This window comes from Staphylococcus sp. HGB0015 (assembly GCF_000411275.1).
GTDB lineage: Bacteria > Bacillota > Bacilli > Staphylococcales > Staphylococcaceae > Staphylococcus > Staphylococcus schleiferi.
This window is the reverse complement of the sequence record NZ_KE150417.1, coordinates 1,308,878-1,366,548: the sequence shown is the minus strand read 5'-3', so window position 1 is coordinate 1,366,548 and position 57,671 is coordinate 1,308,878. Positions and strand designations below refer to the sequence as shown.

Here is a 57,671-nt window from a genome sequence, read left to right as displayed (position 1 = left end):
ATCTGCAATTATGAATACATATATCAATGGGCTTTTCTCTATTCAAAAAGGGCTCAAAAAATGAATTGAAAAACAATATTGAAAAGATGATGAACTTTAGATATCAATAGTCAAAAGTGCTATAATATAAGTTACGAAAAATAAAGGAGTCAGGTTCATGTATGATATAAAAGAATGGCGTCACATTTTTAAACTTGATCCAGCGAAAGAGATTTCAGATGAAGATTTAGAGATGATTTGTATGTCGAATACAGACGCAATTATGATAGGTGGCACGGACCAAGTGACAGAAGATAATGTCATACATTTGATGAGTCGTGTGCGCCGTTACCCATTACCATTAGCATTAGAAATTTCAAATCTTGAGAGCACGATGCCAGGGTTTGATTTTTATTTTATACCTACTGTTTTGAACAGTAACGATGTGACATATCATAACGGCTTGCTACATCGTGCCTTAAAGGCGTATGGTCATATGATTAATTTTGATGAATTGATTTTTGAAGGTTATGTCGTGTTAAATCCGGATAGTCAAGTGAGTCGACATACGCAAGCATCGGCAAACTTGGATGAAGATGATGTGATTGCGTATGCTCAAATGGCTGAAAAACTGTACCGGTTGCCTATCCTTTATATCGAATATAGCGGTCAATATGGTGAACCTGAGATGGTACAAGCTGCCAAAGATGAATTAGAGCATACCCAACTCTTTTACGGTGGTGGGATTACCAATTTTGAAAAAGCGAAAGAAATGGCAGCGATTGCAGATACAATTATAGTGGGTAATGTTATCTATGAAGATATTAAAGCAGCAATTAAAACGACTAAAATAAAGGAGAGAACATAATGAATCCACTCGTAAAGAATATGAATAAAGAGCAGAGTGAAGCGGTAAGAACAACTGAAGGACCGCTTTTAATTATGGCAGGTGCGGGATCAGGTAAAACACGCGTATTAACACACCGCATAGCTTATTTACTAGATGAAAAAGATGTATCTCCTTACCACATTTTAGCCATCACATTTACAAATAAAGCAGCAAAAGAAATGAAAGAACGTGTTCAAGCGTTAGTGGGAGAAGCAGCAGAAGTTATTTGGATGTCGACTTTTCACTCGATGTGTGTACGTATTTTACGTCGAGATGCAGATCGAATAGGGATTGAACGAAATTTTACAATCATTGACCCCACTGATCAAAAATCAGTTATTAAAGATGTGTTAAAGGCGAATAATATTGATCCTAAAAAGTATGAGCCACGTATGTTTATTGGTGCAATTAGCCAATTAAAAAATGAATTGAAAACACCTGCACATGCGATGGAAGAGGCGAATGATTTTTATAGTCGAATGGTCGCTACGGTCTATGAAGGTTATCAAAAGCAACTGATTCGAAATCAAGCGTTAGATTTTGATGATTTAATTATGACCACAATTAAATTATTTGAGCGTGTTCCTGATGTGTTAGATTACTATCAAAACAAATTCCAATATATACATGTAGATGAGTATCAAGATACAAATAAAGCGCAATATACTTTAGTAAATTTAATTGCGCAAAAGTTTAAAAATTTATGTGTCGTGGGTGACTCAGACCAATCCATTTATGGTTGGCGTGGTGCAGATATACAAAATATTTTATCATTTGAAGAAGATTACCCAAATGCACGCACAATTTATCTTGAACAAAATTATCGTTCTACTAAAACCATCTTAACTGCAGCGAATGAAGTGATTCGAAACAACACTGAGCGTAAACCTAAAGGCTTGTGGACAGCTAACCAAGAAGGTGAAAAAATTCATTACTACGAAGCGGTAAGTGAAAGAGACGAGACTGAATTTGTTGTCAGAGAGATATTAAAGCAACAGAAAAAAGGGAAACAGTATAAAGACATCGCAGTTTTATACCGCACAAACGCCCAATCACGTGTGCTCGAAGAAACGTTTATGAAATCTAATGTCCCTTATGTCATGGTGGGTGGACAAAAGTTCTATGATCGGAAAGAAATCAAAGACCTTTTAAGTTATTTACGTCTTATCGCAAATAGTGCCGATGATATTAGTTTACAGCGCATTATCAACGTGCCAAAAAGAGGGATTGGTCCATCGTCTGTTGAAAAAATTGCCACTTATGCAGCTCAAAATGATATGAGTATGTTTGAAGCGCTCGCAGAGGTTGATTTTATCGGTTTATCTAAAAAGGTGACTCAAGCTGCTGCAACATTTTATGAAATGATGAGTCATTTAATGAAAGAGCAAGAGTTTCTCGAGATTACAGAATTAGTTGAAGAAGTGCTTGAAAAATCTGGATATCGTGAAATGTTGGAACGTGAACAAACGTTAGAAGCGAGAAGTCGATTGGAAAACATCGATGAATTTATGTCTGTTCCTCATGATTATGAAGAAAATACGCCGCTAGAAGAGCAATCATTAATTAACTTTTTAACAGATTTATCATTGGTTGCAGATGTGGATGAAGCCAACTTAGAAGATGGCGTTACTTTGATGACGATGCACTCAGCGAAAGGATTAGAGTTCCCAGTTGTATTTATTATTGGGATGGAAGAGTCAATATTTCCGCATATACGTGCAATCAAAAGTGAAGATGATCATGAAATGGAAGAAGAACGAAGAATCAGTTATGTGGCCATTACGCGAGCTGAAGAAGAGTTGTATTTATCCCATGCTTCATCTCGGACGTTATATGGACGACCACAAGCCAATCCAAGATCTCGCTTTTTGAACGAAATCCCAGAATCTCTGTTGAATCTCCCTGAACAACGTCAATCTACAACAATAGGATCACGTAAAAAGCCAGTTAAACGTGGATTTAGCCAGCGTACAGTTCAAAATCGTAACCAATCTGCTGTTTCATCAGATTGGAAAGTAGGAGATAAAGTGACGCATAAAACTTGGGGTGAAGGTATGGTGTCCAACGTAAATAATAAAAACGGTTCAGTTGAATTGGATATTATTTTTAAATCTGAAGGACCTAAACGTTTGTTAGCGCAATTTGCACCGATTTCAAAAAAGGAGGATTAAGGGATGACAAAACTAAAGCAACGTGTTGAAACTTTGCACCGATTGCTACATCAGTATAACTATGAATATCATGTTCAAGATAACCCAAGTGTCCCTGACAGTGAATATGATAAATTGTTGCACGAGCTTATTGATATTGAAGAAAATCATCCTGAACTAAAAACTTCTGATTCACCCACTGTCAGAGTAGGGGGACAAGCACAGTCATCATTTGAAAAAGTTCGTCATGATACGCCAATGTTGAGCTTATCGAACGCATTTAACGAAGCAGACTTAAAAAAGTTTGATCAACGAGTAAGAGATGCTGTCGGAGAAGTGGAATATATGTGTGAGCTGAAAATCGACGGTTTAGCTGTTTCCTTGAAATATGTCAATGGTAAATTTGTTCAAGGATTAACACGAGGCGACGGTACGACTGGAGAGGACATTACAGAGAATTTAAAAACGATTCAAGCTATTCCCTTAACTTTAAAAAAGAACATCTCTTTTGAAGTTAGAGGGGAAGCTTATATGCCACGAAAATCTTTCCTGAAGCTTAATGAGGCTAAATCAGAACGTGGTGAGCAACCATTTGCCAATCCACGAAATGCAGCCGCGGGTTCTTTACGTCAGTTAGATTCAAAATTAGCAGCTGCAAGAAAATTAGATATTTTCTTATACAGTATCAATGACTTTACAGAATTAGACGCAACAACTCAAAGTGAAGCGCTGGATGAATTGGACACTCTCGGTTTTAAAACCAACCCTGAGCGACGTAAAAAAGGGACAATGCAAGAGGTCATTGACTATATTCATTACTGGACAGAACAGCGTGAGCAATTAGCTTACGATATTGATGGCATCGTTATCAAAGTTAACAGTATCGATTATCAAGAGGAAATGGGTTTTACTCAAAAATCTCCTAGATGGGCGATTGCCTATAAATTTCCAGCTGAAGAAGTCATTACAGACCTATTAGATATTGAGCTGAGTATCGGGCGAACAGGCGTAGTGACGCCAACCGCAATTTTAGAGCCAGTACGTGTAGCTGGAACAACCGTTTCAAGAGCTTCTTTGCATAATGAAGATTTAATTCATGAAAAAGATATACGTATTGGTGACAGTGTTGTTGTGAAAAAAGCAGGAGATATTATCCCTGAAGTGGTGCGTGTGATATTTGATAGACGCACAGATGATGTAGTTAAATATCATATGCCGACACATTGCCCAAGTTGTGGCCATGAATTAGTGCGCATAGAAGGCGAAGTTGCACTGCGCTGTATTAATCCTAAGTGCCAAGCACAACTCGTTGAAGGGTTAATTCATTTTGTATCAAGACAAGCGATGAACATCGATGGTCTAGGTACGAAAATTATTGAACAACTGTATGAGCAACAGCTTATTAAAGACGTAGGTGATATTTTTTATCTGACAAAAGAAGATTTGTTGCCGTTAGAACGAATGGGTGAAAAGAAAGCGCAAAATTTACTTAATGCGATTGAAAAATCAAAAGAACAGTCGTTAGAACATTTATTGTTTGGTTTAGGGATTCGTCATTTGGGTGTAAAGGCGAGTCAAGTCATCGCAGAAAAGTACGAAACGATGGACCGATTATTTAAAGCAACAGAAGCAGAACTTGTTGCAATTTATGATGTGGGCGAAAAATTAGCACAGTCCCTGATTACTTACTTAGAAAATGATGATATTCGTGCACTCATTGAAAAGTTGAAGGCGAAAGATGTGAATATGACTTTTAAAGGTCAAAAACTATCTGAAATCGAGGGTCATCCAGAGTTTGCAGGTAAAACGATTGTTCTCACAGGTAAGTTACAACAAATGACAAGAACGGAAGCTTCTAATTGGTTGAAATTACAAGGTGCAAAAGTTACAAGTAGTGTTACAAAATCAACAGATTTAGTTATTGCAGGTGAAGATGCAGGGTCAAAATTAACAAAAGCAGAATCACTTGGTACAATGGTGTGGACGGAACAAGATTTTATAGAGAAACAATCCGAAATTAAAGCGTAAGGAGTTAGGCGATGAAAAAGTCAATTGTGCTTGTTTTAGGTTTATCGCTTGTGTTAACAGCGTGTTCACCTGTTAATGATAAAGATTCCAAATCTTCAAAGCAAAACACCGAATCTCAACAACAAGATCGAAATAAAGTGAAACAAATTGCGACTGATAAAGATGTTCAAGGAGACGATTATCGAACAATCCTTCCTTTTAAAGAAAGTCAAGCGCGTGGTCTTATTCAAGAAAATATGGCGAATAGCTATAATGGAGAAGATTTTGAAGATGGTCTGCTTGATATCAGTAAAACGGTCTATCCGACTGATGATTATCTTTATCAAGATGGTCAATATTTAGACAAAGATACCATTAAAGCCTATCTTAAGCCTAAATATACAAAAAAAGAATTGGATAAAATGAGCGATAAAGAAAAGAAAGAGAAAAATGCGACTGAAAATTTAGGTTTAAATCCTTCAGTAAATGGCGAAAGCGATGAAGAAAAAATCGCTAAAAATTCGCCAGCCTATCTCTCTAACATCCTAGAACAAGATTATTATGATAATGGTGATACAAAAGGTAATAATATTAAAGGTATGACAATAGGTCTTGCGATGAATAGTATTTATTACTATCAAAAAGAAAAATATGGTGAGACCTACAATGAAAAGTTAGACAAAAAAGAAGTTAAAGAAAAAGGACAAGAAATGGCTGAGGAAATTCTATCAAGACTGCGAGAAAATGAAGACTTGAAAGATATACCAATTACATTTGCTGTTTATATCCAGTCTGGGCAAGAAGACATTATACCCGGCCATTTTGTAAGTTATGCCACTTCAGAAGAAAATGGCTCTAAATTATCTGAATGGCAAAAATTAGATCAAAAAACGGTTTTACTACCTTCAGGGGATGCAGAAGATTTAAATGAAAATTTAAATGCAAACTTCAAAGACTTTAACAATAGTTTACAATCCTATTTTTCTAACTTTACACAAGCAGTTGGTAAAGCAGAATTTAAACATAAAAAAGTAAAAAAACTTGTAGTGGATTTACCTATTGACTATTATGGCAAGGCTGAGTTAATTGGTATTACACAATATGTAACACAATTGGCGGAAAAAGACTTCAAAGCAGTCGATAATTACGAAATCCATATTAAAGACGGAAGCGAATCCCGTGCACTTATTTCAAAAACAAAAGATGATAAATCGCCTCAAATTCATATTTATCAAAATTAACGGTTTGATGAGAACTCCTGAGGGAACAGGACGAGCCGAAGATTATAGGATGAGGTTGTTCTCTCGGAAAGCGAACGCATTCAATACGAAATTTTATTATAAAAAGGAAGCGCCAAGATGATTGTCTATTAATAATCATCTTAGCGCTTCCTCTTTATTTTGGGATTTATTTTCCAGATGCTTTTTATAGTGAATAGTGTGTGCAATGCAATCAAGCGTTATTAATGTGCTTTCGCTTCTTGAAGTTGACGTTTGACTTCGTTTAAGTCTTGTTCAACAAAATCTCCTGGTTTTTTCGTAACTTTAGAGACGAGTATTGTAACAATTAAACTTGCTAGAAAACCTGGAACGATTTCATATAAATTAAAGAAGTCATTGAACTTTCCATAAGGATGTGCAAAGACAATCCATAATATTACTGTGAGTGCACCAGCAATCATACCACTGATTGCGCCTGTTCGAGACAAGCCTTTCCAATAAAGAGATAAAATCATTAAAGGCCCAAATGCAGCACCAAAACCTGCCCACGCATTTCCTACTAAATTTAAAATCGTATCATTTGGTGTCCACGCAATTGCAATAGCAGCTAATGCTACAATGATTACTGAGATTCGACCAACTAAAACAAATTCTTTTTCGTGCTTTTCTGTATTTGCTTTGTCTTGACGAATGAGCTTGTAGAAATCCTCTGTTAATGAACTAGATGTGACGAGTAATTGTGATGAAATTGTGCTCATAATGGCTGCTAAAATAGCGGCTAACAAGAATCCGCCCACCAAAGGATGGAAGAGGACTTGGCTCATCAATATGAATAAAGTCTCAGGGTCTTTAATTGTGACACCTTGAGCCGGTACAAATGCGATTCCTAATAAACCAACAAATACGGCACCTAATAAACCGACAGCCATCCAGCTAATACCGATACGGCGTGTGAAGCGGAATAATTTAATAGAACGAATGGACATGAAACGAACGAGAATATGAGGTTGACCGAAGTAACCTAATCCCCAAGCAAAGAATGAAATAATACCAATCAAAGTTGTACCGCGGAATAAATCGAGGTTTGTCGGTTTCATCTCTGCGATGGAATGAAAAGTATCTAATCCGTTAAGTTTAAGTAAGACGACAATTGGGACCATAACCATTGCCACTAACATGATGACCCCTTGGAAGAAATCTGTAATTGAAACAGCAAGATAACCACCAAAGAAAGTATAGAGAATGACTATGACAGCGATAAGCACGAGGCCAGTATGATAATTTAGGCCAAACGCACTGTCGAATAACTTTCCTCCTGAAACAAGTCCAGCATGCGTATAAAGCGTAAAGAAAACTACAATAATTAAACCAGAAATAATTTTAATTAAATTGGATTGATCGTTTAATCGGTTTTTAAAAAAGTCTGGCAATGTAATTGCATCGCCTGCTAATTCAGTATGCACACGTAATCTTGGTGCAACGACTAAATAGTTAATATAAGCACCTAAAGTTAAACCGATGGCAAGCCACAACGCGGACAAACCTGTTGAGTACACTTCTCCCGGCAACCCCATAATCATCCAACCACTCATGTCGGATGCACCAGCAGACAATGCTGTGACCCACGGTCCAATATTTCTGCCACCTAACATGTATTCACTTAAGTTGCTTGTTGCTTGTTTGTATCCGTAGTAGCCAATACCAAGTAAGATGGCAAAATAGATGATAATCATAACGTAAGTTTGCCAATCTGGATTGACTTGGCTAGATAAAGTAGAACCAACTAAAAACATATGAATCCTCCCCTTTTGATTTAAGTGACATATGGTTTATTATACAGAATAAAAAATGAATGAACAGCAGTATTTCGCTTTTTAAGATAAAAACAATTTCGAAATATATAGGGAACAGTTGATGATGATGAATCGATGGTATTATTCATGTTTAAACAGTTTTAGCGGACGACTTGGAATCGACTAATTAAATCATTTGAATTTTGAACGGCCATAGCAAAAAAGGAGATGACTAAGAAAAAATCATATTAGCGGCCAGTAAAGGGTTTGATGAACTTTTAAATATTTTAGATTTTTAGCTTAGAATTTGGTACAATTTATAGATAAAAGAGTATTTTTAAGGAGGCTATATCATCATGGCTGAAATTACCAAAGACCAGGTTGCACATATTGCTAATCTTGCGCGTTTAAATGTGACTGAAGAAGAAACAAGTGATATGCAGCAAACATTAGAAGGTATTTTAAATTTTTGTCATCAAATTGATGCTGTCGATACAGAAAATGTGAAACCAACGCATCATGTATTAGATTTACAAAATGTTTTACGTGAAGACGTGGCAGGACAAGGGTTGCCACAAGAAAAAGTATTGAGTAATGCCAAAGAAGTTGAGGCTGGGCAATTTAAAGTACCGGCAGTTATGAATGGGGAGGACGCATAAATATGAGCATCCGTTATGAGTCTATTGAAAATCTGCAAAAGATGATCAAGGAGAATCAAATTAAGCCTTCAGAAATTGTGAAAGATATTTATCAAGCAATCGAAGAAACTGATCCTACAATCCAATCATTTTTAGCATTAGATAAAGAAAATGCAATTAAAAAAGCCGAAGAATTAGATGAATTACAAGCGAAAGGCGAAATCAACGGTAAATTGTTTGGTATTCCTATGGGGATCAAAGACAATATTATCACAGAAGGTCTTGAGACAACTTGTGCAAGTAAAATGTTAGAAGGCTTTGTACCGATTTATGAGTCTACAGTGATGAAAAAACTCCATCATGAAAATGGTGTGTTAATCGGTAAGGTCAACTTAGATGAGTTTGCTATGGGTGGATCTACAGAAACGTCGTATTTCAAAAAAACTGTTAATCCATTTGATCATAAAGCGGTACCTGGTGGTTCTTCAGGTGGTTCAGCAGCAGCAGTCGCAGCTGGTTTGGTACCATTCACATTAGGAACTGACACAGGGGGCTCTATTCGCCAACCTGCAGCCTACTGTGGTGTCGTTGGTTTGAAACCAACTTACGGTCGTGTTTCTCGTTACGGTCTTGTCGCATTTGCCTCTTCGTTAGACCAAATCGGCCCAATTACAAGAAACGTGAAAGATAATGCGCTTGTTTTAGAAGCTATCGTTGGTGAAGACGAAATGGATTCAACAAGTGCTCCAGATGGATCAACTGACTTTACATCAGAAATTGGTCAAGATATTAAAGGAATGAAAATAGGTCTACCTAAAGAATATATCGGCGAAGGTGTCGACCCAGAAGTCAAAGAAGCGGTATTGAAAGCGGCAGAAACGTTCAAATCTTTAGGTGCAATCGTTGAAGAAGTATCATTACCTAGAACATCTTATGGGATCCCTTCTTACTATGTGATTGCCTCAGCGGAAGCATCATCTAACTTAGCACGTTTTGATGGTATTCGCTATGGTTACCACTCTAAAGAAGCCCAAACATTAGAAGAATTATACAAACTTTCAAGAAGTGAAGGTTTTGGTCAAGAAGTAAAACGTCGTATTTTATTAGGTACGTATGTATTAAGTTCAGGCTATTATGATGCCTATTATAAAAAAGCACAAAAAGTCCGTACATTAATCAAACAAGATTTTGAAAGTGTATTTGAAGACTATGATGTTATTTTAGGACCTACAACACCAACTGTCGCATTTGATATTGGAGCTGAAATCAACGATCCATTGACAATGTACGCAAACGATTTGTTAACTACGCCTGTCAACTTAGCAGGGTTACCTGGTATCTCTATACCTTGTGGTTTAGCAGAAAATGGTCGTCCTATCGGTTTACAAATTATTGGTAAGCCATTTGATGAAAAAACAGTTTACCGTGTGGCACATCAATACGAAACGCAATTTAATTTACACGACCAATATCAAAAATTATAAGGAGTGGCAATCAATGCATTTTGAAACAATAATCGGACTTGAAGTCCATGTTGAATTGAAAACAGACTCAAAAATGTTTTCGAATGCACCAGTAGCATACGGTGCTGAGCCAAATACAAACACAACCGTGATCGATTTAGGTTACCCTGGTGTCTTACCAACGGTTAACCGTCGTGCAGTGGACTGGTCAATGCGTGCAGCGATGGCCTTAAATATGGAAATTGCTACAGAATCTAAGTTTGACCGTAAAAACTATTTTTATCCAGACAATCCAAAGGCCTACCAAATCTCTCAATTAGATCAGCCCATTGGAGAAAATGGTTATATTGATATTGAAGTGAACGGTGAAACAAAACGTATTGGTATTACAAGATTGCATATGGAAGAAGACGCAGGGAAATCGACACATAAAAACGGCTACTCACTTGTTGACTTAAACCGTCAAGGGACACCACTTGTAGAAATCGTTTCAGAACCTGATATTCGTTCACCAGAAGAAGCATATGCTTATTTAGAAAAATTACGTTCTATCATTCAATATACAGGCGTATCTGACTGTAAAATGGAAGAGGGTTCATTACGTTGTGATGCGAACATCTCTTTACGACCATACGGACAAGAAAAATTTGGTACAAAAGCCGAATTGAAAAACTTGAATTCATTTAACAATGTTCGTAAAGGTTTAGAATATGAAGTTAAACGCCAAGAAGAAGAACTCTTAAATGGTGGCGAAATTCTACAAGAAACACGTCGTTTCGAGGAATCAACAGGCAAAACAATCTTGATGCGTGTTAAAGAAGCATCAGATGATTATCGTTATTTCCCAGAACCAGACATCGTGCCATTGTACATTGATGAAGACTGGAAAGCGCGTGTTCGTGCTTCAATTCCTGAACTTCCAGATGCACGTAAAGATAAATATGTAAAAGAATATGGTTTACCTGAATACGATGCACACGTTCTAACATTAACAAAAGAAATGTCTGACTTCTTTGAAGAAGCAGTCGCTGAAGGTGCAGAAGTGAAGCTCATTTCAAACTGGTTAATGGGCGGAGTTAATGAATATTTAAATAAAAACCAAATTGAATTACAAGATACAGCACTTACACCAACGAATTTAGCAGGCATGATCAAATTGATTCAAGATGGTACGATGAGTAGCAAAATTGCGAAAAAAGTATTCCCTGAATTAGCTAAAAATGGTGGGGATGCTAAACAAATCATGAAAGATAAAGGCCTAGTTCAAATTTCAGATGAAGGTGAAATTCTTAAATTTGTTCAAGAGGCAATTGCAAATAATCCACAATCTGTTGAAGACTTTAAAAACGGAAAAGGAAAAGCGATGGGCTTCTTAGTAGGTCAAATCATGAAATTATCTAAAGGACAAGCTAATCCACAATTAGCAAACCAATTGTTAAAACAAGAATTAGAAAAGCAATAAAGGTTTAATTTAATATAACAAACGGGACTGGGTTTTTATGCTCAGCCCCGTTTTTTCTATTTAAAAATAGACTTCCTCAAGTAGAAACGTATCTATCTAAATTTTTAGTCTAAAAATCATAAATGTCCTATCTACTAAAAAAATGATTGTTTGTTTATAGATTCTTTTTAAAAAGCATATATACAGCATACACAGATGTATTAACAAATAATGGCACTAAACAATAAGCAAAAATGACAAAAAAATCTCCATCGGCTTTCAAAATAAAGAAAAACAATATAAGTGAGAAACAGCTAATTATCAGGCCTAAAAAAGGTAAGCTTCTTATATAAATATCTAAATTTTCTTTTGCTTTTTTCACTAGGTTACCTCCGAATAATCATTTCACTGCAAAAATTCTTAAATAATATTTATATACAAAAAAATATATGATTATAGGTTGTTAATCAAATAAAATCGTAAGTATAAAGTGGCTTAAAATGATTAATTTTGAAGTAAAGGTTAATCATAAATAAATGCTTTAAATGCATAAAAATAGTTAGATAAACTCCATCCAAATACATTTAACATCATCGCTAATTGTCTATGTATCAGGGAAGCAATAGAGGCTCAGTCGCTACTTTGAATAAATTTGATTAAATTTAAACGTTTTTAGCTTTCAATACAACAATGTTTACTATAATATAAGTTGTGAGTACTGAAAAATTGAGGGATAGAAATGAGAAAACGCGCGAGAATAATTTATAATCCTACATCAGGAAAAGAAATGTTTAAACGAGCTTTGCCTGACGTACTTGTTAAAATGGAACAGGCTGGTTATGAAACAAGTGCCTATGCCACGCAAAGGGTAGGCGATGCAACGGAAGAAGCTGCGCGAGCTATAGATGCGCATTATGATTTGTTAGTTGTTGCAGGTGGTGACGGGACTTTAAATGAAGTCGTGAATGGTATTGCCGAAAAACCACAACGTCCCAAACTTGGATTGATTCCTATGGGAACGGTTAATGACTTTGGAAGAGCGCTTCATCTACCTACAGATATATTTGAAGCGGTCGATGTCATTTTGGAAGGCAAAACAGTTCAAGTCGATATTGGAAAAATGAATAGTCGCTATTTTATTAATTTAGCAGGTGGCGGTAAAATCACAGAAGTTTCGTACGAGGCACCTAGCAAGTTAAAATCAATAGTTGGCCCATTTGCATATTACATTAAAGGATTTGAAATGTTGCCACAGATGCATGCGGTTGATGTCCGAATTGAATATGATTCACATGTTTTTGAGGGTGAAATCATGTTATTCCTACTTGGATTAACGAATTCGATGGCAGGATTTGAAAAACTAGTGCCGGATGCCAAATTAGATGACGGTAAATTTACTTTATTAATTGTGGAAAAAGCAAATTTAGCTGAACTCGGTCATATTATGACTTTGGCTTCTAGAGGGGAACATATTAAACATCCAAAAGTACACTACCATAAGGCACAGTCGATTAATATTTCCTCGTTCAGCGATATGCCATTAAATGTAGATGGTGAGTACGGGGGTCAGTTACCGGCGAACTTTTTAAACTTAGTCCGTCATATCGAGGTCTTTTCGCCAGGGCAAGATCGCAATGAATTACTGATTGACGAACCGACGCAGTCTGAATAAAATGGATAAAGTGTCACCATCGTATCGTGTTATACTATCTTGATGAAACAACACATCAACGTGGGGTGGAATTTTAAATCTAGTGTTAGATTTGATTCCACTCCTTTATCTTTGGTTAAAAGAACTTCTAATTCGAAAAAGTGAGTTGAATAACATGGATTTAGTTAAAAAAAATGAAGTTTATGAAGGGGAAGTTGTGGATCTCACACATGAAGGGCATGGTGTAGTCAAAAAGGAACGTTATCCAATATTTATTCCACAAACTTTAGTCGATGAGAAAATAAAATATAAAGTTATTAAAGTTAAAAAGAATTTTGCGATAGGGAAGTTAATAGAAGTTCAATCACCGAGTCAAGACCGTGTCGAACCGCCTTGTGTCTATTATCAACAATGTGGCGGGTGTCAATTACAACATCTTTCTTATGAAGCGCAGTTGGAGATGAAAAGAAAACAAGTGATTAATCTTTTCCATCACAAAGGGAAGATGACGCATGTGCCTATTCATCCTACAGTTGGAATGGAGCACCCTTGGCATTATCGTAATAAGTCACAAATTCCTGTAGGTGCGGGACGTCACAATGAAGTCGAAATGGGTTTTTATCGTCAACGCAGTCATCAAATTATTGATATGGAACAGTGTCTCATTCAATATGATGATCAAAATGAAATGATGACTATGGTGAAAGATTTATTAAAAAAATATCACATCGCGCCTTATGATGAACAACAACATAAAGGATTAGTCCGTCATTTAGTTGTTAGAAAAGGCTATTATACACAAGAGATTATGGTTATCTTTGTGATAAATGGGACGAAACTTCCATATCAAGATGAAATTGTAGCGGCATTAACACAAAAATTTAAAAATATAAAAAGTATCAAGTTGAACTTTCAACGCGATCGATCCAACGTGATTATGGGAAAAACATCTCGAACAATCTATGGTCAAGAAATCATTGAAGATCAATTGGAACAGCTTACTTTTGAAATTGGAGACTTGTCTTTCTATCAAATTAATGTCACACAAACACAAAAGTTATACGCGAAAGCACTCGAATATGCAAAGTTAACAGGTCGTGAAACGGTACTAGATGCGTATTGTGGCATAGGGACAATTGGCTTATTTATGGCACCGCATGCGAAACATGTGTATGGGGTAGAGGCGGTACCTGAAGCGATTGAAGATGCGCAACGAAATGCACAAAAAAATCATATTTCTAATACGACATTTGTTGCGGGGACTGCTGAAGATGTTATCTTGAAGTGGCAGAAAGAAGGTATTCAACCCGATGTTGTTACGGTCGATCCCCCTCGTAAAGGCTGTGACGCAACATTTATTCAGACTTTGAATCAACTTGCACCTCAACGCATTGTCTATGTCTCTTGTAATCCAAGTACGCAGTTAAGAGATATCGAAAGTCTTACCAATCAATATGAACTAAAAGAGATAACGCCAGTAGATATGTTTCCGCATACAACACATGTTGAAACTGTGGCACTTTTAGAAAGAAAATAGGGCTTTAGTCGCTACAACTGTATACAATTGTAAGTTATAATAGAGATAACAGATACATCATAAGAGGGTGAATGCATGTATAGAATTGACCTTTTTCATAATAGGCAAGTGATGAAGCGCTTCTTATTGCTTCAGGTTATAGTTGTGTTAGCTTTTATTGTATTGAGTTATAAATGGGCGATGATTGTCACTACAATTCAAGAACAACGCTTTTTTACAAATATAATTATTGGTATTTTAGGGTTTTTGGTTATCGTTTGTTTTCATGAGGGGATGAAAACATTACTTTTTAAGATGATTTCAAATGAGCAATCACGTTCTTATCAACTGAAAAACGGTGTACTTTTAACATTTTTGCCTGAGTATTTCTTTAATCGAATTACGTTTTTAACGGTAATGTTACTGCCATCCGTTTTAATTTGTTTATTGTTATTTGTTATTTTCATCAACCTGCCTTATACATCTGTTATATTTGTTTTTGCGATTTACATGGGTTATTGTTTAATTTCTTTTTACCTTGTTTTTATCGCGTTGAAAGATAAAAAAGCACAGTATTTTGAAATGACAGAAGATGGATTAATATTATATCAACAGAAGCCAACACACTATACTCATAAAATGAATGATTAAAATCTTCGATGATAAATGCACATGTGAAGATCAACAATCGACCACACTAAAACGAACGGCATGTCACAGTGCACCGTTCATTAAAGTGTAGTCGATTTTTATTATGAAATGAGTTATAAAGTCAGCTGGTCTAACATCATTATCTAGGGAATTTGGATGCTAAAAAGGTGTTTATTTTTGCTGTGTCTTAGCAAATTTTCGTACTTTAATCTCTGTTGTAATAACGATGATAAGAGAGATGAAGATAATTAGAAAAGCTTGAATGATGATTGACATTTCTTGAATAAAATGAAGTAAATCATAAATCAACCAGCCGATGCCGATGATGAGTGAAATCATACTGATCTTGAAAAAATCCTTTAAAGATTGGCGCTGAGCAAATAGCCAAATTTCAGTGGATTTAAATGTTGTAGGTGTTCTAAAACCAATCCATAAGTTGGGTTGATCACCAATATGATTCTTTAGCGCATGGTGCATTAATTTTATAATGAGTAAATAAATCAAATTGATGGCTGTTAATAGCATAGGTTTACATCTCCTTTGTGAGGTAGGCTGTATTGTTGCTAATCTCTTTTATTATAGTATTTTTTAGCAACTTATAGCATAATTATTTTTGATAATTGAATAATTGGGGTTAATTTGTTTTTGCAATATTAAATGTTTTGATGTAGCTATAATCATATTTGTCTGAGTAAATGGAGCGCGATTTTTACGAGTTAGATTTAAACATCAATCAAATTGATAGAACAAAATGAATCTGTCCGTTTAAATTAAAGCATGTGAAGGAAAGCGATGGATGAGAGGAGGGTGTTATATGAGTGAGCGTCGTATTATTCATATTGATATGGATTTCTTTTTTGCACAAGTGGAAGTACGTGACCATCCGAAATTACGAGGAAAGCCCGTTATTGTGGGTGGGAAAGCAAGTGGGCGGGGTGTGGTTTCTACAGCATCTTATGAAGCTAGAGCTTTTGGTGTACATTCAGCCATGCCTATGGCGAGAGCGCACCAGTTATGCCCGGACGGTTATTATGTTACGCCGAGATATGAAGTGTATCGAGAAGTTTCCCAACAAATTATGGATATATTTAAAAGTTATACAGATCAAGTGGAACCTTTGTCTTTAGATGAGGCTTTTTTAGACATTACTGACTTAGTACGCCCCGACCTTCCTGCATCACGTATTGCTCAATTTATACGTCGAGACATTTATGAGAAAACGAAGCTGACTTCAAGCGCAGGTGTCTCATATAATAAATTTCTTGCCAAATTAGCCAGTGGTATGAATAAACCCAACGGACTCACAGTTATTGATTATGACAATGTACATGATATTTTAATGGGGTTAGATATCGGTGATTTTCCAGGTGTAGGGAAGGCCTCAAAAGCGAAGATGCAACAACATGATATTTTTACTGGAAAAGATTTATATCAAAAATCAGAAAGAGAGCTTGTGCAACTTTTTGGAAAGAAAGGGCAACATCTTTATGAGCGTGTACGGGGTCGTGATCAGAGAAGTGTTAAATCAGAGCTGATTCGGAAAAGTGTGGGGGCAGAACGTACTTTTTCAATCGATACGAATGATGACGAAGAGATATTACAAAAAATTGAAATGCTGTGTGATAAAATTGCTGAGCGACTTGAAAAATTGAATCAAGCGGGGCGAACTGTGACAGTGAAAATTAAGACGGACCGCTTTGAAAATTATTCCAAACAGCGAAGTTTAAATACACCGGTCAGAGAAGCGGAAGACATTTATCAAGTGGCTTACGAACTTTATTATGAGCTTAAAGAAGCAGATACGCCGATTCGATTAATCGGGGTCACAGTCGGTAGTTTGCAAGATGCGTTTTTTCGAAATATGACCATTTATGATTATTTATAATGAATCTTTATCGGTCAGTTGCTTACCGTAAATTTGAAGCACATTTTCTAAACTTGGATAGTGTTTTAAAAGGCGATAAGTAATCATGGCACATGCTTTAGCATCATTTAAAGCGTCATGGTGCCCATGAAAGTCCAATTTAAAATGTGACATCATATGTTTAAGGCCGTGTCGTTTAGAAGCAACAGTACGTTTTGATAATTGATAAGAACAAAAGTAAGTCATTGGAGGCGTTTGCATATTTGCAGCTTGAATGCTAGCATGCAATACAGACATATCAAACGCAGCATTGTGCGCGACAACAGGTAAATCATCTATAAATTGCATCATATAAGGATACACATATGCAAAATCAGGTGCATCTTGTACATCATTTTGATGAATACCATGTATTCTAATATTTTGTGGTGAGAAATAATCTTTCGGATTGACCAATGTATAAAACGTTTCAGTCAGCTGATTATCAACCACTTTGACCATTCCCACTGAACAAATGCTTGTTCTTTTATAATTGGCAGTTTCAAAATCGAGTGCTACAAAGGCATTAGTCGCCATGTCATTCAACTCCGTTAAAAAAGATATATAAATATTAACATAATCTAAGAAATCATAAAAATAATTTTCATAATGATAGATTGCATGATGAATATAAATAAGACATCCATCAAAACGATAGCGTAAAGATGGATGTCTCATTTAATTTTAAAAGTTTCGCATGATAAAAAATACAAATCGTTGTTTAACAGCAACCGACTTTGCTGAATATAACTGATTTTTATTTCAATTATGCTTGGTCATTAAATCGACGTGAAGCTAATTCTTTTTCGTATAAATAAAGCGTATTTGCATCATCACCAATACGTTTTAAATAATCGATATGCGTTTCAAACATTGCTTCTTCTTCAACTTGTTCATCTAAGAACCAGTTTAAAAATGAAATTGTCGCATAATCTTTTTCTTCACGCGCGATTTCAGAGAGTTCATAAAAATGTTTTGTGACATGTTGTTCTTGTTTGAGTCCATCTTCAAATGTTTCAAGTATAGAATTAAAGTCAACTTTAGGTGCATTCAAGTCGCTGAATACCGCTTTTTCACCGCGATCATTGATGTAATCATAAATCTTTTGACCGTGGAAACGTTCTTCTTTAGCTTGTTCTATATAGAAATTTGCAAAGCCCTCATAAGAATGATAGTCACAATATGCAGCCATAGCCATATACGCATGAGCTGCAAAGTATTCATGATTCATTTGTTGATTTAAAGCATCTAGTAATTTTTGATTTAACATAAAAGTCACCCCATTGTAAGATTGTGCCCCACAGACATTTTACCCTTTTTCAATCATTGATGCAAAAATGCAATTCGAGTGGGTGACTATAAATATATCCTAAAAATAGGGGCGTTAATCTATCATCGTTTAATTTATTTTGTAAAATCGCGCGTCATGGTATAATGTTTTAAGTAAATTGGAGGAGAAAGTGCTATGAGACAATGGACAGCAATTCATATGGCAAAGCTTGCCAGAAAAGCAAGTCGTGCAACAGGCCGAAAAGGGACAGATTTGCCAGGTCAAGTTGCGAGAAAAATTGATAAAGATATTTTACGTAAATTAGCAGGTCGTGTTGATGAAGTTGTATTTGTGAGTGGCACAAATGGTAAAACGACGACCTCTAATTTAATCGGTCATACATTAAGAGCGAATAACATTGAGATTATTCACAATAATGAAGGTGCAAACATGGCAGCTGGTATCACTTCAGCTTTCATTGTTCAATCTTCAAATCAAACAAAAATTGCAATTATAGAAATTGACGAAGGCTCAATACCACGTGTTTTAAAGGAAATGACGCCAACGAAAATGGTTTTTACTAATTTTTTCAGAGATCAAATGGATCGTTTTGGAGAAATTGATATTATGGTGAACGGTATTATTTCAGCGATTCAAGGTAAAGGTATTCATCTTTTATTAAATGCAGATGACCCATTCGTCAGTCGTTTGAAAATTGCGAGTGATCATGTCACATATTATGGCATGAAAGCACATGCGTATACATTTGAACAGTCTACGATGAATGAAAGCCGATACTGTCCGAGTTGTGGGGCGCTTTTAAACTATTCCCATATTCATTATAATCAGCTAGGACACTATACATGTCGATGTGGTTTCAATCGTCAAACTCCGAAATACGAAGTGAAATCATTTACAATTAATCCTTTTATTAAAATGAATGTTAATGATGCGACATTCGACATGAAAATAGCTGGGGATTTTAACGCGTATAATGCGTTAGCAGCTTATACAGTTTTAAGAGACCTTGGTTTAGATAATGATGCTATTAAAAAAGGCTTTGAAACATATACGTCTGATAATGGTCGAATGCAGTATTTCGAAAGTGGTACAAAAAAAGCCCTCATTAATTTAGCTAAAAACCCTGCTGGTATGAATGCTTCCATTGCGATGGGAGAGAAATTAAATGAATCGAAAGTATATGTAATCAGCTTAAATGATTTTGCGGCAGATGGTAAAGATACATCATGGATTTATGATGCGGATTTTGAAAAGTTAAGCGAGCAAGAAATTGAAGCGATTATTGTGACTGGGGCAAGAGCGGAAGAATTACAATTACGCTTAAAAATTGCGGAAGTAACTGTTCCAATTATTCTTGAAAAAGATATCTATAAAGCTACAGCAATGACTATGAATTATGAAAGTTTTACAGTTGCGATTCCAAACTATACGTCTTTAGCACCAATGCTTGAACAATTAAATCGCTCGTTTGAGGAGGATGAGCCTAATGCATGAGTTAACGGTTTATCATTTTATGCCAGATAAATTAAATTTATATAGTGATATTGGTAATATTATGGCGCTCAAATATCGAGCAAAACAAAGAAATATTCAACTTCACGTCGTAGATATCAACGATACAAGTGATATTGATTTATCAAAAGCGGACCTCTTTTTTATCGGAGGTGGCAGTGACCGAGAACAAAGCTTAGCGACTGAGTCATTGCGCAAAATAAAAACAGAGTTGAAGACAGCCATTGAAGATGGGATGCCAGGATTGACAGTTTGTGGTGGATATCAATTTTTAGGAGAAAAATATATTACACCAAGCGGTGAAGTACTCGAAGGTTTACACATTCTTGATTTTTATACAGAGGCGAATCAAGAGCGATTGACAGGGGACATTGTAATCGAAAGTGAGACTTTTGGTACGATTGTAGGTTTTGAAAATCATGGTGGACGTACGTATCATCAATATGATGCGCTAGGGACTGTGACTTATGGTTATGGTAATAATGATACAGACAAAAAAGAAGGTCTACATTATAAAAATTTATTAGGAACCTATTTACATGGTCCGATTTTACCAAAAAATCATGAGATGACGGACTACTTATTGAAAGCTGCTGCAGAACGAAAAGGTATTCCGTTTGAACCCCTTCATGTTGATAATGCTGAAGAAGAACAAGCTAAACAAGTATTAATAGATCGAGCGCGTAAAAATAAAAGTTAAAGTTTTATATAATTTAAACTATGTTTTAAAAAAGAAGCCAGTAAATGTTTTCATAAGAATTCATTTACTGGCTTCCTAATTATATATGAGACAATTATAGATAAAAAACAGGAAATTTCTGAAATATAAATTAATATTTACCTATTAATAAAGATAAATTCCGGCTTGGATTGAAACACCTTTCAAAATTTTAATAAATATTGAAATATAATTCTATTCAATGTATATTTTTGGAAAGGCTTACATCTATTTGAAAGGGGTTTTAGTATGTCGGAAAAAACTATTGGATACGGTATTGTCGGAACGGGTTATTTTGGTGCTGAACTTGCAAGAGCAATGAAAAAAAACAAAGGGGCTAAGATTATTTCTGTTTTTGACCCGAAAAACGGAAAGGAGATTGCTAAAGAATTAGAATGTAAACAAGCTCATCATTTAGATGAATTAGTGACTGATAATGAAGTGGATTGCGTTATTGTAGCTACACCTAATCATCTTCATAAAGAATCTGTATTAAAAGCAGCAGAGAATAAGAAGCATGTCTTTTGTGAAAAGCCAATAGCTTTAAATTATAAAGATTGTGTTGAAATGGTAAATGCTTGTAAAAAAGCAGGCGTGACATTTATGGCGGGTCATATTATGAATTTCTTTAATGGCGTTCGTCATGCTAAAAATCTTATAAATCAAGGTGCTATTGGGGATATACTCTTTGTTAAAACAACACGAAATGGTTGGGAAGAAGCTCAATCAAATATTTCATGGAAGAAAATGAAAGATCAATCAGGTGGTCATTTGTATCATCATATTCATGAATTAGATTGTGTTCAGTTTATTATGGGAGGATTACCAGAAAAGGTATCGATGATTGCATCTGATATCGCACATCAAGGAGATGAATTTGGTGATGAAGATGATTTTATATTAATGAATTTAGAATTTTCTGGTAACAGATATGCTCACTTAGAATGGGGTTCGGCATTTAGATGGGGTGAGCATTATGTAATGATTCAAGGTACAAAAGGGGCAATAATGCTTAACTTATATGACACTGGAGGAACTTTGAAAGTAAATGGCGAGGAAACACATTTTCTAATTCACGAAACACAAGAAGAGGATGATAACCGTACTCAAATATATCATGGAACAGAAATGGATGGTGCTATACAGTACGGCCATCCTGGAAAACGAACACCTTTATGGTTAAATACTTTAATTCATAAAGAAATGGAATTTTTTAATAATGTTTTACATGGTGAAGAGGTCACTAGTGAATATTTGAAACTTTTAGACGGGACTGCTGCTGAGGAAGCAATTGCTACAGCTGATGCTGCAACATTATCAAGTGTAGAGGATAGAAAAGTTGCGTTAAGTGAGATTATAGAAAAATCAATATAAAGTTTTATATTAATCATTTTGAAGGTTGTGTTAGAAATGGAAGTCAAAAAAATTACAAGCGCAGATGATAACAAAATGACTGCAATAAAAGTTGATGCAAAACCTTTTGGAATCAAAGATAAAATAGGATATATGTTAGGTGATATTGGTAATGATGCTATTCTAGGTTTGGTAAATAGCTTTTTAATGATTTATTATACAAATGTATTAGGAATTGCTGGTGGTATTGTAGGAATATTATTTATGATTTCAAGAATTATTGATGCATTTGCTGATATTTCTGTAGGAAGAATGATAGACATTGCGGAATTGACGCCTGAAGGCCGGTTTAAGCCATGGATTAGACGAATGAAGTATCCTTTTTGCTTGATTTCATTATTACTTTTCTTACCTTTAGTCAATGATTGGAATGACGTTTCTAAGATTATTTATGTTTTTGCTACTTATTTGATTTTTGGGGTTGTATTATCGGCTATTAATATACCATATGGTTCTATGTCAGCAGCAATTAGTGACCATCCGGATGATCGTGCAGCCTTATCGACATTTAGAAGTGTAGGGGCAGCTATTGGTATGTCTACAACTGGATTTCTAATTCCAATATTTATATACAAAACAAATGAACATGGTGAAAAAACAATTTCAGGAATGAGATTTTTTATAATTGCTTTAATTTGCTGTAGCATTGCATTTGTGGTCTATATAATTATCAATAAAATGCTAGTAGAACGTGTACAGATTAAGAAAAAAGAAAAAGTAACTATCGGTCGTTTGTTAAAAGGATTATTTACGGATCGTGCAATTTTGATATTAATTATCGTTGATTTTTTTGTAGTACTTACACAAATTTTGTACGGCACAACTACAACATACTTATTTAATGATTATTTCCATAATCCAAAAGCAATGTCAGTAGCAATGTTATTTAATTGGGGAACAGTTATTTTAGTAGCAGCACCTACAATTTATTTTGTCAGAAGATTCGGAAAGAAAGAGGTCACAATGGTAGCACTACCTTTTTCTTCACTAATGTTTTTCATACTCTTTTTCTTGCATACAACGAACCCATGGGTGTACGTATCATTAATGTTTTTTGCAACAATAGGATACTCAGTTTTCAATGTTATTGTTTGGGCGTTAATTACAGATGTTATTGATGCGCATCAGTATCACACAGGTTTACGAGAAGATGGTACAGTCTATGGTTTGAATTCTTTTGCTAGAAAAGTAGCGCAAGCATTTTCAGGAGGAATCGGGGGACTTATGTTAGCAGTAATCGGCTATCAATCTTCTACAAGTGGAGGAGTAATGCAATCAGCAATTGTTCAAGAAAGAATTTATATGCTTTCTAACTTATTACCTGCCGTTCTTTTTTTAGTGGCGGCGCTAATTTTAATATTTGGTTATCCTATGAATAAGAAAACCACTGATAGAATTGCTAGAGAATTAAGAGAAGAACGAGAAAGAACTGAAGTGAACATTTAATGAAATATTTATTTAAGTTTTCTTTACTTTTGTTGATATCTTTATTATTGAGTATGTTTTTGATAACTAATATAAATGCATTAGCGAAGGATAAAGTTACAATGGATAAAGATATTTTTACTGCAGGAGATGAAACCCAAGCAAATTATTTTAGAATTCCTGTGTTATATACATTAAACAATGGAAATATTATTGCTAGTGCTGACGCACGTTATGGTGGTACTCATGATGCTAAGAGTAAAATTAATATTGCAACATCTATAAGTGAAGATGGTGAAACTTGGTCTTCTCCAAAATTAGCTTTGCATTTCCAAGATTATGAAAATCAATTAATTGACTGGCCTAGAGATAATGTGGGTAAAAACAAGCAAATTCAGGGCAGTGCTTCATTTATCGATTCTGCTATAGTACAAGACAAAAAGACTAATACAATTTTTTTAATGGCTGACATGATGCCAGCAGGTGTAGGCAATAATAATGCTTTAAAAAATGATTCAGGGTTTAAAAAAATAAATGAAAATTATTATTTAAAATTAAAATTTGAGAATGACAATAATTATGACTATTCCATCAGAGAAGATGGTTTAATATTTAATGATAAGCAACAAAAACCAACTGAATATAAAGTAGATGAGAATTATAATATTCTAAAAAATGGTGAGTATCAGTACGTAACTCAATATTCAGTGAGATTTAATGGTAATGAACTAAAAGAGTATCATAATGGCAAGAAAGTTAAAATGAATATTTTTTATAAAGATTCTATTTTTAAAGTAACACCTACGAATTATTTAGCTTACACAACAAGTGATGATGGAAAAAACTGGAATCATCCAATGATTTTACCGCCATTTTTAGGATTGAATCATAATGCAACGTATTTAAGTCCAGGTCAAGGTTTAGCAACATCTAATGGGCGGTTAATATTTTCATCATATACAAGTCAAGGATTAATCTTTATATACAGCGATGATCATGGTTACACATGGAAGTCTACAAAAGCAGAGCTACCTTTTAAAAATGCAACTGTTGAAGCGCAAATGATTGAATTGAAACCAGGTGTAATAAAAGCGTTTTTACGAACTACTACAGGTAAAATCGGTTATATGACAAGTTATGATCATGGTAATACATGGGACAAAGTACGATATCTTAATCAAATAAAACAAACTAGATACGGGACACAACTGTCAGTAATAAAAGCTTCAAAAAAAGTTGAAGGTAAAGATGTAATAATTTAAAGTTCACCGAATTCGACTACAGGAAGAAATAATGGTCAAATATGGATAGGCTTTGTGGAAAATGGTTCAAATGATATAGACTGGGTTAAACATAAAGAAGTAAATAATGCAAATGATGGTTATTCCTATTCTGCACTAACCGAAACTAAAAACTCTAAAATTTTACTGTTATATGAAAAATATGATTCGTGGTCTAGAAATCAATTACATTTAAAAAATACGATGAAATACCGGATATATGATTTTGAAGATTTGGTTTTAAATTAATTTTAAAAATTAATTGTAATAAAAATATATTAAAAAGTGATTTTAACTAATTTTAGTTAAAATCACTTTTTATTTATTGGTAGTTTTTAGTATTAAATAGAAATACATCAGCCATGTTAATTCACTTTATAGCGCAACAGTAAAATACGATATATCAACAATATCTCATAAATGGTATGACTTTTAACTTGGTTTTGATCAAAGTCATTTAAACTTTTAACTGAGTTTTTAAGTGTTGTAGCTGCCTTTCTTTCAGGCATAAGCGTTCCGCACTTAAAAATTTGATCAATACGTTGAGAGATTGTAATAATAGCGATTTTTTCGTCATGACTAAATAGCATCATCGCATCTTTTGGTAAATAGATGATGTTGGATAAATGGGTAATCATCAATCGATTTTCATGTGCACGGTTGGTCAGTTTACGAAGACGCAACCATTCTTCAGAGTGATTTCTTTCTTTGTGATATTTCAATTCATCACGTTGATAACCTAGAAGTTCTTCGATACGAGTGTTTAACACATGAAGTGCTTCGACTGCTTTATCACTTTTATCGGATTGAAATAAACCTAACATGAGTTCTTTCATCCGTTCATCAAATAGATGATATATTTCTCTTTCAGATTTTTCGATTAAGGCATCAATTTGATTGTAATATTTGGGAGGCATGATCACAAAGTTGACCAATCCAGCCGTGACCAAGCCAATAATTGCAGTAAGTAAGCGAGAAAAAAAGTTGAATGTATAATTGTCGTGAATATCTGGAATCATCGCAAGTGCGGTTAAAGTGGCAACGGTCACACCAACATGTAAATTAAATCTGATACATAATAAAATGGTAAGTGTCGCGGTCAAACCATACGTAAACGCTGAATCATCGCCTAAAAAATATGTACAGACGACAGCGATAAATGCGCCCATTACTGTGGCGGGAAGCCTCTTATAACCTTTTCGAATGTAAGCTTTAACGGTGGGTTCTATTGTCACAACTGCTGATAAAATAGCGAAGATGGGGTTTAGATTCAGTGATAAGCAAAATAATGCAGTTAAAAAAGTTGCTAAGCCGGTTTTGATTGTGCGGGCACCTACTAAATTTTTATACCATTTATCCTTCATAATTCAAAATCTCCTGTTCCATAGTTCATTATTAGTATATCAAAAAATTTTTGTTATAATAAGGACTGTATAAATTTTTAAAAGGAACGGGATAAAAATGATAGTAAAAACTGACGAAGAATTACAAGCTTTAAAAGAAATTGGTGCAATCTGCGCAAATATTAGAGATACTATGAAAGCAGCAACAAAACCAGGAATTACAACGAAAGAGCTAGATAATATTGCGAAAGATATGTTTGAAGCTTCAGGTGCGATTTCTGCGCCGATTCATGATGAAAATTTTCCTGGCCAAACTTGTATTAGTGTGAACGAAGAAGTCGCACATGGAATTCCAAGCAAACGTGTGATCCGTGAAGGAGATCTTGTAAATATTGATGTATCTGCATTGAAAAATGGTTATTATGCAGACACAGGTATTTCATTTGTCGTAGGCGAGACAGATCAAGAAATTAAACATAAAGTATGTGAAGTCGCTCAAGAAGCATTTGATGCTGCCATGAAAAAAGTAAAACCAGGCGCAAAGTTAAGCCAAATCGGGAAAGCTGTTCATGCGACAGCGCGTAAAAATGATTTGAAAGTCATTAAAAACTTAACAGGTCATGGTGTAGGTGAATCTTTACATGAAGCACCCGCACATGTTTTAAACTACTTTGATCCTCAAGAAAAAACGTTGCTCAAAGAGGGTATGGTACTTGCAGTCGAACCTTTTATTTCATCAAATGCAATTTATGTTACAGAAGGTAAAAATGAGTGGGCGTTTGAAACTAAAGATAAAAGTTTTGTTGCGCAAATTGAGCATACGGTAATCGTCACAAAAGATGGACCGGTATTAACAACAAAAAGCATCGATGCTGAATAGATTGAGACTTAAGTCTTAAATAGAAATGGTTCTGTAGCCTATTCCTTAAGGCGCAGGACCATTTTATAATAGGGGTAACATATGAGGTGATTTGATTATGGTACAACTATTAAGAGCCTATTTTGAAAGATTTTTTTACGAACTTTATCATCAAGTATTCAGTCAATATTTAAACCACTTAGATTTGAAAATACACGATATCGACCAAGCATTATATTATATGCAGCATAAAAAAGTGCAGTTACAGTTGATGATTGACAGAAGAACAATTGAATTAGAAAATAAATATATCGATCTGATGGATCAACATCATATTCAATGCGCAAAAAATATTTATGGCGTTGATATTAATACAATTAAAGATGATTTGAACGAAATTGAAAAAGAGTATGCACAATTGGAGTCATTTTATCAACAGTTGAATGAAGATAAAAATTACGTAAAGAGGGAATGTGATTTACTTCAATTATTGTTGCGTGCATACTAGAAAGGTGGAAATATGACACAAAAATATATTTCGACCGAGTTGCTCATTATATTTACTGCTCTAATGATTATAGCCAATTTTTACTATATCTTTTTTGAAAAAATCGGCTTTTTATTTGTGTTATTACTCGGTAGTATTTTAATGTATGTCGGTTATATTTATTTTCATAAAGTGCGTGGATTGCTTTGTTTTTGGATTGGGACGTTAATGATTTTATTTACATTACTGTCCAATAAATACACGCTGATTATTTTATTTATTTTTATTATCATCGTAGCGGTACGTTATATTATTTATAAACGTAAACCTTTAGAAATATTATCTACGGATGATGCGACTGAAAAACATAGTTTTATTAAACAAAAATGGTTTGGTGACCAAAAAACACCGGTTTATGTGTATAAATGGGAAGATTTGCAAATTCAGCATGGCATGGGTGATATCGTAATAGACATGACAAAAGCGGCCAATTTAAAGATGCAAAACCATGTTGTGATTCGCCATATTGTAGGTAAAGTACAAGTCATTGTTCCTTTAAATTACAATGTAAAGTTAAATGTTTCTGCCTTCTATGGTAAAGTGACGCTCGACCGCCAACAATGCAAAATCGAAAATGATAACATCCAGTTAACTTCACAACATAAAGCTGAAAATTATACGGTTAATATTTTCGTCTCAACATTTATAGGTGATGTTGAGGTGGTTTATCGATGAACCATTACGTTCGTGCCATAGGCTCAATGTTGATTTTAGTCTACAGTATGTTTACTGCTTTTTTCTTTATTGATAAAGTCTTTACTAATATCATTTATTTTCAAGGCATGTTTTATACCCAGATTTTTGGGATTCCCGTATTTATCTTTTTAAATTTAATCGTTATCTTTCTTTGTATCATTGTAGGTAGCGTACTTGCCTATAAAATCAATCAACAAAATGATTGGTTGAAGCAACAAATTGAACGTGCATTTGAAGGGGAAACAGTAGGGATCAATGACCAACATATCGAATTATATAATGAGACGATTGAACTGTATCAAGCCCTTGTTCCTTTGAATCAAGAACTTCATAAAATGCGTATTAAAACTCAAAATTTAACGAACGAATCTTATAATATGAACGATTTGAAAGTGAAAAAAATAATTGAAGATGAGAGACAACGGTTGGCTAGGGAATTACACGATAGTGTGTCCCAACAACTCTTTGCGGCAAGCATGATGTTATCCGCGATTAAAGAAACAGAGTTAACCCCACCACTCGATCAGCAAATTCCAACTTTAGAGAAAATGGTCCAAGATTCTCAGTTGGAGATGCGGGCGTTATTGTTACATTTGAGACCGATAGGACTTAAAGACCGCTCGTTAGGTGAAGGTATTAAATCATTAGTTACAGATCTACAAAGAAAAGTTCCAATGAAAGTTGTACAAGAAATTGACGAATTTGAAGTGCCAAAAGGGATAGAAGACCACTTATTTCGAATCACTCAAGAAGCCATCTCTAATACATTACGTCATGCTAAAGGGAAACAAGTTACTGTCGAATTGATCAATCGTGAAGACTATTTATTGTTGCGTATTCAAGATGACGGTATCGGTTTTAATGTAGATGACAAATTAGAGCAAAGTTATGGACTTAAAAATATGCGTGAACGTGCAATAGAAATCGGGGCAACCTTTCATATCGTTTCATTGCCAGACGCTGGGACGAGAATAGAAGTAAAGGCACCACTTGATAAGGAGGTACATAATGACAATTAAAGTATTATTTGTAGATGATCATGAAATGGTTAGAATTGGAATATCTAGCTATTTATCTACGCAACCGGATATTGAGGTTGTAGGGGAAGGGGCTTCAGGGAAAGAGGCTATTCAAAAAGCACATGAACTTCATCCGGATTTAATTTTAATGGACTTAGTGATGACAGACATGGACGGTGTTGAAGCGACAACACAAATCAAAAAAGACTTACCACATATTAAAGTGGTCATGCTTACAAGTTATATTGAGGATAAAGAAGTTTATCGTGCCTTAGATGCAGGTGTCGATAGTTATATTCTTAAAACGACAAGTGCAAGTGATATTGCTGAAGCGATACGAAAAACAAGTCAAGGCGAGTCTGTATTTGAAGCAGAAGTCCTTGTGAAAATGCGCAATCGCATGAAACAAAGAGCGGAATTATATGAGTTACTGACAGAGCGTGAAATGGAAATCCTATTATTGATATCAAAAGGGTATTCAAATCAAGAAATCGCAAGTGCTTCACATATTACGATTAAAACAGTGAAAACACATGTGAGTAATATTTTAAGTAAATTAGAAGTGCAAGATCGTACGCAAGCAGTGATTTATGCCTTTCAACATGGATTAATTGAATAATATAGAAAGTGGGACAGAAATCGATTTGACTTCTGTCCCGCTTCTTTAATAGCATTAGATTGAATTTTTCCCATAGCCATCATGGACGAGATCTAACGCACCCGTGTGCGGATCAATGACTAATCCATGAACAGGTACTTTCTTGTCAAATAGGGGATGGGAATAAATCATTTGTATATTCTTTTTAACATTTTCATAAACGTCATCAAAGCCTTTTAAAAAGTTAGGAACGTCAATGCCAGAGTGTTCTAATATATCAAACGTTTTTTGATCGACACCTCTTTGTTCCATTGTATTCATAACGGCGTCGACATCAATATTCCCCATACCACAATCTTTATGCCCCATAATAATAATTTCTTCAGCACCAAGTGCATAAATACCAACAAGTAAACTACGCATCGTTGAACCATAAGGATGACTAATTGTAGCACCAGCATTTTTAACGACTTTTAAATCCCCGTTTGTAAAACCAAGTGCTTTTGTCGATAAATCTTGTAAACGTGTATCCATACAAGTCAGCAATACAGCTTTTTTAGATGGCGTTTTACTTGTACTATATTGTTCATAAGCTTTGCTTGCCACAAAGTCTTTATTATATTTTAAAATTTGATTTAATAATGTCACCCTAAGCGCCTCCAATGTGTTTCAAATCCGTCTTATTTATCGTCAGTTGTTTTAATATGCTTTGAACGTCCAGTGTGTGAATGTTCAACTTTTTCAGATTCTGGATCTACTGATGATTGTTCATCTTGATTTTGATGTTGTTCAAATTTATCTGATTGTGTCCCGTAGTTGTTGTACGCAGTTGCTAAATCTTCTTCTTTTTGAGCTTCAAGTTCATCATACGTTTCTTCTTCAGGTGTTTTTCCTTTAATCACTTTACGTTGATGTACAATCGCATTCACTTCTGCTCCGATAATTAAAATGAAGCCCGTGATGTATAACCAAAGCATTAAAACAATGACACCACCGATACTGCCATAAGTTTTAGAGTAGTTCCCAAAGTTTGAAACGTAGAAACCAAAAGCAAGTGTACCTAAAATCCATGCAACTGTTGAAAATAACGCCCCAGGGAGTACGGATTTTAATTTGATTTTCACATTAGGTGCAACGGTATATAAAATCATAAATACAATAAATATGACTAATACGGGTAACGCTGTTCGAATAAGACTAAATACCCAGCGCACTTGATCGTCTAAACCGAGTGGCCCAAATAACAAGTTCCCGATTTGTTGACCAAAAGTAAATAGAACGAGTGTGACAGGTAGGGTAATTCCAATGAGTAAAGTGAAAAATACCGCTAATGCCTTTGATACGATAAAGTTACGATTATCTTCAACATCATATGCGACGTTAAAAGAATTCATTAACGCAGTGATACCGTTCGAAGCTGTCCACAAAGCCAAAATTAAACCGACTGAGAGCAATCCGCCACTAGCATTGCCCATGACATCATTAATGATACTCGTAATGATGGAGGCTGTATCAGCAGGCGCTTTATCTTTAATTTGATCAATAATTGCTTGTCGATCGATATTGAACATTGGAACTAAAGATAAAATAAAGATAAGCATTGGGAACAATGAAAGCATGAAATAATATGCCAACTGTGCTGCGAGACCAGAGGCATCATCTTTTCCTATACGATAAATCAAATAACTCACAAAATTAGGGCGGTCAGTATATTTTACTGGTTTGTTTATTCTTGAGACAAAGAAGGTTTGGTTGTCTTTTGATGCTTCTTTAGATTGAAACTGTTGAGGTTTAACATAAATGCGGTCTTCTTCAATTTCACCTTTTGCATCGCCTTTACGATTAGGATGCTGCCCCTCATTTTTAGAGTGATGCTCATTTGAGAACTTACTTTTCACCTCATCTACAATGCTTTTTGATTTTTCTTCGTTTTTTGACATATCGAAGCTCCTTCTTTTGATATTAAAAAAGGCAATCTCTGAGTACATTCTAAAAGAATGCATTGAAATTGCCCATGATAAGAGCGTAACGCCAACGAACTGTACATCTTTTACGGCATAAAGCGCGTGAGCAACCATAATCCATCAACAAATAAGTGAAACTCAAACTTCTTTTAACTTGTTGTTATCTCGCTATCGTAGCTCATACGTTCATAACGTTGACATGCGGTATTGAAGTTGACGTGAATCTGCTGTGCTCTTATCCCCGCTTATTGTTTAAAAGCATTTACTTATAAACCAATTTGTTTATTGTTTTTACGTTCAACAAATGTATCTTTAGCTTGACGTAATGAACGTTCTAATTCTGGATTGTTACGACGAATTTCATCAATTGTATCTTTCCAATAGAAGAACTCATCTTTTAATTCTCCAAATTTAGAAGGTTCGCTTGAACGTTCACCTGTTTTAATTTGATGAACTGATGATTTAAGTGAACGACGTGTATTTTTGTCAATCAATGCAATCGCTCCACCAATTGTAGCGCCAATTAAAATCCCCGGTAATAATTTGTTTTGCATAATGTTGTTACTCCTTTCGCGTATCCTGAATAATATAGTCTATTAAATGATCACAAGAAGATTGTATCATCTCATAGACACCTTCAAAATTATTTGTGTAATATGGGTCAGGCACATCTGTTTCTGTCATATCACTAAACTCTAATAATTTAAATAACTTCCCTTTAAGATGAGGATTAATTTTTTTAATATTATCTACATTACTTTGATCCATTGCAATAATGTAGTCAAAATCATCTTGTGTTGTAAATAATTCACTAATCATACCATCGAATGGGATGTCGTGCGCATTTAAAATTTTTTGGGTACCCTCATGAGGGGGCTCTCCTAAATTCCATTTGCCCGTACCTCTTGAGTATACTTCAATGTTGTCAATATTGCGATCTTTAAGGCGTTGGCGCATAATTGCTTCAGCCATTGGAGATCGACAAATATTGCCTAAACATACAAAAGCAACTGTTGTCATGTAGATAACCTCCGTGTCCTAATCTATATGCCCATTTTAGCTGTTTTTAAAACAATACGAAAGTAATTCTGTTAAAAATTTTTCAAACATTCGTCACTTTGATAAAATATTGTAGACGAAAGGATGGTCATCATGTCAAAGACAATTGAAGAAATGATTATAGAAATACGCAATCGATTAAACTTAGTCAATCCAGGTTTAATTGATCCGGATAACTACAGCGAATCCCATCGCGAAGATATAGAAGATATTTATGCTTTTGTAACAACGAAAAAGGATTTTACACCTCGTGAAATGTCTGGTATTACGGAGGCATTGGGTGATATAAGAAAATAGACAATTGGGGGTATTTTAATGGCAATTGAAGAAAGATTACAACAATATGCAAAATTACTCGTCAACGTTGGAATGAACGTTCAGAAAGGGCAACCCGTGTTTATCAGAACAACAGTTGAGGCTGTAGATTTTACGAGACGTATCGTAGAAGAAGCTTATCTTGCAGGTGCTTCTGACGTCAGAGTGAAATACGCCGACCCACAACTCAAACGTTATGCATATGAATATGAACCAGCTTCATTTTTTGAAAAAGATGTGAAGGCCTATGATGTAGAAGAGCGTATGGATTATGCGAATCGTGGTGCAAGTAACTTAGCACTGATTACTGAAGATCCTAATTTATTGAATGGAATAGATACGAATAAATTAAAAGCCGCTCAATTAAATCATAGTCATGCTTTTAAACCGTATATGGTGGAATCACAAAAGAATGCATTTCCTTGGGTGGTAGCTTGTTATCCATCAGAAGCATGGGCGCAGCGAGTTTATCCAGATTTAGAGCCACAAGCTGCTTTTGCGAAGTTTTTAGATGATATATTGAATATCGTCAGAGTCGACGGGAATGATCCGATCGCCAATTGGGAGCAACATACACAATTATTAAAAGAGAAAGCCGATTACCTTAATGATAAAGCTTATGATGCACTTCATTTTATCTCTGAAGGTACAGATTTAGTCGTTGGCTTGGCGAAAGGCCATATTTGGGAAGATGCAACGAGCTATACACCTGATGGCCAAGCATTTATCGCTAATATTCCAACTGAAGAAGTCTTTACAGCGCCTGATTGCCGACGCGTGAATGGCACGGTTTCGAATAAATTGCCTTTAAGTTATAATGGTACAATTATTGATGGCTTTAAACTGACATTTGAAGAAGGTCGTGTCGTTGATTTTGAAGCGGTAGAAGGTCAAGAAGTGCTTGCCTCTTTATTAGATACAGATGAAGGTGCACGTCGCTTAGGTGAAGTGGCTTTAGTTCCTGATGATTCACCGATATCTAATCGTAATACTATTTTTTATAATACATTATTTGATGAAAATGCCTCTTGTCATATCGCATTAGGTGCAGCTTATGCATTTAACCTTAAAGGCGGTACAGAGATGACGAGCGAAGAATTAAAAGCACATGGCTTAAATGATTCACTGAAACATGTTGACTTTATGATTGGTAGTCGTGATTTGAATATATATGGCGTTAAAGTAGATGGATCTGAAGAGTTAGTTTTCAAAGATGGAAATTGGGCAAATTGATATAAAAAGAGGTTTAGAATATGACAAATGTAGAAAAAAGAGCAATGAAAGATTCAAAAGTATATAAATCTAGACAAGTATTTCCGACGGATACAAATCACCTAGGCACGCTGTTTGGCGGTACGATGATGGCCAATATCGATGAGATTGCTGCAATTTGTGCGATGAAGCATGCAAATAATACCGTTGTCACTGCTTCAACGGATTCTGTAGACTTTTTAAAACCGATTAAAAATGGCGATATCATGACTTATATCGCTATGGTGTCATATGCCGGCAGTTCTTCGATGGAGATTTGTGTTCAAATTATGATTGAAGATATTCATAATAATAAGCAAGAGTTAGCGGCATTAAGCTTTTTAACATTCGTTGCATTGGATGAAGATGGCAAACCTACAAAAGTACCTGACATTTATCCAGAAACTGAAGCTGAAAAATGGTTTCATGAAACAGCTGAAGTGCGTGTGAAACGTCGTAAAGAAAGAAGAAAAGAAAGCAAAAAAACATTACAATTTATTTCTGACTTAAAACGTAAACAGTAAAAACGATTAATTTAGAGTTGCATCAGTCCCGATGGAATGTCGTTTTAGACTGATTTAAATACAAAATTTGAAGCGTAATTGAAAAATACGTGTAGCGTTGAGTTAAAAAAGAGGCAAAGATGATTTACAGAAGTGACCCTTCTACTTTTGTAAACACATCTTTGCCTTTTTAGCATATGGATATTTTCAATGGATTAAGAAAAAATTTGGTGCATCCGTTGTTCTTGTTTTTTAAAATCAACATTTGAGTAATACATATTTTTAACTAGAATGTTAGGACCTAAGCATTCAAATTGAGGACAATGGCAATTGATCGATTTTGATAGTGGCGTCGCCATCCAACGTTGAAATACATCTGTTAAACGATCTTGTTTAATGTTTGAAATCGTACCGGTTTCGTCGCCAAAATCTGTAACAATGACGTTACCCGTAAATACGTTCACATTTAAACGGCTTCTGCCATCTGGATCATTTCGTGTCGATACATTTGGCGCTTGTTTTAATTTTTCTCTTAATTGTGCATCAGCTTCATCTTGTAAACAAGGAAAAATAGGTAATGTACCGAACAACATCCAAGTGTCTTTATCGCGCACATCTAATAAATGTGAGATTGCAGATTTCATCGTTTTAAGATCGAGTACTTCCAATTGACTCGCAAAATCAGCAGGGTACATGGGATGCACTTCGTGACGTTGACATTTCATATCGTGAATCACTTCATGATGAATTGATTCTAAATAAGGTAAAGTACTTTTATTTAACATTGTTTCTGCTGACACAAACATCCCTTGACGACTTAAATTTTGAGCATTTGAAATCATCTGTTCATAGAGTTTTAATTTCGCCTTTAATGGGGGCTGCTTGTCCATTGCGCCAAATCCAACTTCAGTAAATGTATCAATTGTGCCCCAGTTATGTGAAATGTGTAAAACATCGATATATTCAGCAATATCTAAATATCGATCTAAAGGTAGGGTTAAATTAGAATTCAATTGTACATAAATACCCCGTTGCTCGGCATATTTTAATAATGGTTTAACAACTTCACGAATAGACTTTTTAGAAAACATAGGTTCTCCGCCAGTAATAGAAATCGTGCGTAAAGTTGGAATTTCATCTAATCGTTGCGTGATGAGTGACATTGGAAGCGGGTCGGGGTCTCTCGTCTGTAATGTGTAACCCACGGCGCAGTGGCTGCAACGCATATTGCACAAATTAGTTGTTGTAAATTCAACATTACTCAGTACAGGTTGCCCATATCGATTGATATCTGAATAGGGTTCCCACGGATCATTTTTAATAGTAATAGGATCCTTTTTGGTGCTTATCATAATCAAAACTCCTCATCTTAAAATACATGATTGTTTGATATTGGCTATTGAGGAATATCAAATTCATGTTAATATAGCTATGACAATGCAATTATAAAGGAGAATCGCAAAGTATGAAAGAGCCACAAACGATGAATCAAATAAAAGAAAGATTATCTCAATTTTTAGAAGAATTAGAACATACCAAACCTGATGAGGTGAGCGTTGAAGATATCGATGAGTGGATTCATTTACTAGACCAACTTGAAGTAAAAGTAAGTCAGTTACGTAAATAGTTTATTTTGTGATGTTTAGTCAAATTCAATCCGGGTATTTAATACACTAGATACAATAAAGAAAGGTGATTGAATCATGGCAAAAAAAATAGCAGTATTATTAGCAGACCAATTTGAAGATATTGAATTTACAAGTCCAAAAGAAGCTTTAGAAGAAGCTGGACATGAAATAGAAGTAATCGGAAATACTGCCAATTCAGAAGTTGTTGGTAAACATGGTGCAAAAGCAACTGTAGATGTAAGTATTGCTGATGCAAAACCTGAAAATTATGATGCGATATTATTGCCAGGTGGTTTTTCTCCAGACTTATTACGTGGAGATGAAGAACAACGATATGGTACTTTCGCAAAATATTTCTTAAAAGAAGACGCACCAACATTTGCCATTTGTCATGGCCCACAAATTTTAATTGATACAGATGAATTAAAAGGGCGTACATTGACTGCAGTGCTTAACGTACGTAAAGATTTATCAAATGCAGGCGCTAAAGTGGTGGATGAGTCAGTTGTTGTGGACAAAAACTTAGTGACAAGTAGAGTTCCTGATGACTTAGATGACTTTAACAGAGAAATTGTGAATGCATTAAAATAATTCAAGATTCAATTAATGAAGGCTACCGTCAAATCTTATTTGACGGTAGTTTTTTACGTCTTAATCAGAAATATATTTTTAAAGGAAGAAGCGGTCAATAAAAAGGAGCGAGGTAGAAATCGAATGGATTTCCAACTCGCTCCGAGTGCTAGCTAGGATACAAATTCTCAAGCAAAAAACCTGTATGCCTTTCGTAATTTGAAATTTTCTTCGCCTTCAATATAGCTCTTTGATGCTTGGAAATATTAGCATTTGTACAATCGATTAATTAAAGGAAACGTTTAACAGCTGTAGACAGTGACGGCATTTCGTTAAAAATAAATTTACGATCTTCAGTTAAACTACGATATGCCCATTTTGCATAATTTAGCGCTTGTTCTGGCATAATTTTACCAGGGAGTGGCGCAGCGTTTTTATCGACATAAACATTAACGATAGTCGGTCTATGTTGTTGTACAGCTGTTTGTACAATAGCATCAATGTCGTCAGGATTATCAAGTGTATAACCAACGCCACCACAAATTTCTGCATATTTAGCAAAGTCCATATCACTAAAGTCTATACCATATTCTAATTCTCCAGCTTCTTGCTGTTCGTATTTAATAAATGATAATTCCGTATTGTTGAGCACAAATAGTACCATCGGCAAACGGTATTGAACAGCGGTAGCAAAGTCTTGCATTACCATTTCAAAAGCACCGTCTCCCGTAATACCAATCACTTGGCGACCTGGATAGGCAATGCGTGAGGCAATCGCAGTTGGAAGTGCACAGCCCATCGTACCGAGCCAACTTGAAATAACAAAGTGGTTATTAACGCCAAGATTTAGGTAACGTGTAGACCATACTGTAGATGTTCCTACGTCAGCAGCAATAACCGTATCGTCAGTGATTACTTTATTAATCGCATCCATTAACCGCTCTGGACGTATAGGCTTAGCTGTATTTTTCTTGTCTTCTTTCATCCAGCCTTCCCAAGTTTCTTTATGGTCTAACATTTCAGATAAAAATGGACGGTCAGAAACCGGATCAATCGCTTCGATCAGTGCTTGGAGTGCCAGTTGACTATCACCGACAATTGGGGCATCAACATTAAAACGATGTCCGATAGCTTCAGGGTTTTCATCAATTTGAATAGCTGGAATATCTTTCTTAGGTAAATAGTCTATATACGGATAATTTGTCCCCGCTAAAATAAGCAAGTCTGCGTTTTGCATCGCTTGATATGACGGTTTTGTACCAATTTTACCGATATTTCCTAAATTATAAGGATGCTGATCGCCGACAATTGTTTTAGACGGCAATGTGATAATTGTAGGGATTTTACCTTTTTCTATAAATTGACGTACTTCTGCTTTCGCATTTTCAGTCCCTTTACCAACAAGGATGACAGGTCGTTTACTGTCGTTAAATAAACGTGCGGCTTTTTGAATTTCATGCGTAGCGGGTTGGCGTCTTTCTTTTTGATAAGGCTTAACTTCAGAAGGGAAGTTATCATCGACTTTAGTATTCAAAATGTTGTTTGGAAGTGTAAGTACTGCAACGCCTTTCTTTTCGTAGGCAGTACGAATAGCTTCATCTACAATTTGAAAGACATTGTCAGCATCACTGTCTTTTAATTGGTAATTATATACAGCAACATCTTCAAATAAATTCGGTAAATTAATTTCTTGGAATGTTTTTGTCCCAAGTTTATCACTGTCGGCTTGTCCTGAGAGGATTAATTGCGGTACATTATCGAGTTTCGCATCATACATGCCGTTTAATAAATGTACTGCACCAGGACCACCTATTCCTAAAGCAACCCCAATTTTACCTGTAAGTTTTGTATAAGCTGCAGCTGATAGACTCGCAACTTCTTCATGACGTACATGAATAAATCTGATTGAATCTTCGGCACTTTTAAGACCATCCACAACTGCATCAATAGAATCACCAGGAATACCATATACGTGATCGATATCCCAAGCTTTTAATGCTTCTATAAGTGCCATATTCGCTTTAACTTTTCCCATTTTATTACGACTCCCTTTCCAATATAGTAACCTATAAGATTGATATACCCATTTTTTCATTTTATACATCAATATTCAAAATACGTGCTTAACCTCATCCTGCAGACTGATTTTTGATTAAATATATAGATAAATTTCATAGGACTTGATAAACTCACAGTAATTAGTGAATTGAAATTGAGAAAGTAGGTCATCATGGATGAGAAGAAAAGACCGAATGGGGAAGTCTGCCGCACAACCCCATGACAATGCGCCGCATTACAATACGTATTACCAGCCTGTAGGTCAACCGCCTAAAAAACAGAAGCCAAGACGCATTTTTCGTACATTGATTTTTGTCTTAATTTTTATTGCTGCATTGTTTATTGGTTTGATGTATATGCTCTCACAGCAAGCGGATGTATCTGATTTAAAAAGTATCGAGCAAAAAGACAGTTATGTGAGTGCATCGCAAATGCCTAAATATACGAGAGGTGCTTTTATTGCAGTGGAAGATAAACGGTTTTACCATCACTCGGGTGTCGATTATAAAGGGAGCATTCGAGCCATTTTTGCGTCGATAAAAGATAAAAATCGTTTGCAAGGCGGAAGTACGATTACCCAACAGCTTGCTAAAAACTTTTATTATGATAACCAACAGACGGTAACAAGAAAACTAAAAGAAATGTTTGTTGCGAGACGCATTGAAAGAACATATAGTAAAGAGCAGATTTTAAGTTATTATATGAATAATATTTTTTATGGAGACAATCATTATACGATTGAATCTGCAGCACGTTATTATTTCGGAACAACAACGAATCAACAAAATACAAATTTACCTCAAATCACCGTGTTACAAAGTGCAATCCTTGCAAGCAAAGTGAATGCACCTTCAGTTTACGATGTTAATGATATGTCACCCGCTTTTATAAATCGAACTAAAATGACGTTAGAAAAAATGAAGCAACAAAATTATATTAGTGAACAACAATACACTGAGGCATTGCAACAACTTGGTGCTTAACACAAATATATGGCATAATAAAAGAGTGCTATAAAAGTTTTTAAAATTGATCCATTGATAGTAAATGGCCGAGTTAAGTCTAGCTTATATTAAGCATGCTTAATGTGAGTCAACCAGACAGGGGTGGGACAATGAAATCTAATCGATTTCTGTTCCACTCCCTTTTGTGATGATTTGGGGTGATAAGATGAATGAGATAACTAAAATAGAAGTTCAAAAAAACAATAAAGAGAGATTTAATATTTATATAGATCAAGTTTTTGCAATGGGTATTTCTATGGATACGCTTGTAGCCTTTAATTTAAAAAAGGGAGACATCGTCGATAAAAAACAAATCGATGCGATTAATCAAGAAGAGTATGATAGACAAGCGATTAATCAAGCCATGCAATACTTATCTTATCGCAAACGTACACGTAAGGAGATTAAATTACATCTCTTAAAGCAAGACTTTCCAGAGGCGGTCATCGCACGTGCGATAGATTATTGTGAACATCTTCAATTAATTGATCATCGTGACTATATGATAAGCTTAAAAAATACATTACTTCGTACGACGGATAAAGGGCCTGAAATCTTTCGACAGAAGTTACTAGAAGCTGGCATAGAAACGGACTTAATTGATGAAGGCGTTCAATTATATGAAGAAGAGCAGCCAATCGATGCTATTGTGGCATTAGCTGAAAAAATTATGAAACAAAAAAAGGGGCCTGTCTCCAAGGTGAAATTGAAAATTCAACAATCACTTCAACAAAAAGGGTATCGTTTAGATACAATTTATAAAGTAATGGATCAACTCGAAATAGAACAGGATTCAGAAATGATAGACAAATTATTGCAACGTGATTTAGAGAAAGTCTATAATAAAAATCAGAAGAAATACAGTGGGCAACACCTCTATATGAAAACTGTAGAAGGATTGTTGAGAAAAGGCTATCAATACGATGAGATTAGACAAAAATTATCAGAAAGTGGTATCGAAAATGAGTGATAAACGTTTAAGTGAAATGGATAGGCAAGAGATTTTACATGTGATCCAAACGAGTAAAGAGAAAATGCGAAAAGCAGAAATGAACGGTATCATGAATGAATATGATGTCTATGCCAATAAAGTCGTTATTGCTGAAAGCTACCTTATCGATACAGATAAGATAGAAATAGGTAAAATATATAAATTGAAAGATGGTACAGAAGACTTTTTTAAAGTTGAACGTTTAAAAGGAATCTTTGCTTGGGGATTTAGAATTAATCATAGTGACCCCGAAGAAGGATTGCCAATTTCATTATTAAAATTATAAAAGGGGTAGCGCGCATGGGTAGTTCAATTGTCTTGAAGATGATTAATGTAACACATTATTATCGCAATCAAAAAAAACAAAATGTGCTTAAACCTTTTAGTTATCAGCCCGAAGATATTGAGCTGAATAATATTTCGCTATATGTCTATGAAGGTGAAGCTTTAGGTATCATCGGGGAAGCGGATGCTTCCAAGTCACTAGTAGGTGAAATATTAGCAGGCACGGTTCAACCTGATAAAGGTCGAATTGTAAGAAAAGCTTCGATGTTTTATGCGAATATGAATCAAAAATCAGTTGAGGATACAACAGTTGAAGATTATGTCAGTGACGTCGTTCAACTTTATCCTTATGAAGCGGCTGCACACAAGGTGTCACAAATTATTAAATATGCACATCTAGAAGAGGTTAAAACAGAGCGAGTAAGCCAACTGACAGATGCACAATATGCACAATTGCTTTTTAGTTTGGCCCGTTCTTCTGATGCTGAAATTGTGATATTAAGTCATATTTTAAGTTATTTGAATGAAGCGTTTTTTGAAAAAGCACAACTAATGATGCAAGAATATGTTGAGCGTGAGTGGACGTGGATTACAATCGATAATGATGTCGATAAAGTGAAAGCTGTGAGCAACTATTTGGCCTGGATATCACATGGTCAATTAAGAAAAGAAGGTGCCATTAGCCAAGTTTATCCTAAATTTATGGCACATCAACGTGATATGGATTCCCTTAAAACAGATGAGGAGAAAAAGCATTTTGATGAAGATTGGAAAAGAAATCGCAGTAGAATGCCGGAACTCACATACAATTTTAAGAGAATTGAGCGTTATCATCACGCAAAACCACCTGCCTTTCTTTCGAGAATTTGGTTATGGTCTATTTTATTTTTGGTTGGCATGTGTGCGGCAAGTCTCCTCGTCATCAGTGGGATAGGTAAAATAGACAGCACACAAATAACAACGCAACCTACAATTTCCAAACAAGCAAAAGATCCTTATGAAGAAAAACTTGCATATGGGATTGTCAATGAGAGTTCGGTCACTTTGACATCGTTAGAGCATGGGCGCAAAACAATCACCATGCCACATTATTCGATAGCAACTATTGTAGGTGAAAATAAAGCGACATATAAAATACAAGTTAACGGTTCTTTTTATAAAGCTGATAAAGGAAAATTTGAATATTTTAATCCTGCTGCTTTATACAAAGATGTGAAGCGTAAAGATTTAGAACCTTATATGAAAAGTAATTATATCAACTATGTCGATTACTTTAATGGGGAATTACATAAATCACATGAGAAAGTGAATGATACACTTGTACCAGGAAAGAAAGACCGCTTCGTTGAGCCTGTTATTGAACAACCGATTGCAATGTTGTTTGACGACCGTAATCATTTAATGGGCTTTACGTATCCGATTGTGGACAAGTCGAAATTAGAAGACAAATACCATATTAAAAGTGATGTATGGATAACAAAAACGGATGAGGGCTATTTTATTGCAGATTTGAAAAATTCAAAATGGCTTTATATCGAATTGTAGGTGGAAAAATGGTTGAGAATTTAATTCGTTTTTACAAAAATATTCCTAGAATATACCGACATAGTATATATCGCCTAAAAATGCATAGAAAGTGGACGTTATTGACTTTCGCTATAGGTATCCTACTGACATTTATCATCACGATGATTTTTAGGAGAATAGGGACTGTTGATGTCAAATTAGCAACAATAGATTATAGACTTACAGGCTTAATGACTTTCGCCGTTATTTGGATTGCCATCTTTATTAATTACCGTTTTTTTCCAAGAGACTATTATGTGACACGTCATTACAACAGCACGCCGTTTCTTCACGTGTTATTGTCGAGTGCACTCTATAGTTTAGTCTTGCTTATATTAACGCTTGTGATGGCTTGGTTAAAACCTCTTAATACAGACACAACAGTGATTGGTGTATTGTTTTATATTGTAATGAGTTTGTTTTTTATTACAGTGATCTCATTTTTATTAGGAATGATTTATATTTTATATCCAAAGTTAGATAAAGTATTTTATATCGTTTCTTTAATCGTATTTTGTCTATCGCCTATTTTGTATATTCCAGATGGAGGATGGCAAACGCGGTTGTTGATGCTGAATCCTATTTTTTATTTAGTGAACGGCATGCAGCAGTCCGTGATTATAGGTAAAGATGCGATTAATAACTTGGGATATCATATTTACTTCTTTTGTTTTATGGGCTTAATGATTGTCTTTAGTTTCGCATTGAAGGATTATGTGACACAGTTGAGACCCAATGAACATCAACAACTTAAATCTTAATTTGATTAATGGATTGAGTGAAATTCATAAAAAACCTAGTCCCTTACAATAGAGACTAGGTTTTGTCATATATGATTTATTGGGCATATAACTTTTTCATCAGCTTTTCTTCGCTGAATACCCAACCCGTATACGAATGTACAACTTTCATTTCTTTATCGAGATGGGCAATAGCAACAAATTGATAATGTCCTTTCTTTAAATACCGTAAGTCAATAAATCGGAGCTCTGTTGTCTCATTATCAATATGCTTAATATGCCAACGATAAATCGAAGAAAAATTTAAAAATGCTCTTATATTATGATCATATTGTGCATATTGCATAATTTCTGGGCTTGGATAAGGTTGGCGTTTAACTTTATCACTAAACACGATGCTTCGACCATAACTACGCCCGACGTAATCATGTTTTTCTGTTTGAATTGCAATACGCCACTCTTTAAAGCGAATGGTCGGTGCCACAAAGACTTTAATTGGTGTGCCTAAATGTTCTACTTGATTTAATGCTTGTTTTTTTAACCAGAAACGCATTTGAAAGCGCAGAATGTAATAAAAAATCAAGATGATCAGCACAGGTCCGAAAACAACATACGGATGTAACCCCAATGCCCATAATAAAATACCGATGAGCAAAATTGTAAAAATAATAGGGTCAAATGTGTTAATGACGCTAAGTTGAATCCACTTATTTGTAATAGGTCGCAATGCTTGTGTCCCGTATGAATTAAATATATCGACAAACACATGCAAAAATACAGCGAGTTGTGCCCATAGCCAAATATGAAGTGGATCTAAATCTTTAAAAAAGACATATACTAATAAGGTTAGTAGTAATGGCCAAAAGATTGTAAATGGAATAGAATGGGTAATCCCTCTATGATTCGAAATATAGGTTGCGTTATTTTTTAATTTTAGTACAGTATCACTATCAGGAATTAACGAACCAGCAATTAATACAGTAGCAGTTGCAGCAAAATTTCCGCCTAGCGCAGTATCTGTTGTTGCTACTGCTGTTAGGCCTATACCGATAGCAATATGAGTAGCTGTATCCATATTGTCTCACTCTTTTCAAAATATCTTAATCTTATTATAATCTACAACTGAGTTGAAGGTAAATTATTCAAATTTTAAAAGGGGAATAGAAATGTTAAACGAAATTTCTTTTAAGCCGCATTTGTTAGAATGGTTTGCACTCGAACAACGACAGATGCCTTGGAGAGAAACTAAAAATCCATATTACATATGGGTAAGTGAAGTCATGTTACAACAAACACAAGTCGATACGGTTAGAGATTATTATCAACGTTTTATTACACAATTTCCACGTATTGAAGATTTAGCCGCAGCACAAGAAGAAGACGTATTAAAATTATGGGAAGGCTTGGGGTATTACAGTCGTGCCCGTAATTTTCATACAGCTGCTAAAGAAGTCGTTGCTCAGCACAACGGGATTGTACCTCAGCATCCTGATACATTTTTATCTTTAAAAGGTGTTGGTCCTTATACGCAAGCGGCAGTGATGAGTATTGCTTATGGTTTACCGTTAGCCACAGTAGATGGCAACGTTTTTCGTGTGTGGTCTCGTTTGAATGATGATAGTCGCGATACAGCGTTACAATCGACACGAAAAGCTTATGAACAAGAACTATTGCCGTATGTTGCTTCTGAAGCAGGCGATTTTAATCAAGCAATGATGGAATTAGGCGCGCTTGTTTGTACGCCGAAATCACCCCTGTGCATATTTTGTCCAGTTCAAGATCACTGTGAAGCATATGCAAATGGGACAGTGTTAGAGCGTCCTGTGAAAACTAAAAAACTAAAGAAAAAAGAATTGAACTTTGATGTTTATGTGATTCAAGACCATCTAGGCCGTTATTTAATTGAACAAAGAACGTCTTCGTTGTTAAAAGGAATGTGGCAATTTCCAATGGTTGAACAACTTAGTCAAACGCCATCTGAAGCTGTTATCGTAGATTCATTAAAAATTAAAGAAAAGGAAATCATGACCTTAAAGCATCAATTTACACACCTTACTTGGAAGCTTCATGTCCATTTAGCAGAAATTGCTCAAGAAGATGAACGCAAGGTGGCAGAAGGAAGACTTTGGTTGGTGCCTGAACAAAAAGAACACTATTCTTTTCCGGTCCCAATGACTAAAATTTTTAAAAAGCTTCATCAAGCTGAATAATTAAGTAACCGGATTGATTGTGATATAATAGTCGAGGTTATAACAATTAAGGAGGTGTGGCAAGTGGTCAAGTCGTGTGTACCTCGAGAAGGGGAATCGATTAAGATACAATCTTATAAACATGATGGCAAAATCCATCGTGTCTGGTCAGAAACGACTATCCTCAAGGGAACAGCCGATGTGGTTATTGGTGGAAATGATCATACATTAGTGACCGAAAGTGATGGCCGAACTTGGATAACGCGTGAACCCGCGATTGTCTATTTTCATTCAGAATTTTGGTTTAACGTCATATGTATGTTCAGAGAAGATGGCATTTACTATTACTGCAACTTATCCTCTCCATTTGTCTGCGACGAAGAAGCCCTTAAGTATATTGACTATGATTTAGATATCAAAGTCTATCCGAATGGAAAATATCACTTACTTGATGAGGATGAATATGAACAACATATGAATCAAATGAATTATCCGAAAGATATTGATTTGATTTTAAGACGAAATGTCGATATTCTTCAACAATGGATTGAACAGAAAAAGGGACCATTTGCCCCAGATTTTATCAAAGTATGGCGTCAACGTTTTCAAAAATATAAAAATATTTAAAAGTAAGCGTGTTAGTATAAAGAATTTCGTCAATTTTGAAGTTTAATTTTATTTTGCAAATGGCTCGATATGTGATGTAGTAGACGGTGTGAAAACAACTTCTTACATAGTCTGTTTAAGCCGATGTCATTCAATACATCGGATGATGTACAGAGTTTGAACAATGATTTTAAATACGGGAGTAAGATTTGGAAGCGAATAGTGTTCCGTCTTACTCCCGTTCAAATCGTTGTACTTTACCTCAATACAATCACGTCATATTGACAGATTGCCTATTTGAATCAACAAATAAGGGGCAGCAAAATGATAATGCTTGCGGTTATTTAATTGAAGCAAAGCGTAAAATAGCTGACACATTAGAAAACGAATAAACAACAATGTACGCACAAATTCTTAATTGGAAGCATATAATTTTTGGGGGGCAAGCGCATGATTAAGCGTTATTTAGAGTTTGTGAAGCCATATAAATGGCTATTATTTGGGACAATTATTGTAGGGATATTAAAATTTGGTATTCCTTTACTCATACCACTCCTCATCAAGTTTGTCATTGATGATGTCATCAACAATGCTGCTCTTACTGTGGATGATAAACTAATGAGACTGTTTGTTGCAATGTTAATTGCAGCATTTATTTTTGTAATTGTACGTCCACCTATTGAGTTTTTGAGACAATATATGGCACAGTGGACAAGTAACAAAATTTTATATGATATACGTAAAAAATTGTATGATCATCTTCAAGCTTTAAGTGCTAAATTTTATGCGAATAATAAAGCGGGTGAAGTCATTTCCCGTGTCATTAATGACGTAGAACAGACAAAAGACTTTATTATGACAGGCCTGATGAATATTTGGCTCGATTGTATCACCATTATTATCGCACTGTCTGTCATGTTCTTTTTGGATGTTCAGTTAACGTTTGCGGCGATTGTCATCTTGCCGTTTTATGTACTAACTGTGTATTTTTTCTTTGGCAGATTAAGAGCACTGACACGTCAACGTTCACAAAAATTAGCTGAAGCACAAGGCTTTTTACATGAACGTGTAAATGGTATGGCAGTCATTAAAAGTTTTGCTATTGAAAATAATGAAGCACAAAACTTTGATCATCGAAATAAAAATTTTCTAAATAAAGCATTTCAACATACACGTTGGAACGCCTATTCTTTTTCAGCAATCAATACAGTAACTGATATCGGTCCATTAATTGTAATCGGCTATGGTGCTTATTTAGCAATTACAGGTTCAGTCACAGTCGGGACACTTGCCGCATTTGTGAGTTACTTAGAACAACTCTATGGGCCTTTACGAAGACTCGTTTCTTCTTTTACTACATTGACACAAAGTTTTGCATCAATGGACCGCGTTTTTCAATTATTTGATGAACCGTATGATATTAAAAATACTGACTATGCAAAACCGATAGCGATTAAAGAAGGACACATCAAAATAGAAAATGTTTCTTTTCGCTATCAACCTAATGAAAAAGATGTTTTAAAACATTTGAATTTAGATATTAAACATGGTGAAACAGTCGCTTTTGTAGGTATGAGTGGAGGTGGTAAGTCAACTTTAATCAATTTGATCCCGCGATTTTATGATGTGACAGAGGGCCATATATCCATTGATGGGCATGACATTAAAGCGTTCGATACGGGTAGTTTGAGACGACAAATCGGTATGGTACAACAAGACAATATTTTATTTTCTGATACAGTAAAAGAAAATATCTTGCTCGGACGACCTGACGCAACTTTTGAAGAAGTGGTTGAGGCTGCTAAGCTTGCAAATGCACATGACTTTATTATGGATTTACCACAAGGCTATGATACTGAAGTAGGCGAACGAGGTGTGAAATTATCAGGAGGACAGAAACAAAGATTGTCTATTGCACGTATCTTTTTAAATGATCCACCTATCTTGATTCTTGATGAGGCAACAAGTGCACTCGACTTAGAAAGTGAAGCAATCATACAAGAAGCACTTGATACATTAAGTCATGATCGAACTACCATCATTGTCGCACACCGCCTGTCAACCATCACACACGCCGATAAAATTGTAGTTATTGAAAATGGTGAAATTGTAGAACAAGGTTCACATCAAACACTCATTGACAAGCAAGGCGCTTATGAGCGACTTTATTCAATACAAAATCTTTAATAATTAAAAACGGGCATTCAATTAGAGCAAACAAATGGAATCTTTGTTGAATTAAGATTTCTAGTTTGCTCTTTTTTTAGTAATGAAACTTAAAAAGATACTCTTTAGAACTTTGGTTATTCTGCTTTAAATGAGAAAGCACTCGTGTTCGTGAATTGAAACTAAAAAAGGTTTTAAATATGATATGACGATACAATATAGGGTATAATACAATCAAAAATATAAGGGGATGGGCCAGTGTCTTTTCTAACAATATTGCAATTGATCGTCAATATCATTTTAGTGGGGTTACTTCTATTTTTAATCATCGCTGCAGTAGCATTTTTAATTTTTGATAAAGGTCAAAAGCAACATAGCGTTTTAAGGAATTATCCAGTTCTTGCGAGAGTCCGATATTTTCTTGAACATATTGGTCCTGAATTAAGACAATATCTTTTTCTAAATGATAATGAAGATAAACCTTTTTCTAGACTAGATTATCAAGATATTGTTTTAGCAGGGAAATATAAAAATAGAGGTGCGAGTTTCGGGACACAAAAAAATTATCAACATGGCTTTTTTATTAACAATGCAATGTTTCCAACACAAAAACCTGCTTTAAAAGTGGATAATACACATCAAATTACGACTTTCTTGTATCAAATAAAAAATGAGGGTCTCGTTAATCGTAAAGAAAAAGCGGTTGAAAAGAATGTGGATCCTTTCCTACTATCACCTGAACAGTACGTTAAAATTGGCGAGAATATTGAACACCCTTATTTTGCTAAGCGTCTTGTCGGTCAATCAGGTATGAGCTATGGTGCGTTAGGGAAGAATGCGATTACCGCTCTTTCAAAAGGTCTAGGCATGGCGAACACATGGATGAACACAGGTGAAGGTGGACTCTCTCCACATCATTTAAAAGGGGAAGCGGATATTATTTTTCAAATTGGACCAGGACTATTTGGTGTTAGAAATGAGCAAGGTCAATTTGATTCAAAAGCATTTGTTGAAATCGCCAAAAAAGAACAAGTAAAAGCTTTTGAAATTAAACTTGCTCAAGGTGCTAAAACAAGAGGGGGACATATTGAAGGTAAAAAAGTAACTGAAGAGATTGCTAAAATTAGAAGACTTAAACCGTATGAAACAATCGATTCCCCTAACCGTTTTGAATTTATACAAAATGCCAAAGATTTATTAGAATGGCTAGAAGAGTTACGTCAGTTAGGTCAAAAACCTGTAGGCTTTAAAATGGTATTAGGACATGCAAATGAATTTGTAACACTTATTGAAACGATGAAACATTTAGACATTTATCCTGATTTTATTACGATAGATGGAGGCGAAGGTGGTACTGGCGCATCTTTTCAGGAATTGCAAGACGGTGTAGGATTACCTTTATTTACATCTTTACCCATCATAGACGGGTTGCTCAAAACGCATGGAATTAGAGAACGTATCAAAATATTTGCTTCTGGAAAATTAATTACACCTGATAAAATTGCCATTGCTTTAGCGTTAGGGGCAGATCTAGTCAATGTTGCGAGAGCGATGATGATTAGTGTTGGATGTATTATGAGTAAACAATGTCATAAAAATACTTGTCCGGCGGGTGTAGCGACAACGGATGCAAAGAAGGAACGTGCTTTAGTGGTAGATGAAAAACAATATCGTGTTGTTAAATATATTACGAGTTTGCATGAGGGCTTGTTTAATATTGCTGCAGCAGTTGGCGTCGAAAGCCCAACAGAAATTGGACCTGAACATGTGACGATTAAACACCAAAATGGGCAATTGGATACTATCAAACGCTATCAACTCAAACTGGTCAATGACAGTTTGATGGAATAAAAATAAAAAAGACGGTCTATCTCATCTCACATTAAAGTGTTGATGTGGATAGTCGTCTTTTTTAACGCCGTTTATAAAAAACAGGCAATGTCTCTTTATAAGTCAAAGTCCTCTTCAATTATATCAATATCCGGATCAGTTGCATGATATTTAAAATAACTAACACGCAATCGGTCCAAATGTTCTAGATTATAACGATATTCTTCTAATGAAGAGATGATATGCATAATATTCGCATAAGAGAACCCACAAGGATTCGGATTATGAATCACTTCATCTTGAAATGCTGTCATAATATCTTTTTTAAGAGGATTGGGTACAAATTGCTGATCGTGCGAGACGTCAAATTTTGCTTTTTTAGTAATACTAATTAAAATTTGCTCATGAAACTGTGTTAGTTCGTCAATCTCTAACTTAATTTGAAGTAGTAACGAATGACTGAGATGGACGAGATCGTTTTGATAACGATTCATGCGACGTAAAACATCATATGCATCTCGTGTCGATAAAACAATTTCTTTAAATAAAATTTTCTTACGTGTTTGAGCAAAGACCTGTTTTTTTGTAAAAACGCGTTCTTCTTTATAAAACTCTAAAAATTGTTCTAGTTTTACGATTCTTTGTCGTAAATGTTCCAAATCTTGCTTTACATGATTAAACTCCGTTGCATCATTTAGGACTAAATTAAACCATTTGAAAATATCCGTTGAAATGTTTAATGAATTATAATAAATTTTTGTCTCAAATTTCGGAGGTAAAAATGTTAAATTGACGATAAAAGAACTGATGACACCAATCATGACAAGTGAAAAACGATAAAATGCGGATATATAAAACGATCCATTGTGTTGCCCCATAATGACGAGGGCAGTGACTGTAGCTAAAGTTGCAACGTGCGCAATGTTCATTCTAAAAAGTAAAGCAATGAGCAAAATCACTGTCGCACCCATAATGATGACATTGTTACCAAATATCGTAACCATTGTTACAGCAAGTAATGCGCCAATTACATTACCTTGAAATTGGTCAACAATTGTTTTAAAAGTACGATAGACACTAGGCTGCATCGCAACAACCGCTGCAATGCCTGCTACAGTCACCATGCCTGTTGATCCGGGTAACAATGAAGCAATTGAAACCGCAAGTATAATGGCGATACCGGTTTTTAATATTCGAGCTCCCAGTTTCAAGTCATCGCGCTCCTTTATGTTATATTTCAATTAATATTGAATATGTTTAATCATGTTATACACTGTTGTAGCGCATTTTTCAATATAGAAGTTTACAATTGGCTAAATGCATAATCGGCAGCAGCTATTGTTTTATCGATATCGGCTTCTGTGTGTTCTGTTGTTAAGAACCAAGCCTCATATTTAGAAGGTGCCAAATTGATGCCTTGATTGAGCATAAGTTTGAAAAATTTACCGAACTGTTCACCATCAGAAGCATCTGCTTGGTCATAATGTGTGACTTTTTCATCTGTAAAGTAGACTGTTAACGCCCCTCGAATTCGATTAATTGTAGCTTTTACATTATATTTATCAATTGCTGCTTGTAAGCCTTCTTCCAGTCTTTTACCAAGTTGATCAAGCTTTTCATATACGCCGTCTTGTTCTAACACTTCTAATAATGCAATACCTGCTTTCATTGATAATGGATTACCTGCCATTGTACCCGCTTGATAAGCAGGCCCTAAAGGTGCGACTTGTTCCATAATATCTTGACGGCCACCATAACCACCAATCGGTAGACCACCACCAATGATTTTACCGAATGCTGTTAAGTCTGGATAAACGCCTAATAAATCTTGCGCAGCGCCATAATGGAAACGAAAAGCAGTAATCACTTCGTCATAGATTACAAGACCACCGTGTTCATGTGTAATACGATTCACTTCTTCTAAAAAGCCAGGTTGCGGCTCAACCATACCGAAATTGCCGACAATCGGTTCTACAAGTACACCTGCAACTTGATCGCCCCAATGTGCCATTGCTTCTTTAAAGGCATCAACATTATTGAAAGGCACGGTAATCACTTCTTGTGCGACACTTTTTGGTACACCTGCGGAATCAGGAGAACCAAGTTGAGATGGTCCACTTCCTGCAGCCACTAGGACTAAATCGGAATGTCCATGATAACAACCAGCAAATTTAATGATTTTATCTCGTTTTGTGTATGCTCTTGCGACACGTATGGTTGTCATCACGGCCTCTGTACCAGAATTGACAAAACGTATTTTTTCTAAAGAAGGGATTGCGTCACGTAATTTACGTGCAAAATCAATTTCTAGTTCTGTCGGTGTTCCATATAATACGCCAAGAGCAGCTTGTTCTTGAATTGCTTTCGTAATATGAGGATGTGCATGTCCTGTAATAATTGGACCGTATGCCTGTAAATAATCAATATATTGGTTACCATCCACATCGTAGAGATATGCACCTTTACCAGACTTCATAACAACAGGTGCCCCACCGCCCACTGCTTTATAAGAACGGGAAGGGGAGTTCACACCGCCTAATATATATTCATCAGATTGTTTCTGAAGTGCTTCACTTAATGTAAATTTCATATTTAACCAACCTCTTTTAATTTAATATTTTCACCTCTTATCGTATCATAAAATTAAACGTTATTAGAAAGAGGGATTGTGATGTTAAAAAAAGGCGACCAATTTCCAGAATTTAAATTAGAAACACAAAATGATGAATGGATTACAAATGATACATTAAAAGGTCAAAAAGCAGTGCTTTATTTTTATCCTCGTGATAACACACCGACGTGTACAACAGAAGCATGTGACTTTAGAGATAATTTAAGCTTTTTTAATGATTTGGATGTCAAAGTTTATGGGATTAGTGGTGATTCTAAACGAAAGCATCAAAATTTTGTTCAAAAGCATGATTTGAATTTCGACTTACTCGTAGATGAAGACTATCAATTATCTGAAGCAGTGGGTGTATATCAATTAAAGAAGTCTTTTGGTAAAGAATCGATGGGTATTGTTAGAACGACGTTTGTGATTGACGAAGACGGTAAAGTTTTAGATGTAATTGAAAAAGTTAAAGTTAAGGAACAGATGGAGCAATTAAAAGCTATATTAGAAGGGTGAGGTATATATGATTGTTGTCAGTTTAATGCGATTAGATGATCAAGAATCGCGTCTAAAAGAAGCTTATCCAGATGTGTCATTTCATTTTTATAAGCACCCATCAGAATTACCTCATGATATTCAAAAAGAAATGGATGTATTAATTACTTATCACGCAGAAGTAAATCAAGCATTTATAGAAAACGCACCAAACTTAAAATGGATTGCTTGGTATGCAACGGGTGTCAATACGCTACCTTTTGAAACGTTGAATGAAAGAGGCATTACGCTTACGAACGCAGGGGGTGTCCATGCACAGCAATTGACGGAATTTTTATTTGCTTATATTTTAGATGACTATAAAGAACTGAAAGAAGCATATAGCGAGCAACAAGATAGAATCTACAATCATAAACGTGTAACACCATCTGTCAGTGGACAACGTATTCTTTTTTTAGGTACTGGTAAAATACCTCAGAGAGCGGCACAAGTTGCTAAAGTTTTAGGTATGGAGACAATAGGACTTAATACGACTGGTCATGAGGCTGACTATTTCGATCAAACTGACTCGTTAGCTCGACGCCAAGAGATTTATGCATCAGCTGATATTATAGTCAACTTATTACCAGAGACTGAGGAAACTTATCATTTATTAAAACGTGAAGATTTCCAAGCGATGAATCAACATACTTTGTTCATCAATATTGGAAGGGGAACGATTACTGAAGAAGCGGTTTTAGTAGATAGTTTAAAAGAACATGAGATAAGAAAAGCTTATTTGGATGTTTTTGACAAAGAACCATTAGAAGCTACATCTAAATTATATGATCTTGATAATGTTTATATTACGGCACATATTTCAGGAAATCGTGATGACAATAAGAAACAAGCAACAGACATATTTTTAAATAATTTAGAAAATTTTCTCAATAACGGTGAAGTTAATGAGAATGTAGTTGATGTGAATAAAGGATATTAACATATCCATTGACATAAGCAGCCTCTAACCTTTATATTGTTATTAAGTAAGAATTATTATTAACTAGAGAGACGGGTGAAACTAATGGCTGCTGAATTGGAATCTCATGAACATCAATTACAAGAGTCAATAGCGTCTTTACGAAAAGCAGGCGTTCGTATTACACCACAACGTCAAGCAATATTGAATTTCCTAATTAAAGCACATTCACATCCAACTGCTGATGAAATTTATCAAGCATTATCGCCTGATTTTCCAAATATTAGTGTAGCTACAATCTACAATAATCTTAAAGTTTTTAAGAAAACAGGTATAGTTAAAGAGCTCACATACGGTGATGCCTCTAGTCGTTTTGATTTCGATACACAAAACCACTATCATGTGATATGTGAAAAATGTGGAAAAATCGTTGACTTTCATTATCCGCTATTGCATGAAGTTGAACAACTTGCGCAACATGTCACACATTTCGATGTAACACACCATCGAATGGAAATATATGGAATTTGTCAATCATGTAAAGAAGCTGAAGAAAAGAAAAAAGAATCATAGAAACTTTCAAACGCATTTAATGATAAGGTGCATGACTCATCCTTTCATTAAATGCGTCTTTTTTATTGATGGCTCCCGTGGTGATATTATGACTTTCACGGTACAGACTTTTAGATACAAAACGATCATGATAAGTAGAAGTCAATCCTCTTTTTAATAAAGTGAGACCTTTTATGTGAAAGTTAGTGCATATTATCCATCCTTAAACCACATTTTTCTTATGCAAAGATATAAAATTCTCTCTTAACGCGTCAGTTTACAAAATGATAGTAATATTTATTAATAAACATCTCTATTTTCTGTTGACGTATTTCATTCTGCTTGATAAGATATAAAAGTCGTTTCGAGCAAACAATATTTAAATTAACTTTACTTTGTAAATCAGGTTTTAAAAGTGTAAAATTAACGCTTGAATCTTCTCTGATAACAATATAAGATAATAAATGTTGAATGAAAGACAACAACTTATTAACAAAGAATCAATTATACTTTAAATAATTGTTGACACAACAAAAGATTTAAAGTATAATTGATTCTTGTAACGGTAAAAATGAACATTGAAAACTGAATGACAATATGTCAACGTTAATTCCGATAATTTGAGTACTTTAACGTACTTTGAAGAGTGATTGACTTAATCAATCAACGAGCTATATCAAGCTTACTTCTTTTATGGAGAGTTTGATCCTGGCTCAGGATGAACGCTGGCGGCGTGCCTAATACATGCAAGTCGAGCGAACGGACGAGGAGCTTGCTCCTTTGAAGTTAGCGGCGGACGGGTGAGTAACACGTGGGTAACCTACCTATAAGACTGGAATAACTCCGGGAAACCGGGGCTAATGCCGGATAACATGTTGAACCGCATGGTTCAACAGTGAAAGACGGTCTTGCTGTCACTTATAGATGGACCCGCGCCGTATTAGCTAGTTGGTGGGGTAACGGCCTACCAAGGCGACGATACGTAGCCGACCTGAGAGGGTGATCGGCCACACTGGAACTGAGACACGGTCCAGACTCCTACGGGAGGCAGCAGTAGGGAATCTTCCGCAATGGGCGAAAGCCTGACGGAGCAACGCCGCGTGAGTGATGAAGGTCTTCGGATCGTAAAGCTCTGTTGTTAGGGAAGAACAAATGTGTAAGTAACTGTGCACGTCTTGACGGTACCTAACCAGAAAGCCACGGCTAACTACGTGCCAGCAGCCGCGGTAATACGTAGGTGGCAAGCGTTATCCGGAATTATTGGGCGTAAAGCGCGCGTAGGCGGTTTTTTAAGTCTGATGTGAAAGCCCACGGCTCAACCGTGGAGGGTCATTGGAAACTGGAAAACTTGAGTGCAGAAGAGGAAAGTGGAATTCCATGTGTAGCGGTGAAATGCGCAGAGATATGGAGGAACACCAGTGGCGAAGGCGGCTTTCTGGTCTGCAACTGACGCTGATGTGCGAAAGCGTGGGGATCAAACAGGATTAGATACCCTGGTAGTCCACGCCGTAAACGATGAGTGCTAAGTGTTAGGGGGTTTCCGCCCCTTAGTGCTGCAGCTAACGCATTAAGCACTCCGCCTGGGGAGTACGGTCGCAAGACTGAAACTCAAAGGAATTGACGGGGACCCGCACAAGCGGTGGAGCATGTGGTTTAATTCGAAGCAACGCGAAGAACCTTACCAAATCTTGACATCCTTTGACCGCTCTAGAGATAGAGTTTTCCTCTTCGGAGGACAAAGTGACAGGTGGTGCATGGTTGTCGTCAGCTCGTGTCGTGAGATGTTGGGTTAAGTCCCGCAACGAGCGCAACCCTTGAGCTTAGTTGCCATCATTAAGTTGGGCACTCTAAGTTGACTGCCGGTGACAAACCGGAGGAAGGTGGGGATGACGTCAAATCATCATGCCCCTTATGATTTGGGCTACACACGTGCTACAATGGACAATACAAAGGGCAGCGAAACCGCGAGGTCAAGCAAATCCCATAAAGTTGTTCTCAGTTCGGATTGTAGTCTGCAACTCGACTACATGAAGCTGGAATCGCTAGTAATCGTAGATCAGCATGCTACGGTGAATACGTTCCCGGGTCTTGTACACACCGCCCGTCACACCACGAGAGTTTGTAACACTCGAAGCCGGTGGAGTAACCATTTTGGAGCTAGCCGTCGAAGGTGGGACAAATGATTGGGGTGAAGTCGTAACAAGGTAGCCGTATCGGAAGGTGCGGCTGGATCACCTCCTTTCTAAGGATAATATACGGAAATATCACCAACAGGTGATAGACGGAATTAACATGACATATTGTATTCAGTTTTGAATGCTCATT

54 protein-coding genes and 1 rRNA gene are annotated in these 57,671 nt (G+C 35.5%); 40 read left to right on the top strand and 15 right to left on the bottom strand.

Features of this window, described 5'->3' with window-relative positions; all coding sequences use genetic code 11:
* Window positions 1-157: 157 nt before the first annotated feature.
* The 4 genes from HMPREF1208_RS06435 to HMPREF1208_RS06420 are packed head-to-tail and all read left to right on the top strand — an operon-like array spanning window position 158 to window position 6,266.
* On the top strand, window positions 158-847 hold the full coding sequence (locus HMPREF1208_RS06435; protein WP_016425533.1) for a heptaprenylglyceryl phosphate synthase: 690 nt from the start codon (window positions 158-160) through the stop codon (window positions 845-847).
* Complete coding sequence (gene pcrA, locus HMPREF1208_RS06430) at window positions 847-3,039, top strand: DNA helicase PcrA (RefSeq protein ID WP_016425532.1); 2,193 nt, start codon at window positions 847-849, stop codon at window positions 3,037-3,039. The genes HMPREF1208_RS06435 and pcrA overlap by 1 nt, the downstream gene beginning before the upstream one ends.
* Window positions 3,040-3,042: 3 nt before the next feature.
* Window positions 3,043-5,046 carry an NAD-dependent DNA ligase LigA gene (ligA, locus tag HMPREF1208_RS06425; protein ID WP_016425531.1) on the top strand — a complete coding sequence of 668 codons (2,004 nt, stop codon included), beginning with the start codon at window positions 3,043-3,045 and terminating at the stop codon, window positions 5,044-5,046.
* A gap of 11 nt (window positions 5,047-5,057) precedes the next feature.
* Window positions 5,058-6,266, top strand: coding sequence for a CamS family sex pheromone protein (locus HMPREF1208_RS06420; protein ID WP_016425530.1), 1,209 nt, complete (start codon window positions 5,058-5,060; stop codon window positions 6,264-6,266).
* A 221-nt stretch (window positions 6,267-6,487) separates the two neighbouring features.
* Here the strand turns inward: HMPREF1208_RS06420 and putP are convergent, their stop codons facing one another.
* Window positions 6,488-8,038, bottom strand: a complete 1,551-nt coding sequence (putP, locus tag HMPREF1208_RS06415) for a sodium/proline symporter PutP (RefSeq protein WP_016425529.1) — start codon at window positions 8,036-8,038, stop codon at window positions 6,488-6,490.
* A 356-nt stretch (window positions 8,039-8,394) separates the two neighbouring features.
* On the opposite strand from putP, the gene gatC reads away from it, so the two are divergent.
* Genes gatC through gatB form a run of 3 tightly spaced genes read left to right on the top strand, consistent with a single transcriptional unit; the run spans window position 8,395 to window position 11,601 of the window.
* Complete coding sequence (gatC, locus tag HMPREF1208_RS06410; RefSeq protein WP_016425528.1) at window positions 8,395-8,697, top strand: Asp-tRNA(Asn)/Glu-tRNA(Gln) amidotransferase subunit GatC; 303 nt, start codon at window positions 8,395-8,397, stop codon at window positions 8,695-8,697.
* Window positions 8,698-8,699: 2 nt separating this feature from the next.
* Window positions 8,700-10,160, top strand: a complete 1,461-nt coding sequence (gatA, locus tag HMPREF1208_RS06405) for an Asp-tRNA(Asn)/Glu-tRNA(Gln) amidotransferase subunit GatA (RefSeq protein ID WP_016425527.1) — start codon at window positions 8,700-8,702, stop codon at window positions 10,158-10,160.
* Window positions 10,161-10,173: 13 nt separating this feature from the next.
* Complete coding sequence (gatB, locus tag HMPREF1208_RS06400) at window positions 10,174-11,601, top strand: Asp-tRNA(Asn)/Glu-tRNA(Gln) amidotransferase subunit GatB (protein ID WP_016425526.1); 1,428 nt, start codon at window positions 10,174-10,176, stop codon at window positions 11,599-11,601.
* A 154-nt stretch (window positions 11,602-11,755) separates the two neighbouring features.
* On the opposite strand, the gene HMPREF1208_RS06395 is transcribed toward gatB, so the two are convergent.
* Window positions 11,756-11,962: a hypothetical protein gene (locus HMPREF1208_RS06395; RefSeq protein ID WP_016425525.1), complete on the bottom strand. Its 207-nt coding sequence runs from the start codon at window positions 11,960-11,962 to the stop codon at window positions 11,756-11,758.
* Between the two features lie 357 nt (window positions 11,963-12,319).
* Here HMPREF1208_RS06395 and HMPREF1208_RS06390 point away from each other — a divergent pair, with 357 nt between their 5' ends.
* The 3 genes from HMPREF1208_RS06390 to HMPREF1208_RS06380 all read left to right on the top strand — a co-directional run bounded on the left by HMPREF1208_RS06390 (window position 12,320) and on the right by HMPREF1208_RS06380 (window position 15,398).
* Window positions 12,320-13,252: a diacylglycerol kinase gene (locus HMPREF1208_RS06390; RefSeq protein ID WP_016425524.1), complete on the top strand. Its 933-nt coding sequence runs from the start codon at window positions 12,320-12,322 to the stop codon at window positions 13,250-13,252.
* Window positions 13,253-13,406: 154 nt separating this feature from the next.
* Window positions 13,407-14,768: a 23S rRNA (uracil(1939)-C(5))-methyltransferase RlmD gene (rlmD, locus tag HMPREF1208_RS06385; protein ID WP_016425523.1), complete on the top strand. Its 1,362-nt coding sequence runs from the start codon at window positions 13,407-13,409 to the stop codon at window positions 14,766-14,768.
* A 75-nt stretch (window positions 14,769-14,843) separates the two neighbouring features.
* Complete coding sequence (locus HMPREF1208_RS06380; RefSeq protein ID WP_016425522.1) at window positions 14,844-15,398, top strand: metalloprotease family protein; 555 nt, start codon at window positions 14,844-14,846, stop codon at window positions 15,396-15,398.
* Between the two features lie 171 nt (window positions 15,399-15,569).
* Here the strand turns inward: HMPREF1208_RS06380 and HMPREF1208_RS06375 are convergent, their stop codons facing one another.
* Entirely contained in the window at window positions 15,570-15,923 is a 354-nt protein-coding gene (locus tag HMPREF1208_RS06375; RefSeq protein WP_016425521.1) for an SdpI family protein, read from the bottom strand.
* Window positions 15,924-16,212: 289 nt separating this feature from the next.
* Here HMPREF1208_RS06375 and dinB point away from each other — a divergent pair, with 289 nt between their 5' ends.
* Window positions 16,213-17,283, top strand: coding sequence for a DNA polymerase IV (dinB, locus tag HMPREF1208_RS06370; protein ID WP_016425520.1), 1,071 nt, complete (start codon window positions 16,213-16,215; stop codon window positions 17,281-17,283).
* On the opposite strand, the gene HMPREF1208_RS06365 is transcribed toward dinB, so the two are convergent.
* Together HMPREF1208_RS06365 and HMPREF1208_RS06360 are read right to left on the bottom strand one after the other, a co-directional pair.
* Window positions 17,278-17,838, bottom strand: coding sequence for a 3'-5' exonuclease (locus tag HMPREF1208_RS06365; RefSeq protein WP_037559172.1), 561 nt, complete (start codon window positions 17,836-17,838; stop codon window positions 17,278-17,280). The two genes, dinB and HMPREF1208_RS06365, sit on opposite strands and share 6 nt — an antisense overlap.
* Before the next feature lie 229 nt (window positions 17,839-18,067).
* A complete protein-coding gene (locus tag HMPREF1208_RS06360; protein ID WP_016425518.1) occupies window positions 18,068-18,571 on the bottom strand; it encodes a ferritin in 504 nt (167 codons plus the stop codon).
* Between the two features lie 195 nt (window positions 18,572-18,766).
* Between HMPREF1208_RS06360 and HMPREF1208_RS06355 the strand changes: the two genes are divergently transcribed.
* From HMPREF1208_RS06355 to HMPREF1208_RS06335, 5 genes are all read left to right on the top strand, one after another.
* Window positions 18,767-20,086 carry a Mur ligase family protein gene (locus tag HMPREF1208_RS06355; protein ID WP_016425517.1) on the top strand — a complete coding sequence of 440 codons (1,320 nt, stop codon included), beginning with the start codon at window positions 18,767-18,769 and terminating at the stop codon, window positions 20,084-20,086.
* On the top strand, window positions 20,079-20,804 hold the full coding sequence (locus HMPREF1208_RS06350; protein ID WP_016425516.1) for a type 1 glutamine amidotransferase: 726 nt from the start codon (window positions 20,079-20,081) through the stop codon (window positions 20,802-20,804). The genes HMPREF1208_RS06355 and HMPREF1208_RS06350 overlap by 8 nt, the downstream gene beginning before the upstream one ends.
* A 267-nt stretch (window positions 20,805-21,071) precedes the next feature.
* Window positions 21,072-22,196 carry a Gfo/Idh/MocA family protein gene (locus HMPREF1208_RS06345; protein ID WP_016425515.1) on the top strand — a complete coding sequence of 375 codons (1,125 nt, stop codon included), beginning with the start codon at window positions 21,072-21,074 and terminating at the stop codon, window positions 22,194-22,196.
* Between the two features lie 36 nt (window positions 22,197-22,232).
* On the top strand, window positions 22,233-23,681 hold the full coding sequence (locus HMPREF1208_RS06340; protein ID WP_016425514.1) for an MFS transporter: 1,449 nt from the start codon (window positions 22,233-22,235) through the stop codon (window positions 23,679-23,681).
* Window positions 23,682-23,782: 101 nt separating this feature from the next.
* Window positions 23,783-24,922, top strand: coding sequence for an exo-alpha-sialidase (locus HMPREF1208_RS06335; protein WP_228480296.1), 1,140 nt, complete (start codon window positions 23,783-23,785; stop codon window positions 24,920-24,922).
* Window positions 24,923-25,305: 383 nt separating this feature from the next.
* Here HMPREF1208_RS06335 and HMPREF1208_RS06330 read toward each other — a convergent pair whose 3' ends face one another.
* Window positions 25,306-26,304 carry an FUSC family protein gene (locus HMPREF1208_RS06330; RefSeq protein WP_016425511.1) on the bottom strand — a complete coding sequence of 333 codons (999 nt, stop codon included), beginning with the start codon at window positions 26,302-26,304 and terminating at the stop codon, window positions 25,306-25,308.
* Window positions 26,305-26,401: 97 nt separating this feature from the next.
* Here HMPREF1208_RS06330 and map point away from each other — a divergent pair, with 97 nt between their 5' ends.
* From map to vraR, 5 genes are all read left to right on the top strand, one after another.
* On the top strand, window positions 26,402-27,163 hold the full coding sequence (map, locus tag HMPREF1208_RS06325; RefSeq protein WP_016425510.1) for a type I methionyl aminopeptidase: 762 nt from the start codon (window positions 26,402-26,404) through the stop codon (window positions 27,161-27,163).
* A 97-nt stretch (window positions 27,164-27,260) separates the two neighbouring features.
* Window positions 27,261-27,650 carry a hypothetical protein gene (locus HMPREF1208_RS06320; RefSeq protein WP_016425509.1) on the top strand — a complete coding sequence of 130 codons (390 nt, stop codon included), beginning with the start codon at window positions 27,261-27,263 and terminating at the stop codon, window positions 27,648-27,650.
* Window positions 27,651-27,662: 12 nt separating this feature from the next.
* The gene (gene vraT / locus HMPREF1208_RS06315) at window positions 27,663-28,364 is read left to right on the top strand and encodes a cell wall-active antibiotics response protein VraT (RefSeq protein WP_016425508.1); all 702 of its coding nucleotides are present in this window, start codon (window positions 27,663-27,665) and stop codon (window positions 28,362-28,364) included.
* Entirely contained in the window at window positions 28,361-29,404 is a 1,044-nt protein-coding gene (gene vraS / locus HMPREF1208_RS06310) for a sensor histidine kinase VraS (protein WP_016425507.1), read from the top strand. The genes vraT and vraS overlap by 4 nt, the downstream gene beginning before the upstream one ends.
* On the top strand, window positions 29,394-30,023 hold the full coding sequence (gene vraR, locus HMPREF1208_RS06305; protein WP_016425506.1) for a response regulator transcription factor VraR: 630 nt from the start codon (window positions 29,394-29,396) through the stop codon (window positions 30,021-30,023). Before vraS ends, vraR begins: the two co-directional genes overlap by 11 nt.
* A 54-nt stretch (window positions 30,024-30,077) precedes the next feature.
* Here the strand turns inward: vraR and HMPREF1208_RS06300 are convergent, their stop codons facing one another.
* The 4 genes from HMPREF1208_RS06300 to HMPREF1208_RS06285 form a co-directional block, all read right to left on the bottom strand.
* On the bottom strand, window positions 30,078-30,650 hold the full coding sequence (locus HMPREF1208_RS06300; protein ID WP_016425505.1) for a beta-class carbonic anhydrase: 573 nt from the start codon (window positions 30,648-30,650) through the stop codon (window positions 30,078-30,080).
* A 32-nt stretch (window positions 30,651-30,682) separates the two neighbouring features.
* Window positions 30,683-31,942, bottom strand: coding sequence for a YihY/virulence factor BrkB family protein (locus HMPREF1208_RS06295; RefSeq protein ID WP_016425504.1), 1,260 nt, complete (start codon window positions 31,940-31,942; stop codon window positions 30,683-30,685).
* A gap of 290 nt (window positions 31,943-32,232) precedes the next feature.
* Complete coding sequence (locus tag HMPREF1208_RS06290; protein ID WP_016425503.1) at window positions 32,233-32,520, bottom strand: YtxH domain-containing protein; 288 nt, start codon at window positions 32,518-32,520, stop codon at window positions 32,233-32,235.
* 7 nt (window positions 32,521-32,527) lie between these two features.
* Window positions 32,528-32,986 carry a low molecular weight protein-tyrosine-phosphatase gene (locus HMPREF1208_RS06285; protein WP_016425502.1) on the bottom strand — a complete coding sequence of 153 codons (459 nt, stop codon included), beginning with the start codon at window positions 32,984-32,986 and terminating at the stop codon, window positions 32,528-32,530.
* A gap of 132 nt (window positions 32,987-33,118) precedes the next feature.
* On the opposite strand from HMPREF1208_RS06285, the gene HMPREF1208_RS06280 reads away from it, so the two are divergent.
* Genes HMPREF1208_RS06280 through HMPREF1208_RS06270 form a run of 3 tightly spaced genes read left to right on the top strand, consistent with a single transcriptional unit; the run spans window position 33,119 to window position 35,115 of the window.
* Window positions 33,119-33,322 carry a DUF1128 family protein gene (locus HMPREF1208_RS06280; RefSeq protein WP_016425501.1) on the top strand — a complete coding sequence of 68 codons (204 nt, stop codon included), beginning with the start codon at window positions 33,119-33,121 and terminating at the stop codon, window positions 33,320-33,322.
* 18 nt (window positions 33,323-33,340) lie between these two features.
* Complete coding sequence (locus tag HMPREF1208_RS06275) at window positions 33,341-34,573, top strand: aminopeptidase (protein WP_016425500.1); 1,233 nt, start codon at window positions 33,341-33,343, stop codon at window positions 34,571-34,573.
* A gap of 20 nt (window positions 34,574-34,593) precedes the next feature.
* Window positions 34,594-35,115, top strand: a complete 522-nt coding sequence (locus HMPREF1208_RS06270) for an acyl-CoA thioesterase (RefSeq protein ID WP_016425499.1) — start codon at window positions 34,594-34,596, stop codon at window positions 35,113-35,115.
* 194 nt (window positions 35,116-35,309) lie between these two features.
* Here the strand turns inward: HMPREF1208_RS06270 and yfkAB are convergent, their stop codons facing one another.
* Window positions 35,310-36,446 (bottom strand): radical SAM/CxCxxxxC motif protein YfkAB, encoded by a 1,137-nt coding sequence (yfkAB, locus tag HMPREF1208_RS06265; RefSeq protein ID WP_016425498.1) that lies wholly within the window; start codon window positions 36,444-36,446, stop codon window positions 35,310-35,312.
* 113 nt (window positions 36,447-36,559) lie between these two features.
* Here yfkAB and HMPREF1208_RS12195 point away from each other — a divergent pair, with 113 nt between their 5' ends.
* Entirely contained in the window at window positions 36,560-36,721 is a 162-nt protein-coding gene (locus HMPREF1208_RS12195; RefSeq protein ID WP_016425497.1) for an SE1561 family protein, read from the top strand.
* Between the two features lie 76 nt (window positions 36,722-36,797).
* Window positions 36,798-37,313: a type 1 glutamine amidotransferase domain-containing protein gene (locus HMPREF1208_RS06260; protein WP_016425496.1), complete on the top strand. Its 516-nt coding sequence runs from the start codon at window positions 36,798-36,800 to the stop codon at window positions 37,311-37,313.
* 268 nt (window positions 37,314-37,581) lie between these two features.
* Here HMPREF1208_RS06260 and HMPREF1208_RS06255 read toward each other — a convergent pair whose 3' ends face one another.
* Window positions 37,582-39,327: a pyruvate oxidase gene (locus tag HMPREF1208_RS06255; RefSeq protein ID WP_016425495.1), complete on the bottom strand. Its 1,746-nt coding sequence runs from the start codon at window positions 39,325-39,327 to the stop codon at window positions 37,582-37,584.
* 199 nt (window positions 39,328-39,526) lie between these two features.
* Between HMPREF1208_RS06255 and sgtB the strand changes: the two genes are divergently transcribed.
* From sgtB to HMPREF1208_RS06230, 5 genes are all read left to right on the top strand, one after another.
* Window positions 39,527-40,333, top strand: coding sequence for a monofunctional peptidoglycan glycosyltransferase SgtB (sgtB, locus tag HMPREF1208_RS06250; protein ID WP_016425494.1), 807 nt, complete (start codon window positions 39,527-39,529; stop codon window positions 40,331-40,333).
* 187 nt (window positions 40,334-40,520) lie between these two features.
* Entirely contained in the window at window positions 40,521-41,324 is an 804-nt protein-coding gene (gene recX, locus HMPREF1208_RS06245; protein WP_037559169.1) for a recombination regulator RecX, read from the top strand.
* Window positions 41,317-41,631, top strand: coding sequence for a YfhH family protein (locus HMPREF1208_RS06240; RefSeq protein WP_037559167.1), 315 nt, complete (start codon window positions 41,317-41,319; stop codon window positions 41,629-41,631). Before recX ends, HMPREF1208_RS06240 begins: the two co-directional genes overlap by 8 nt.
* A gap of 14 nt (window positions 41,632-41,645) precedes the next feature.
* Window positions 41,646-43,175 (top strand): ATP-binding cassette domain-containing protein, encoded by a 1,530-nt coding sequence (locus tag HMPREF1208_RS06235; RefSeq protein ID WP_016425491.1) that lies wholly within the window; start codon window positions 41,646-41,648, stop codon window positions 43,173-43,175.
* An 8-nt stretch (window positions 43,176-43,183) separates the two neighbouring features.
* Window positions 43,184-43,957: a hypothetical protein gene (locus tag HMPREF1208_RS06230; protein ID WP_016425490.1), complete on the top strand. Its 774-nt coding sequence runs from the start codon at window positions 43,184-43,186 to the stop codon at window positions 43,955-43,957.
* A 76-nt stretch (window positions 43,958-44,033) separates the two neighbouring features.
* Here HMPREF1208_RS06230 and HMPREF1208_RS06225 read toward each other — a convergent pair whose 3' ends face one another.
* A complete protein-coding gene (locus HMPREF1208_RS06225) occupies window positions 44,034-45,011 on the bottom strand; it encodes a metal-dependent hydrolase (RefSeq protein WP_016425489.1) in 978 nt (325 codons plus the stop codon).
* Window positions 45,012-45,102: 91 nt separating this feature from the next.
* Here HMPREF1208_RS06225 and mutY point away from each other — a divergent pair, with 91 nt between their 5' ends.
* From mutY to HMPREF1208_RS06205, 5 genes are all read left to right on the top strand, one after another.
* The gene (gene mutY, locus HMPREF1208_RS06220) at window positions 45,103-46,146 is read left to right on the top strand and encodes an A/G-specific adenine glycosylase (RefSeq protein WP_016425488.1); all 1,044 of its coding nucleotides are present in this window, start codon (window positions 45,103-45,105) and stop codon (window positions 46,144-46,146) included.
* Between the two features lie 63 nt (window positions 46,147-46,209).
* On the top strand, window positions 46,210-46,752 hold the full coding sequence (gene ntdP / locus HMPREF1208_RS06215) for a nucleoside tri-diphosphate phosphatase (RefSeq protein ID WP_016425487.1): 543 nt from the start codon (window positions 46,210-46,212) through the stop codon (window positions 46,750-46,752).
* 188 nt (window positions 46,753-46,940) lie between these two features.
* Window positions 46,941-47,123, top strand: coding sequence for a hypothetical protein (locus HMPREF1208_RS12065; protein ID WP_016425486.1), 183 nt, complete (start codon window positions 46,941-46,943; stop codon window positions 47,121-47,123).
* 58 nt (window positions 47,124-47,181) lie between these two features.
* The gene (locus tag HMPREF1208_RS06210; protein ID WP_016425485.1) at window positions 47,182-48,918 is read left to right on the top strand and encodes an ABC transporter ATP-binding protein; all 1,737 of its coding nucleotides are present in this window, start codon (window positions 47,182-47,184) and stop codon (window positions 48,916-48,918) included.
* A gap of 237 nt (window positions 48,919-49,155) precedes the next feature.
* Window positions 49,156-50,748, top strand: coding sequence for an FMN-binding glutamate synthase family protein (locus HMPREF1208_RS06205; RefSeq protein WP_016425484.1), 1,593 nt, complete (start codon window positions 49,156-49,158; stop codon window positions 50,746-50,748).
* A 95-nt stretch (window positions 50,749-50,843) separates the two neighbouring features.
* Here HMPREF1208_RS06205 and HMPREF1208_RS06200 read toward each other — a convergent pair whose 3' ends face one another.
* The gene (locus tag HMPREF1208_RS06200; RefSeq protein WP_016425483.1) at window positions 50,844-51,938 is read right to left on the bottom strand and encodes an FUSC family protein; all 1,095 of its coding nucleotides are present in this window, start codon (window positions 51,936-51,938) and stop codon (window positions 50,844-50,846) included.
* Between the two features lie 92 nt (window positions 51,939-52,030).
* Complete coding sequence (locus HMPREF1208_RS06195; RefSeq protein ID WP_016425482.1) at window positions 52,031-53,317, bottom strand: glutamate-1-semialdehyde 2,1-aminomutase; 1,287 nt, start codon at window positions 53,315-53,317, stop codon at window positions 52,031-52,033.
* Between the two features lie 81 nt (window positions 53,318-53,398).
* Between HMPREF1208_RS06195 and bcp the strand changes: the two genes are divergently transcribed.
* From bcp to HMPREF1208_RS06175, 4 genes are all read left to right on the top strand, one after another.
* Window positions 53,399-53,857: a thioredoxin-dependent thiol peroxidase gene (bcp, locus tag HMPREF1208_RS06190; RefSeq protein WP_016425481.1), complete on the top strand. Its 459-nt coding sequence runs from the start codon at window positions 53,399-53,401 to the stop codon at window positions 53,855-53,857.
* A 7-nt stretch (window positions 53,858-53,864) separates the two neighbouring features.
* Window positions 53,865-54,815, top strand: coding sequence for an NAD(P)-dependent oxidoreductase (locus HMPREF1208_RS06185; RefSeq protein WP_016425480.1), 951 nt, complete (start codon window positions 53,865-53,867; stop codon window positions 54,813-54,815).
* An 84-nt stretch (window positions 54,816-54,899) separates the two neighbouring features.
* Window positions 54,900-55,367, top strand: a complete 468-nt coding sequence (gene perR / locus HMPREF1208_RS06180) for a peroxide-responsive transcriptional repressor PerR (protein WP_016425479.1) — start codon at window positions 54,900-54,902, stop codon at window positions 55,365-55,367.
* A gap of 669 nt (window positions 55,368-56,036) precedes the next feature.
* Window positions 56,037-57,588 (top strand): 16S ribosomal RNA (locus tag HMPREF1208_RS06175).
* Window positions 57,589-57,671 lie beyond the last annotated feature (83 nt).

What these genes read in the sequence shown, in the direction of transcription:
- HMPREF1208_RS06435 (WP_016425533.1), top strand. Translation starts at nt 158, where the DNA reads ATGTATGATATAAAAGAATGGCGTCACATTTTTAAACTTGATCCAGCG.
- pcrA (WP_016425532.1), top strand. Translation starts at nt 847, where the DNA reads ATGAATCCACTCGTAAAGAATATGAATAAAGAGCAGAGTGAAGCGGTA.
- ligA (WP_016425531.1), top strand. Translation starts at nt 3,043, where the DNA reads ATGACAAAACTAAAGCAACGTGTTGAAACTTTGCACCGATTGCTACAT.
- HMPREF1208_RS06420 (WP_016425530.1), top strand. Translation starts at nt 5,058, where the DNA reads ATGAAAAAGTCAATTGTGCTTGTTTTAGGTTTATCGCTTGTGTTAACA.
- putP (WP_016425529.1), bottom strand. Translation starts at nt 8,038, where the DNA reads ATGTTTTTAGTTGGTTCTACTTTATCTAGCCAAGTCAATCCAGATTGG.
- gatC (WP_016425528.1), top strand. Translation starts at nt 8,395, where the DNA reads ATGGCTGAAATTACCAAAGACCAGGTTGCACATATTGCTAATCTTGCG.
- gatA (WP_016425527.1), top strand. Translation starts at nt 8,700, where the DNA reads ATGAGCATCCGTTATGAGTCTATTGAAAATCTGCAAAAGATGATCAAG.
- gatB (WP_016425526.1), top strand. Translation starts at nt 10,174, where the DNA reads ATGCATTTTGAAACAATAATCGGACTTGAAGTCCATGTTGAATTGAAA.
- HMPREF1208_RS06390 (WP_016425524.1), top strand. Translation starts at nt 12,320, where the DNA reads ATGAGAAAACGCGCGAGAATAATTTATAATCCTACATCAGGAAAAGAA.
- rlmD (WP_016425523.1), top strand. Translation starts at nt 13,407, where the DNA reads ATGGATTTAGTTAAAAAAAATGAAGTTTATGAAGGGGAAGTTGTGGAT.
- HMPREF1208_RS06380 (WP_016425522.1), top strand. Translation starts at nt 14,844, where the DNA reads ATGTATAGAATTGACCTTTTTCATAATAGGCAAGTGATGAAGCGCTTC.
- HMPREF1208_RS06375 (WP_016425521.1), bottom strand. Translation starts at nt 15,923, where the DNA reads ATGCTATTAACAGCCATCAATTTGATTTATTTACTCATTATAAAATTA.
- dinB (WP_016425520.1), top strand. Translation starts at nt 16,213, where the DNA reads ATGAGTGAGCGTCGTATTATTCATATTGATATGGATTTCTTTTTTGCA.
- HMPREF1208_RS06365 (WP_037559172.1), bottom strand. Translation starts at nt 17,838, where the DNA reads ATGGCGACTAATGCCTTTGTAGCACTCGATTTTGAAACTGCCAATTAT.
- HMPREF1208_RS06360 (WP_016425518.1), bottom strand. Translation starts at nt 18,571, where the DNA reads ATGTTAAATCAAAAATTACTAGATGCTTTAAATCAACAAATGAATCAT.
- HMPREF1208_RS06355 (WP_016425517.1), top strand. Translation starts at nt 18,767, where the DNA reads ATGAGACAATGGACAGCAATTCATATGGCAAAGCTTGCCAGAAAAGCA.
- HMPREF1208_RS06350 (WP_016425516.1), top strand. Translation starts at nt 20,079, where the DNA reads ATGCATGAGTTAACGGTTTATCATTTTATGCCAGATAAATTAAATTTA.
- HMPREF1208_RS06345 (WP_016425515.1), top strand. Translation starts at nt 21,072, where the DNA reads ATGTCGGAAAAAACTATTGGATACGGTATTGTCGGAACGGGTTATTTT.
- HMPREF1208_RS06340 (WP_016425514.1), top strand. Translation starts at nt 22,233, where the DNA reads ATGGAAGTCAAAAAAATTACAAGCGCAGATGATAACAAAATGACTGCA.
- HMPREF1208_RS06335 (WP_228480296.1), top strand. Translation starts at nt 23,783, where the DNA reads ATGGATAAAGATATTTTTACTGCAGGAGATGAAACCCAAGCAAATTAT.
- HMPREF1208_RS06330 (WP_016425511.1), bottom strand. Translation starts at nt 26,304, where the DNA reads ATGAAGGATAAATGGTATAAAAATTTAGTAGGTGCCCGCACAATCAAA.
- map (WP_016425510.1), top strand. Translation starts at nt 26,402, where the DNA reads ATGATAGTAAAAACTGACGAAGAATTACAAGCTTTAAAAGAAATTGGT.
- HMPREF1208_RS06320 (WP_016425509.1), top strand. Translation starts at nt 27,261, where the DNA reads ATGGTACAACTATTAAGAGCCTATTTTGAAAGATTTTTTTACGAACTT.
- vraT (WP_016425508.1), top strand. Translation starts at nt 27,663, where the DNA reads ATGACACAAAAATATATTTCGACCGAGTTGCTCATTATATTTACTGCT.
- vraS (WP_016425507.1), top strand. Translation starts at nt 28,361, where the DNA reads ATGAACCATTACGTTCGTGCCATAGGCTCAATGTTGATTTTAGTCTAC.
- vraR (WP_016425506.1), top strand. Translation starts at nt 29,394, where the DNA reads ATGACAATTAAAGTATTATTTGTAGATGATCATGAAATGGTTAGAATT.
- HMPREF1208_RS06295 (WP_016425504.1), bottom strand. Translation starts at nt 31,942, where the DNA reads ATGTCAAAAAACGAAGAAAAATCAAAAAGCATTGTAGATGAGGTGAAA.
- HMPREF1208_RS06290 (WP_016425503.1), bottom strand. Translation starts at nt 32,520, where the DNA reads ATGCAAAACAAATTATTACCGGGGATTTTAATTGGCGCTACAATTGGT.
- HMPREF1208_RS06285 (WP_016425502.1), bottom strand. Translation starts at nt 32,986, where the DNA reads ATGACAACAGTTGCTTTTGTATGTTTAGGCAATATTTGTCGATCTCCA.
- HMPREF1208_RS06280 (WP_016425501.1), top strand. Translation starts at nt 33,119, where the DNA reads ATGTCAAAGACAATTGAAGAAATGATTATAGAAATACGCAATCGATTA.
- HMPREF1208_RS06275 (WP_016425500.1), top strand. Translation starts at nt 33,341, where the DNA reads ATGGCAATTGAAGAAAGATTACAACAATATGCAAAATTACTCGTCAAC.
- HMPREF1208_RS06270 (WP_016425499.1), top strand. Translation starts at nt 34,594, where the DNA reads ATGACAAATGTAGAAAAAAGAGCAATGAAAGATTCAAAAGTATATAAA.
- yfkAB (WP_016425498.1), bottom strand. Translation starts at nt 36,446, where the DNA reads ATGATAAGCACCAAAAAGGATCCTATTACTATTAAAAATGATCCGTGG.
- HMPREF1208_RS12195 (WP_016425497.1), top strand. Translation starts at nt 36,560, where the DNA reads ATGAAAGAGCCACAAACGATGAATCAAATAAAAGAAAGATTATCTCAA.
- HMPREF1208_RS06260 (WP_016425496.1), top strand. Translation starts at nt 36,798, where the DNA reads ATGGCAAAAAAAATAGCAGTATTATTAGCAGACCAATTTGAAGATATT.
- HMPREF1208_RS06255 (WP_016425495.1), bottom strand. Translation starts at nt 39,327, where the DNA reads ATGGGAAAAGTTAAAGCGAATATGGCACTTATAGAAGCATTAAAAGCT.
- sgtB (WP_016425494.1), top strand. Translation starts at nt 39,527, where the DNA reads ATGAGAAGAAAAGACCGAATGGGGAAGTCTGCCGCACAACCCCATGAC.
- recX (WP_037559169.1), top strand. Translation starts at nt 40,521, where the DNA reads ATGAATGAGATAACTAAAATAGAAGTTCAAAAAAACAATAAAGAGAGA.
- HMPREF1208_RS06240 (WP_037559167.1), top strand. Translation starts at nt 41,317, where the DNA reads ATGAGTGATAAACGTTTAAGTGAAATGGATAGGCAAGAGATTTTACAT.
- HMPREF1208_RS06235 (WP_016425491.1), top strand. Translation starts at nt 41,646, where the DNA reads ATGGGTAGTTCAATTGTCTTGAAGATGATTAATGTAACACATTATTAT.
- HMPREF1208_RS06230 (WP_016425490.1), top strand. Translation starts at nt 43,184, where the DNA reads ATGGTTGAGAATTTAATTCGTTTTTACAAAAATATTCCTAGAATATAC.
- HMPREF1208_RS06225 (WP_016425489.1), bottom strand. Translation starts at nt 45,011, where the DNA reads ATGGATACAGCTACTCATATTGCTATCGGTATAGGCCTAACAGCAGTA.
- mutY (WP_016425488.1), top strand. Translation starts at nt 45,103, where the DNA reads ATGTTAAACGAAATTTCTTTTAAGCCGCATTTGTTAGAATGGTTTGCA.
- HMPREF1208_RS06210 (WP_016425485.1), top strand. Translation starts at nt 47,182, where the DNA reads ATGATTAAGCGTTATTTAGAGTTTGTGAAGCCATATAAATGGCTATTA.
- HMPREF1208_RS06195 (WP_016425482.1), bottom strand. Translation starts at nt 53,317, where the DNA reads ATGAAATTTACATTAAGTGAAGCACTTCAGAAACAATCTGATGAATAT.
- bcp (WP_016425481.1), top strand. Translation starts at nt 53,399, where the DNA reads ATGTTAAAAAAAGGCGACCAATTTCCAGAATTTAAATTAGAAACACAA.
- HMPREF1208_RS06185 (WP_016425480.1), top strand. Translation starts at nt 53,865, where the DNA reads ATGATTGTTGTCAGTTTAATGCGATTAGATGATCAAGAATCGCGTCTA.
- perR (WP_016425479.1), top strand. Translation starts at nt 54,900, where the DNA reads ATGGCTGCTGAATTGGAATCTCATGAACATCAATTACAAGAGTCAATA.